General features: G+C 37.2%; 53 protein-coding genes, 1 pseudogene and 1 riboswitch (2 of these 55 cut by a window edge). Of the genes and pseudogenes, 24 read left to right on the top strand and 30 right to left on the bottom strand.

Features of this window, described 5'->3' with window-relative positions:
• From IW15_RS03705 to IW15_RS03680, 6 genes are all read right to left on the bottom strand, one after another.
• Nucleotides 1-737: the 5' portion of a serine hydrolase domain-containing protein gene (locus tag IW15_RS03705; RefSeq protein WP_034709365.1), read on the bottom strand. It extends 526 nt beyond the left edge of the window; the window shows 737 of its 1,263 coding nt (coding positions 1-737); its start codon is at nt 735-737; the stop codon falls past the left edge of the window.
• A gap of 173 nt (nt 738-910) precedes the next feature.
• Nucleotides 911-1,840 carry a 2-hydroxyacid dehydrogenase gene (locus IW15_RS03700; protein WP_034709363.1) on the bottom strand — a complete coding sequence of 310 codons (930 nt, stop codon included), beginning with the start codon at nt 1,838-1,840 and terminating at the stop codon, nt 911-913.
• Nucleotides 1,841-1,886: 46 nt separating this feature from the next.
• Nucleotides 1,887-2,438 carry an acyl-CoA thioesterase gene (locus IW15_RS03695; RefSeq protein ID WP_034709362.1) on the bottom strand — a complete coding sequence of 184 codons (552 nt, stop codon included), beginning with the start codon at nt 2,436-2,438 and terminating at the stop codon, nt 1,887-1,889.
• Nucleotides 2,426-3,178, bottom strand: a complete 753-nt coding sequence (locus IW15_RS03690; RefSeq protein WP_034709361.1) for a hypothetical protein — start codon at nt 3,176-3,178, stop codon at nt 2,426-2,428. The genes IW15_RS03695 and IW15_RS03690 overlap by 13 nt, the downstream gene beginning before the upstream one ends.
• 138 nt (nt 3,179-3,316) lie before the next feature.
• A complete protein-coding gene (locus IW15_RS03685; RefSeq protein WP_034709360.1) occupies nt 3,317-5,437 on the bottom strand; it encodes a TonB-dependent receptor in 2,121 nt (706 codons plus the stop codon).
• Between the two features lie 312 nt (nt 5,438-5,749).
• A complete protein-coding gene (locus IW15_RS03680; protein WP_034709358.1) occupies nt 5,750-6,520 on the bottom strand; it encodes a WG repeat-containing protein in 771 nt (256 codons plus the stop codon).
• 443 nt (nt 6,521-6,963) lie between these two features.
• On the opposite strand from IW15_RS03680, the gene IW15_RS03670 reads away from it, so the two are divergent.
• Nucleotides 6,964-9,747, top strand: a complete 2,784-nt coding sequence (locus tag IW15_RS03670; protein WP_034709356.1) for a bifunctional aconitate hydratase 2/2-methylisocitrate dehydratase — start codon at nt 6,964-6,966, stop codon at nt 9,745-9,747.
• 323 nt (nt 9,748-10,070) lie between these two features.
• Nucleotides 10,071-12,338 carry an aconitate hydratase gene (locus IW15_RS03665; RefSeq protein WP_034709354.1) on the top strand — a complete coding sequence of 756 codons (2,268 nt, stop codon included), beginning with the start codon at nt 10,071-10,073 and terminating at the stop codon, nt 12,336-12,338.
• Nucleotides 12,339-12,392: 54 nt separating this feature from the next.
• Here the strand turns inward: IW15_RS03665 and IW15_RS03660 are convergent, their stop codons facing one another.
• Both IW15_RS03660 and IW15_RS03655 read right to left on the bottom strand, forming a co-directional pair.
• Nucleotides 12,393-13,079, bottom strand: coding sequence for a LytR/AlgR family response regulator transcription factor (locus IW15_RS03660; RefSeq protein ID WP_034709353.1), 687 nt, complete (start codon nt 13,077-13,079; stop codon nt 12,393-12,395).
• Nucleotides 13,066-14,085, bottom strand: coding sequence for a sensor histidine kinase (locus IW15_RS03655; protein ID WP_034709351.1), 1,020 nt, complete (start codon nt 14,083-14,085; stop codon nt 13,066-13,068). Before IW15_RS03655 ends, IW15_RS03660 begins: the two co-directional genes overlap by 14 nt.
• A gap of 92 nt (nt 14,086-14,177) precedes the next feature.
• Here IW15_RS03655 and IW15_RS03650 point away from each other — a divergent pair, with 92 nt between their 5' ends.
• Together IW15_RS03650 and IW15_RS03645 are read left to right on the top strand one after the other, a co-directional pair.
• Entirely contained in the window at nt 14,178-14,585 is a 408-nt protein-coding gene (locus IW15_RS03650) for a hypothetical protein (RefSeq protein ID WP_034709350.1), read from the top strand.
• 10 nt (nt 14,586-14,595) lie between these two features.
• Nucleotides 14,596-15,447 (top strand): DUF5694 domain-containing protein, encoded by an 852-nt coding sequence (locus tag IW15_RS03645; protein ID WP_034709349.1) that lies wholly within the window; start codon nt 14,596-14,598, stop codon nt 15,445-15,447.
• Between the two features lie 88 nt (nt 15,448-15,535).
• On the opposite strand, the gene IW15_RS03640 is transcribed toward IW15_RS03645, so the two are convergent.
• Both IW15_RS03640 and IW15_RS21875 read right to left on the bottom strand, forming a co-directional pair.
• Nucleotides 15,536-16,006, bottom strand: a complete 471-nt coding sequence (locus tag IW15_RS03640) for an Hsp20/alpha crystallin family protein (protein WP_034709344.1) — start codon at nt 16,004-16,006, stop codon at nt 15,536-15,538.
• Between the two features lie 42 nt (nt 16,007-16,048).
• Nucleotides 16,049-16,327, bottom strand: coding sequence for a hypothetical protein (locus tag IW15_RS21875; protein ID WP_131368478.1), 279 nt, complete (start codon nt 16,325-16,327; stop codon nt 16,049-16,051).
• A 301-nt stretch (nt 16,328-16,628) separates the two neighbouring features.
• Between IW15_RS21875 and IW15_RS03630 the strand changes: the two genes are divergently transcribed.
• The gene (locus IW15_RS03630) at nt 16,629-18,842 is read left to right on the top strand and encodes a TonB-dependent receptor domain-containing protein (RefSeq protein ID WP_034709845.1); all 2,214 of its coding nucleotides are present in this window, start codon (nt 16,629-16,631) and stop codon (nt 18,840-18,842) included.
• A 66-nt stretch (nt 18,843-18,908) separates the two neighbouring features.
• Here IW15_RS03630 and IW15_RS03625 read toward each other — a convergent pair whose 3' ends face one another.
• The 11 genes and pseudogenes from IW15_RS03625 to IW15_RS03575 form a co-directional block, all read right to left on the bottom strand.
• Entirely contained in the window at nt 18,909-19,619 is a 711-nt protein-coding gene (locus tag IW15_RS03625) for a HesA/MoeB/ThiF family protein (RefSeq protein WP_034709342.1), read from the bottom strand.
• A 213-nt stretch (nt 19,620-19,832) separates the two neighbouring features.
• Nucleotides 19,833-20,960 carry a 2-iminoacetate synthase ThiH gene (gene thiH, locus IW15_RS03620; RefSeq protein WP_034709340.1) on the bottom strand — a complete coding sequence of 376 codons (1,128 nt, stop codon included), beginning with the start codon at nt 20,958-20,960 and terminating at the stop codon, nt 19,833-19,835.
• Nucleotides 20,961-20,971: 11 nt separating this feature from the next.
• Nucleotides 20,972-21,748: a thiazole synthase gene (locus tag IW15_RS03615; RefSeq protein WP_034709338.1), complete on the bottom strand. Its 777-nt coding sequence runs from the start codon at nt 21,746-21,748 to the stop codon at nt 20,972-20,974.
• A complete protein-coding gene (locus IW15_RS03610; protein WP_034709337.1) occupies nt 21,745-22,359 on the bottom strand; it encodes a thiamine phosphate synthase in 615 nt (204 codons plus the stop codon). The genes IW15_RS03615 and IW15_RS03610 overlap by 4 nt, the downstream gene beginning before the upstream one ends.
• 63 nt (nt 22,360-22,422) lie before the next feature.
• Nucleotides 22,423-23,013, bottom strand: a complete 591-nt coding sequence (locus IW15_RS03605) for a thiamine phosphate synthase (protein WP_034709336.1) — start codon at nt 23,011-23,013, stop codon at nt 22,423-22,425.
• Nucleotides 23,010-24,821, bottom strand: a pseudogene (gene thiC, locus IW15_RS03600) (phosphomethylpyrimidine synthase ThiC). The gene IW15_RS03605 and the pseudogene thiC overlap by 4 nt, the downstream one beginning before the upstream one ends.
• A 25-nt stretch (nt 24,822-24,846) precedes the next feature.
• Nucleotides 24,847-25,053, bottom strand: coding sequence for a sulfur carrier protein ThiS (thiS, locus tag IW15_RS03595; RefSeq protein WP_034709335.1), 207 nt, complete (start codon nt 25,051-25,053; stop codon nt 24,847-24,849).
• Nucleotides 25,054-25,117: 64 nt separating this feature from the next.
• A riboswitch (TPP riboswitch) is annotated at nt 25,118-25,214 on the bottom strand.
• 126 nt (nt 25,215-25,340) lie between these two features.
• Nucleotides 25,341-26,021: an RluA family pseudouridine synthase gene (locus tag IW15_RS03590; protein ID WP_034709334.1), complete on the bottom strand. Its 681-nt coding sequence runs from the start codon at nt 26,019-26,021 to the stop codon at nt 25,341-25,343.
• 6 nt (nt 26,022-26,027) lie between these two features.
• A complete protein-coding gene (locus IW15_RS03585; RefSeq protein ID WP_034709333.1) occupies nt 26,028-26,351 on the bottom strand; it encodes a hypothetical protein in 324 nt (107 codons plus the stop codon).
• Nucleotides 26,352-26,354: 3 nt separating this feature from the next.
• Nucleotides 26,355-27,170, bottom strand: coding sequence for a 3-methyl-2-oxobutanoate hydroxymethyltransferase (gene panB, locus IW15_RS03580; RefSeq protein ID WP_034709331.1), 816 nt, complete (start codon nt 27,168-27,170; stop codon nt 26,355-26,357).
• Between the two features lie 61 nt (nt 27,171-27,231).
• The gene (locus IW15_RS03575; RefSeq protein ID WP_034709330.1) at nt 27,232-27,945 is read right to left on the bottom strand and encodes a Crp/Fnr family transcriptional regulator; all 714 of its coding nucleotides are present in this window, start codon (nt 27,943-27,945) and stop codon (nt 27,232-27,234) included.
• Between the two features lie 89 nt (nt 27,946-28,034).
• Here IW15_RS03575 and IW15_RS03570 point away from each other — a divergent pair, with 89 nt between their 5' ends.
• From IW15_RS03570 to IW15_RS03530, 9 genes are all read left to right on the top strand, one after another.
• Nucleotides 28,035-30,413: a heavy metal translocating P-type ATPase gene (locus IW15_RS03570; RefSeq protein ID WP_034709329.1), complete on the top strand. Its 2,379-nt coding sequence runs from the start codon at nt 28,035-28,037 to the stop codon at nt 30,411-30,413.
• Between the two features lie 109 nt (nt 30,414-30,522).
• A complete protein-coding gene (gene ccoS, locus IW15_RS03565; protein WP_034709328.1) occupies nt 30,523-30,750 on the top strand; it encodes a cbb3-type cytochrome oxidase assembly protein CcoS in 228 nt (75 codons plus the stop codon).
• Nucleotides 30,751-30,755: 5 nt separating this feature from the next.
• Nucleotides 30,756-33,017, top strand: coding sequence for a cytochrome-c oxidase, cbb3-type subunit I (gene ccoN / locus IW15_RS03560; protein ID WP_034709327.1), 2,262 nt, complete (start codon nt 30,756-30,758; stop codon nt 33,015-33,017).
• A gap of 18 nt (nt 33,018-33,035) precedes the next feature.
• Nucleotides 33,036-33,236, top strand: coding sequence for a cbb3-type cytochrome oxidase subunit 3 (locus tag IW15_RS03555; protein ID WP_007844173.1), 201 nt, complete (start codon nt 33,036-33,038; stop codon nt 33,234-33,236).
• Between the two features lie 10 nt (nt 33,237-33,246).
• On the top strand, nt 33,247-34,128 hold the full coding sequence (locus tag IW15_RS03550) for a cbb3-type cytochrome c oxidase N-terminal domain-containing protein (protein ID WP_034709326.1): 882 nt from the start codon (nt 33,247-33,249) through the stop codon (nt 34,126-34,128).
• Between the two features lie 99 nt (nt 34,129-34,227).
• Nucleotides 34,228-35,682, top strand: a complete 1,455-nt coding sequence (gene ccoG, locus IW15_RS03545; RefSeq protein ID WP_034709325.1) for a cytochrome c oxidase accessory protein CcoG — start codon at nt 34,228-34,230, stop codon at nt 35,680-35,682.
• 9 nt (nt 35,683-35,691) lie between these two features.
• Nucleotides 35,692-36,144 carry a FixH family protein gene (locus IW15_RS03540; protein ID WP_034709324.1) on the top strand — a complete coding sequence of 151 codons (453 nt, stop codon included), beginning with the start codon at nt 35,692-35,694 and terminating at the stop codon, nt 36,142-36,144.
• Complete coding sequence (locus IW15_RS03535; RefSeq protein WP_034709323.1) at nt 36,135-36,902, top strand: sulfite exporter TauE/SafE family protein; 768 nt, start codon at nt 36,135-36,137, stop codon at nt 36,900-36,902. Before IW15_RS03540 ends, IW15_RS03535 begins: the two co-directional genes overlap by 10 nt.
• Before the next feature lie 105 nt (nt 36,903-37,007).
• Nucleotides 37,008-37,760, top strand: coding sequence for a hypothetical protein (locus IW15_RS03530; RefSeq protein ID WP_034709322.1), 753 nt, complete (start codon nt 37,008-37,010; stop codon nt 37,758-37,760).
• 56 nt (nt 37,761-37,816) lie between these two features.
• Here the strand turns inward: IW15_RS03530 and serS are convergent, their stop codons facing one another.
• Together serS and IW15_RS03520 are read right to left on the bottom strand one after the other, a co-directional pair.
• Nucleotides 37,817-39,085 carry a serine--tRNA ligase gene (serS, locus tag IW15_RS03525; protein WP_034709321.1) on the bottom strand — a complete coding sequence of 423 codons (1,269 nt, stop codon included), beginning with the start codon at nt 39,083-39,085 and terminating at the stop codon, nt 37,817-37,819.
• Between the two features lie 67 nt (nt 39,086-39,152).
• Nucleotides 39,153-39,677 (bottom strand): hypothetical protein, encoded by a 525-nt coding sequence (locus IW15_RS03520; protein ID WP_051881730.1) that lies wholly within the window; start codon nt 39,675-39,677, stop codon nt 39,153-39,155.
• A gap of 71 nt (nt 39,678-39,748) precedes the next feature.
• Here IW15_RS03520 and IW15_RS03515 point away from each other — a divergent pair, with 71 nt between their 5' ends.
• Nucleotides 39,749-40,984 (top strand): oligosaccharide flippase family protein, encoded by a 1,236-nt coding sequence (locus IW15_RS03515; RefSeq protein WP_034709320.1) that lies wholly within the window; start codon nt 39,749-39,751, stop codon nt 40,982-40,984.
• A complete protein-coding gene (locus tag IW15_RS03510) occupies nt 40,971-41,579 on the top strand; it encodes an acyltransferase (protein WP_051881728.1) in 609 nt (202 codons plus the stop codon). Before IW15_RS03515 ends, IW15_RS03510 begins: the two co-directional genes overlap by 14 nt.
• A 26-nt stretch (nt 41,580-41,605) precedes the next feature.
• Here IW15_RS03510 and IW15_RS03505 read toward each other — a convergent pair whose 3' ends face one another.
• From IW15_RS03505 to IW15_RS03485, 5 genes are all read right to left on the bottom strand, one after another.
• On the bottom strand, nt 41,606-42,094 hold the full coding sequence (locus IW15_RS03505; RefSeq protein WP_034709319.1) for a hypothetical protein: 489 nt from the start codon (nt 42,092-42,094) through the stop codon (nt 41,606-41,608).
• A gap of 108 nt (nt 42,095-42,202) precedes the next feature.
• A complete protein-coding gene (locus IW15_RS03500; protein ID WP_034709318.1) occupies nt 42,203-42,988 on the bottom strand; it encodes a (Fe-S)-binding protein in 786 nt (261 codons plus the stop codon).
• 78 nt (nt 42,989-43,066) lie between these two features.
• Nucleotides 43,067-44,398 carry a (Fe-S)-binding protein gene (locus IW15_RS03495; protein ID WP_034709317.1) on the bottom strand — a complete coding sequence of 444 codons (1,332 nt, stop codon included), beginning with the start codon at nt 44,396-44,398 and terminating at the stop codon, nt 43,067-43,069.
• Nucleotides 44,399-44,404: 6 nt separating this feature from the next.
• Nucleotides 44,405-45,355 carry an MlaD family protein gene (locus IW15_RS03490; RefSeq protein WP_034709316.1) on the bottom strand — a complete coding sequence of 317 codons (951 nt, stop codon included), beginning with the start codon at nt 45,353-45,355 and terminating at the stop codon, nt 44,405-44,407.
• A 127-nt stretch (nt 45,356-45,482) separates the two neighbouring features.
• Entirely contained in the window at nt 45,483-47,636 is a 2,154-nt protein-coding gene (locus tag IW15_RS03485) for a peptidylprolyl isomerase (protein WP_034709315.1), read from the bottom strand.
• Nucleotides 47,637-47,896: 260 nt separating this feature from the next.
• On the opposite strand from IW15_RS03485, the gene lon reads away from it, so the two are divergent.
• The 3 genes from lon (at nt 47,897) to IW15_RS03470 (ending at nt 52,321) form a co-directional block, all read left to right on the top strand.
• The gene (gene lon / locus IW15_RS03480; protein WP_034709314.1) at nt 47,897-50,302 is read left to right on the top strand and encodes an endopeptidase La; all 2,406 of its coding nucleotides are present in this window, start codon (nt 47,897-47,899) and stop codon (nt 50,300-50,302) included.
• A gap of 219 nt (nt 50,303-50,521) precedes the next feature.
• A complete protein-coding gene (locus IW15_RS03475) occupies nt 50,522-51,634 on the top strand; it encodes an AI-2E family transporter (protein WP_034709313.1) in 1,113 nt (370 codons plus the stop codon).
• A gap of 24 nt (nt 51,635-51,658) precedes the next feature.
• Nucleotides 51,659-52,321, top strand: coding sequence for a hypothetical protein (locus IW15_RS03470; protein ID WP_034709312.1), 663 nt, complete (start codon nt 51,659-51,661; stop codon nt 52,319-52,321).
• A 68-nt stretch (nt 52,322-52,389) separates the two neighbouring features.
• Here the strand turns inward: IW15_RS03470 and IW15_RS03465 are convergent, their stop codons facing one another.
• Nucleotides 52,390-52,644 carry a bacteriocin-like protein gene (locus tag IW15_RS03465; protein ID WP_034709311.1) on the bottom strand — a complete coding sequence of 85 codons (255 nt, stop codon included), beginning with the start codon at nt 52,642-52,644 and terminating at the stop codon, nt 52,390-52,392.
• A 159-nt stretch (nt 52,645-52,803) separates the two neighbouring features.
• Between IW15_RS03465 and IW15_RS03460 the strand changes: the two genes are divergently transcribed.
• The gene (locus IW15_RS03460; RefSeq protein ID WP_034709310.1) at nt 52,804-53,181 is read left to right on the top strand and encodes a MauE/DoxX family redox-associated membrane protein; all 378 of its coding nucleotides are present in this window, start codon (nt 52,804-52,806) and stop codon (nt 53,179-53,181) included.
• A 119-nt stretch (nt 53,182-53,300) separates the two neighbouring features.
• Here the strand turns inward: IW15_RS03460 and IW15_RS03455 are convergent, their stop codons facing one another.
• Nucleotides 53,301-54,659, bottom strand: coding sequence for an acyl-CoA dehydrogenase family protein (locus IW15_RS03455; protein WP_034709309.1), 1,359 nt, complete (start codon nt 54,657-54,659; stop codon nt 53,301-53,303).
• A 205-nt stretch (nt 54,660-54,864) separates the two neighbouring features.
• Here IW15_RS03455 and IW15_RS03450 point away from each other — a divergent pair, with 205 nt between their 5' ends.
• From IW15_RS03450 to IW15_RS03435, 4 genes are all read left to right on the top strand, one after another.
• Nucleotides 54,865-55,776 (top strand): DUF4349 domain-containing protein, encoded by a 912-nt coding sequence (locus IW15_RS03450; protein ID WP_034709308.1) that lies wholly within the window; start codon nt 54,865-54,867, stop codon nt 55,774-55,776.
• Nucleotides 55,777-55,940: 164 nt separating this feature from the next.
• A complete protein-coding gene (locus IW15_RS03445; protein WP_084681357.1) occupies nt 55,941-56,816 on the top strand; it encodes a TraB/GumN family protein in 876 nt (291 codons plus the stop codon).
• 93 nt (nt 56,817-56,909) lie between these two features.
• Nucleotides 56,910-57,344: an RNA polymerase sigma factor gene (locus IW15_RS03440; protein WP_394331237.1), complete on the top strand. Its 435-nt coding sequence runs from the start codon at nt 56,910-56,912 to the stop codon at nt 57,342-57,344.
• Nucleotides 57,334-57,671: the 5' portion of a hypothetical protein gene (locus IW15_RS03435; RefSeq protein WP_034709306.1), read on the top strand. It continues 271 nt past the right edge of the window; 338 of the gene's 609 nt are visible here — the first part of the coding sequence; it begins with the start codon at nt 57,334-57,336; its stop codon lies off the right edge, out of view. Before IW15_RS03440 ends, IW15_RS03435 begins: the two co-directional genes overlap by 11 nt.

Here is a 57,671-nt window from a genome sequence, read left to right as displayed (position 1 = left end):
AGCGGTGCAAATACCATTTCTTTCATGGCCTGCGGAAAAGGAGTCTTGGTTACCTTTTCAATCAAAAGTGCCAGTAAGGCGAAATTGGTATTACAATACATAAAACCTGTATCGGTATCTCTTGCCAGTTCAGGTTTATACGTAATGATCATATTCAGAATATCCTGATTGGTAAGGTAGGTCTTGGAAAGTTCTGCAGGCGCAGGCTGAATCTTCGTAATGAAATATTCATACTTGGGAAGCCCGCTTCTCTGATCCAGTAAGGTTTGCACCGTGACATTCGGATAGGGAAATCCAGGAAAAAACTGAGTCAGGTGGTCTGATAATTTTATTTTTCCGGCTTCTATCAATTTCATCATTGCCATAGCAGTCAACGTTTTTGAAACAGAAGCTACATGCAGCGGTGTATTTTTATCGATCGGCATCTGGTTTCCTTCTCTTCCGAAACCTCTGTAGTTTTCGTATAGGATCTCATCTCCTTTCGCCACCAGTATCCCGCCACTCAAATTGCCGTTTTCCCAGACTTTTTTATAGTATTGGTCAATATATCCCACCAACGATGCTTTATTGGAAAGCTGCCCGTCTGCCGTAGTGAAAACACCGTTTAAATCTACATTCCCGTAATTGGGCAGATTGGTTGTATTTTCGGCGGAGGCCTGTTGGTCTTCAGATTTTTTTTTACAGGAAAAAAGAACTAAAAAAATAGTTACAATGAGTACAAAATTGCGCTTCTTCATGGATTTCAAAATGAGGAGCAATTTAATAAAACTCAAAATAAATATTAAATATTGAGCGTAAATTATGAATTATTTAACATAAAAAGGTAAAACCACGAAATTGTAAAAATCAATACACCGAAGCCTGAAATGGAAGAATGAATGATAACAATAGGTTTTACCTTTTTATGATGCTATGTAAAAGAGGTTACAATTTTATCTACGATTACCTGTGCCAGTTTTTCTTTGCTTTGATGCGTCCAGCCTGCAATATGAGGCGTAACAATCACTTTTTCAGACTCCAGGAGGTATTTGAGGTCATCATTTTCTGTTTCAATATTTTCGAATGATGATTTTTCGTATTCCAATACATCCAGGCAGGCTCCTTTTATTTTTCCAGCTTTCAAAGCTTCAACTAAGCTTTTCGTTTCAATATTTTTCCCTCTTGCTGTATTCACAAAATAGAAGTCATTCTTCATATCGGAAATGAATGGCCCGTCAATCAGATAATATGATTCATCAGTTAAGGGGATATGTAAACTCAAAACCTCAGCTTTTTCCTGTAATTCTTTCAAAGAAACCTGTGTGGCATATTCGTCCGAAAGATCAGGCAGAATATCATGAAAAATCACCTTACAGCCAAAGCCTGAAAGCCTTTTCGCGGTTGCTTTTCCCATATTTCCATAACCGATAAGTCCAACGGTTTTTCCCAATAGCTCGTCACCTCTGTTTTCTTCGCGTTTCCAAATTCCATTTTTCACTTCCTGCGAAGCAATAAAAAGACGGTTCATTAAGATCAGCAGCATTCCGACAACGTGTTCTGCTACAGAATCTCTGTTGCCTTCCGGAGAATTAATCAGTTGAATTCCCAGTTTCTCCGCTGCAGGAATATCAATATTTTCCATCCCAGCGCCTACTCTTGCAATGAATTTCAGGTTTTTTCCTTTTTCAAGAAAATTTTTATCTAAAGGAATCCGGCTTCTGATGATCACTCCATCATAGTTTTCAATGATGCGGCATACCTCATCGTAAGAAGAAGTGAAATCCTCTTCCAGAATGAAGTTTTTTGCAATAAGCTGCTCGGTGATAAGCGGATGGTTTTTATCTAAAAGGAGAATTTTCATTTTTCTAAACACAAATTACTTTTCACAAATGGCACCGATGAGAATGTTACTTCTTATCTTTTTTCACTTCTTTTATTACCTCAGGCTCCTGAAAAAGCTTCTTCAATTCCACAGATTCTAAAGGTTTCATTCTTCCGGAAAGGATCAGGGAAAGTTCTTTTCTACGGAAAGCCGCTGCAAATCTCTCTTTTTCTTCTTCCGTCTCAGGAATCATTTCAGGAATTGGGATAGGACGGTTGAATTCATCTACCGCAACAAAAGTATAAATCCCTGCATTGGTATGAATTTTTACCTGGTTAATCGGATCATCCAACCAAACATCTACATACACTTCCATAGAAGTAGAAAATGCTCTTGAAACTTTGGATTCTAATACAACAACTCCTCCTTCAGGAATCGGATGATTAAAAGAAACGTGATTTACGGAAGCGGTCACTACTCTTCTTTCACAGTGTCTTGCTGCAGAAATAGACGCACAACGGTCCATTTTTGCTAACAATTCACCACCAAAAAGGTTTCTTAAAGAATTTGTCTCGTTCGGAAGAACGATATTGGTCATAATGGTCAGAGATTCTGCCGCTTTTTTTATTTTTGCCATGTCTTCTTAGTGTTATTTTTAGGGGCCTGAACTTCTACCGGTTTTCCAGCAGATTTCATTAGTGAATCTTTTTTCAGGGAATCAGCAATTTTCATTTCTGGCGTTTCATGCACCATTATTTTAATGGTATCCTTGGTGATTCTATGCGTTTTCGTCTGTACGGAAACGTTTTCAAAAGATTTTTTCCCGAAAAGAAGATCTTTCTGAGTATAGGCCAGGATTAACAGACCTGCAACAGGAACAATGAAAAGAAAGATCCAAAGTATAGATTTGTTGAATTTATAATCTTTTTCACGGTTCTCTGTATGGACTATTTTTTCACCGTTACTGATATCCGAAAATCTAATTTCTTCCAGTCCATAAAAATCAGGACGGCCAGACTCTACTCGTTTACCTTTAAAATGGGTTTTCTCGTCCTCGATCATGATGGTACCCAGATTTTGGATCTCCAAAACCTGTTCTGCCTGAAGTTTTTTCTTCCAAAAATCAGTCTGGATCTTTAGATCACTTTTAGAGGCTTCTAAAGACATCTGCTTTTGTTCTGCAATGAAAGCAGCCAGTTCATCAGACTGCACTTCATGATCCACTGCAAAAGTGATTTGACTTGCAGGCGGAAGGATGCTTCCGTTTTCAGAATTGATAATTGCCTTAGAGTTCTCCAGGGAAAATACACCAAAGCCTGGAACTGTTGCAGTTCCAGCTTGTTTCAGATATTCTAGAATGTAAGCTGAAATATTCATTTGACGGCAAATTTATAACTTTTTCATGACTTTTAAGGAGATTTATTTGTTACAAAAAAAAGACTGCCGGAACAGTCTTTTGATTATTGTGTATTAAAATTATAATATTGAAATTTGTTTAACAAATTATCTTTTAAATTATTGAATTTTCCAGCTGATTCCAAACATAAAATTAGTTCCTGCCTGTGAAAAATAATACGGTTCGCCATCATAAACAGCTCCATTATTGACATATTTTTTATTGAAAATGTTATTCACCAATAATTTCAAAGCGATATCATTATTGGCAATTTTAAACTGATACTGAGCATTAAAATCAGTCAGCATATAATCTTTCAGCTGCAGATTCTTATCTTCTGTGTTATCCAGGTATTGCTTTCCTACATATTGGTTCATCAAGGCAAACTGGAAGTGTTTATTTGGATTAAATTTCAATGCGACATTGGCAATGATATCTGGTGAAAATGAAGTCTGGGTATTTCCTAAATCTTTTACCAGCGTTGCATTTTCTATCTTAAAATCAAGATTTCTATTCTGGCTTAAACTTGTATTGGCCGAAATCTCCCACTGTTTTGAAAGTTTTGCCAATGCTCCGATCTCGATACCTCTTCTGTAACTTTTACCGGAATTGGTTCTGATAAACGCACCCACATTATTAAGTTCACCATTTAAAACCAACTGATTAACATAATACATATAATAAAGATTCGCCGTGAATGAAATACTTCCAAACTGCTTTTCCAAACCAGCTTCAAAATCGTGAAGCACTTCTGATTTTACATTAGAATCTGCAATAAGGTCGTCTCTATTGGGCTCACGATGGGCATTTGCATAGGACAAGAAAACTTTTCCGTTTCCTATCTTGTAATTGACCCCCGCTTTAGGGTTAAAGAAAAGCCAGTTTTTATTCAAATCTGCCCCTTCGCCATCTCCCGCAGTTATAATTCTTGTATTATAATCGATATGTCTGAGCTGCAGATCCCCGAATAATTCAAAACGGTCATTAAGTCTTACTAATGCTTTTGCAAAACCTGAGACTTCATTCTTTACCGAACGGCTTCTGTAGTATTCACTTTCGTTAATCTGAGGATAAAAAACTCCGGTAACATTTCCGAAATGCCTTCCGTAATACTGATTTGCAACGGCTCCAAAATTAAGGTCAATATTTTCAAATTTCCCGTAAAGAGTGGAAACCAATCCGTAAAAATCATTATTCAGCCATTTTTTTCTTATAAAATCTGAATATTGTACCGTTTCTCCTCCATCTATGATGTTGGGAAGGTTATATCTTGAAAAAGGATCTCCCTGTTTGTAGTTTTCATAATAGCCTTTTCCTTTGGTATAATGCAGCGTCGTTTCCAGGTTCCAATGATCGTTTATTCCCTGTTCCCAAAGCAACTGGTAATGATTTTGTCTGTAATTATCGGTTTCATTATCATAGAAACTTACGATATTCTTCCAGTCTGCATCATAAATAGCTCCTGAAACATTAAATTTAGGATCTGTTTCCCAGGTTTTTCTGTCAATTCCGTTCCAGGCCTGATATGTTTTTTCTTTACCTCCGAAAGCCATCAGACGAAGTCTGGTTTTACCTTCTTCAAATAAAGCAGTGAAATTGTACGAATGAAGATCTGAAGAAGCCCTGTCAATATATCCGTCAGAATGAATATTGGTATATCTTCCCATTACAGAAAGCCTGTTTTTCCAGAATTTTCCGGATCCTACTTCAGCCGAATATTTGTACGTATTGAATGATCCGTAACTGTCATCTGTTTTTACATAAAACTTTTCTTCCGGATCCTTCGAAATTACATTGATGCTGGCCCCAAAAGCCGAAACCCCGTTGTTCGACGTTCCTACTCCCCGCTGGATAACGATCTGGGATGCTGAACTGGTAAGGTCGGGAACATTCACAAAGAAAGTTCCCTGACTTTCGGAATCATTGAACGGAACGCCGTTCATCATGACGTTAATTCCTCTTCCCGCTACTCCACGGATTCTGAAGCCGGTATATCCAACTCCGTTTCCTGCATCGGAAGTGGAAATAATTGAAGTTTGATTTTTTAAAAGCACCGGAAGATCCTGACCGAGATTCCTGCTGTCCAGATCTTTCTGTACATTGATAATTTCTTTGGCAACCGGAAGTCTTTTTGTGAAGTTAACACCATCGATTTCCCTTACCTTGAGGGAATCTGTATGTTGAGTTTGGGCCAATCCCAGTGAGCTTGCGGTAAGCCCTAAAAAAAGTAATCCTTTCATTCTATAAATCTTTAAAATTTAATGAATAAAAGGGGCGGATTAAATAATGTAACGTTAGCAGTCTAAAAATGAGATTCGTATATCATTATACTGTTTCATTGATACATTTTCAAAATTCCCTAAACAGCATTATCTGTTCCAGGTTCATTGGGTATAATCTCAGCCTGTTAAAGCACCCCTTTATTTCAGCCGCGAAATTACAAAAAAATTGTGAGATGTGAGATTTTGATTACAGCGTTCAAAAAGAACTCACTCTCTTTCTCAATCTGAGAGCGTGTTTTTGATGCAAAAAATTAATTGGATTTTGTCTCTTTAATAGGTTTTATTATCAGCATCAATGTAGTAATAATTGGTCCCGTCTTTTGTCACTTCAAACATCTTACCTAATTTCCAGCTGAAATTTCTTTTGATGTTGGAATATTCAAAAGGGATGATTACTTTATTATTAACATCAATCACACCGAATCTATCATTATTGGAAGCTACAATCATGGGATCAGCAGTATCATCGCCTTCCATAATGTACAGGTATTGATATTGAGGATAAATCTGATATTGTCTGTAATCTGCAGCATTTACAAATTTTGATTTCTCGATAATGCCATAAAAGCCATTGGAAACATACGCCTGAAACAGCTGTTGTTTATAGGGTTCAAACTTACACTGTCCTAAATCCTTATCTTTAAATTCATACACCCTTTTTCCTTTCTGATCTATCCGGTAGGAAATTAAATCTTTTTCTACTGTCGCGTAATCTTTGGTTCCGAACTTTCTCACCTTTTCATTGGGAGAATTCAGAAGGTTACAGTCTTCATAAAAAAAGACGGCAATATGATATTCAGGCGAAATGATAAATTTTCCTTTCTGATTGACATAGCCGAATTTTCCATCCTTTTTTTTAGGAATTAAAACAGGAAGATCTTTGTTGATTACCACTAAATCCGGATTGATTTTAGGTTCAGCAGGAACTTTTTTTACTGTGCCTTTCACAGTGCTTTTTACAGCTGTTTTCTTAACGGATTTTGTTTGTGAAAAAACGAAAACCGAAATAAATACGCATAAAAAATTAAGGATATTTTTCATATTCACCATTTGCGTGCAAAACTACGGCCAAAAATAGAAATTATCAAATTCATATTTATAAAGAATCTAAATAATATCATCCTTATAAAATATTAAAAATACGTAAATTTGGGAGCACTTTTTAAGTGTTTGATAATCTAAAAACGTTTTGGAGATATAATTTTTGATAGTAATGCTGTCAAAAAAGTGTATAAATCTTACCCAAAGAGAGTTTTTTCAACAAGACAAACCGCAGGTAAACTACTTATACTTCTATAAGGATCATATACTCCACTTCAAAACTGAACATTATCTCACATTTTTTAAGGAGGTAGATGATGTTGTTTATTACTATAGTCGTTTTGCGGCGGCAACTTTAAATGTTTTATTGTAATTTATAACCCTGTTAAGAAAGAATAACAGTACTGACTCTACTTTTAAAAATTTAAAAGACTTCTATTATTATGAATATGTATCAGGATTACATCCAAGAGATTGAGGAAAGAAAAAACCAGGGGCTTCATCCAAAGCCAATTGACGGTGCTGGATTATTAAGCGAAATCATTGCACAAATTAAAGACTCAGGTAACGAATATCGATCGGATTCTCTTCAATTTTTCATTTACAACACCTTACCGGGAACAACAAGTGCAGCGGGGGTGAAAGCTCAATTTTTAAAAGAGATCATTCTCGGTGAATCCGTAGTAGAAGAAATATCACCGGCATTTGCTTTTGAATTATTATCTCATATGAAGGGGGGTCCTTCTATTAAGGTATTGCTAGATCTGGCTTTGGGTAATGATATTTCTATTGCTAAAGAAGCAGCAAAAGTTCTTAAAACACAGGTTTACCTTTATGACGCCGATACAACACGTCTAAAGGAAGCATTCAATGGCGGTAATGAAATAGCACAAGAAATCATTGACAGTTATGCAAAAGCTGAGTTCTTCACAAAACTTCCAGAAGTTGCTGAAGAAATTAAAGTAGTGACATTTATTGCTGGTGAAGGTGATATCTCAACAGATTTACTTTCTCCGGGAAATCAGGCGCATTCAAGATCTGATAGAGAATTACATGGTAAATGTATGATCACTCCTCAGGCTCAGGAAGAAATTAAAGCTTTACAGGCTCAACATCCTGATGCAAGCGTAATGCTTATCGCTGAGAAAGGTACGATGGGTGTAGGTTCATCAAGAATGTCCGGAGTAAACAACGTGGCTTTATGGACGGGTAAACAAGCAAGCCCATATATTCCATTCGTAAATATTGCTCCGATTGTTGGGGGAACAAACGGTATTTCTCCTATTTTCCTTACTACAGTTGATGTAACCGGAGGTATCGGAATCGACCTTCAAAACTGGGTGAAAAAATTAGACGAAAACGGAAATCCTGTTCGTAACGAGAATGGCGACATCGTTTTAGAAGAAGCTTATTCTGTAGCTACAGGAACAGTTTTAACGATCAATACTAAAGAAAAGAAATTATATAACGGAGATAAAGAATTGAAAGATATTTCAAAATCATTTACTCCTCAAAAATTAGAATTCATCAAAGCTGGTGGTTCTTATGCCATCGTATTTGGTAAAAAACTACAAACATTTGCCGCAAAACTTTTAGGAATTGAAGCTCCTCTTGTTTTTGCTCCTTCTAAAGAAATTTCTATCGAAGGACAAGGTCTTACTGCAGTTGAAAAAATCTTCAACAGAAATGCCGTTGGTGTTACTGAAGGTAAATTATTACACGCAGGTTCTGACGTTCGTGTAGAAGTAAACATTGTTGGTTCTCAGGATACGACAGGTTTGATGACCGCACAGGAATTGGAATCTATGGCTGCAACTGTAATTTCTCCAATCGTTGACGGCGCTTATCAGTCAGGATGTCATACTGCTTCAGTTTGGGATAAAAAAGCTCAGACGAACATTCCTAAGTTAATGAAATTCATGAACGATTTCGGTGTGATCACAGCACGTGACCCGAAAGGTGAATACCACGCCATGACTGACGTAATTCACAAAGTTCTTAATGATATTACAATAGACGAATGGGCGATCATCATTGGTGGTGACTCTCATACAAGAATGTCTAAAGGAGTTGCTTTCGGAGCTGACTCCGGAACTGTAGCATTGGCTTTAGCAACAGGTGAAGCTTCTATGCCAATTCCTGAATCTGTGAAAGTGACTTTCAAAGGAGATATGAAGGAGCATATGGATTTCCGTGATGTAGTTCATGCAACTCAGGCTCAAATGTTGAAGCAATTTGATGGAGAGAACGTATTCCAAGGGAGAATTATTGAGGTTCACATCGGAACACTTCCTGCTGACCAAGCGTTTACATTTACAGACTGGACAGCAGAAATGAAAGCAAAAGCTTCTATCTGTATCTCTGAAGACGATACTTTGATCGAATCATTGGAAATTGCTAAGAGCAGAATCCAAATCATGATCAACAAAGGTATGGATAATCATAACCAGGTTCTTCAGGGACTAATCAATAAAGCTAATAAGAGAATCGAAGAAATCAGATCAGGTGAAAAGCCAGCTCTTACTCCAGATTCGAATGCTAAATATTACGCTGAAGTTGTTGTTGATCTTGACCTAATCGTTGAACCAATGATTGCTGACCCGGATGTAAACAATGATGATGTTTCTAAGAGATATACTCACGATACCATCAGAGACCTTACGTATTACGGAGGTGAGAAGAAAGTTGATCTTGGTTTCGTAGGATCTTGTATGGTTCATAAAGGAGATTTAAAAATCGTTTCTCAAATGCTTAGAAACATTGAAAAGCAGAATGGTAAAGTAGAATTCCAGGCTCCATTGGTGGTGGCTGCTCCTACTTATAATATCATTGATGAGTTAAAAGCAGAAGGAGACTGGGAATTTTTAGAAAAATATTCAGGTTTCGAATTTGATGATAACGCTCCTAAAGGTGAAGCTCGTGTTGAATACAAAAACATGATGTATCTTGAGCGTCCTGGTTGTAACCTTTGTATGGGTAATCAGGAAAAAGCTGAAAAAGGAGACACTGTTTTAGCAACTTCTACCCGTCTTTTCCAGGGAAGAGTCGTGGAAGATTCTGAACGTAAAAAAGGAGAATCCTTATTGGCTTCAACTCCGGTTGTTGTACTTTCTGCGATCATGGGTAGAATTCCTAATATCGACGAGTACAAAAAAGCTGTAGAGGGTATTGACCTTACGACTTTTGTACCTTCAATTAAAGAATTGACAAGTACAAGTGCTCACTAATACCATTAAGATATAGTCGAAAAGACTGTTTTAAGCTATATAAGAAAGATTTTAGTCCATTGGATTTAAAATCTTTCTTTTTTTATTTAGAACCTTTCTATTTAAGACTGATTAAGAATTATTTTAACTCAAATAAAGAAAAGAAATTCTATTTTTTCTTAACTTGATAGACAGTTGATAGAAATAAAACATGTTGTTTATTTATCAGAATTATCCTTTCTATGACCCGAAGGAACAGAATTTGATGAATTATAAAATTCCGTCTTAGATAGTAGATTACTAACGGAAAAATTTATTTGAAAAAAGAAAAATTAAATTAAGATATGACTTTTGATATTGATATGATCAAAAAAGTATACGAGCGTTACCCAGAAAGAATTGCTGCTGCAAGACAAATCGTGGGAAAACCTCTTACACTTTCAGAAAAAATCCTTTACACCCACCTTTGGGAAGGTAATGCTACATCGACACATGAAAGAGGAAACTCTTACGTAGATTTCGCACCGGACAGAGTAGCCATGCAGGACGCGACTGCTCAGATGGCGCTTTTACAGTTTATGCAGGCTGGAAAAGCTAAAGTTGCTGTTCCTTCAACCGCTCATGCAGATCACTTGATCCAGGCAAGAGTAGGTGCAGAATCCGATTTACAAGAAGGTATCAACAAAAACTCTGAGGTGTTCAACTTCCTGAGTTCTGTTTGTGATAAATATGGAATTGGTTTCTGGAAACCAGGAGCGGGTATTATCCACCAGGTTGTATTAGAGAACTATGCATTCCCTGGAGGGATGATGATCGGTACGGATTCTCACACTGTGAATGCCGGAGGTCTTGGAATGGTTGCCATCGGAGTAGGTGGTGCTGATGCGGTAGACGTAATGGCAGGAATGGCCTGGGAACTTAAAATGCCTAAGCTTATCGGTGTTAAATTAACCGGTAAAATGTCCGGCTGGACTGCTGCAAAAGATGTGATCTTAAAAGTAGCAGGAATTCTCACCGTAAAAGGAGGAACAGGATGTATCGTAGAATATTTCGGAGAAGGAGCACAATCTCTTTCAGCAACCGGTAAAGGAACGATCTGTAACATGGGTGCTGAAATTGGAGCGACTACTTCCACTTTCGGATATGATGATTCTATGAGAAGATATCTTGCTTCTACAGGAAGACAGGATGTTGTAGATGCTGCCGACGTAATCGCAGAACATTTAACTGGGGATGCAGAAGTGTATGCTAACCCTGAACAATATTTCGATCAGGTCATTGAGATCAATCTTTCTGAGCTGACTCCACACCTGAATGGACCTTTCACTCCGGATTTGGCAACTCCTGTTTCTGAATTCAAAGCTAAAGCTGAAGCTAACGGATGGCCGCTGGAAGTAGAATGGGCATTGATTGGTTCTTGTACCAACTCTTCTTATGAAGATTTATCCAGAGCAGCTTCTATTGTAGAAGACGCAGTAGCAAAAGGAGTTAAACCTAAAGCTATTTTAGGAATTAACCCTGGATCTGAGCAGGTGAAATTCACAGCAGAAAGAGACGGTTTCTTAGATTCTTTCAGAAAATTTGAAAACGCAAGAATCTTTACTAATGCATGTGGACCTTGTATCGGACAATGGGACAGAGAAGGTTCTGAAAAAGGAGAGAAAAACTCTATTATTCACTCTTTCAACAGAAACTTTGCGAAAAGAGCTGACGGTAACCCTAATACACACGCCTTTGTAGCTTCACCTGAAATGGTAGCTGCAGTAGCTATTTCGGGAAGATTAGACTTCAACCCTATTACAGATACTTTAACCAACCAAAACGGTGAGCAGGTAAAACTTGACGAACCCAAAGGATCTGAGCTTCCTGCAAGAGGTTTTGCGGTAGATGACAACGGATACCAAGCTCCATCTGAGGACGGATCTTCTGTTGTTGTAAAGGTAAGCCCTACTTCAGACAGACTTCAGTTATTAGAAGAATTCCCGGCTTGGGACGGTAAAAATATTGAAGGGGCTAAGGTATTGATCAAAGCTTTCGGAAAATGTACTACCGACCACATTTCTATGGCAGGGCCATGGTTGAAATATAGAGGTCACCTTGACAATATTTCAAACAACATGTTGATTGGAGCTGTAAATGCTTACAACATGGAAACCAACCATGTTAAAAACGAATTAACGGGTGAATACGGAGAAGTTCCCGCTGTACAAAGAGCTTATAAAGCTGCAGGAATCCCTTCTATCGTTGTTGGAGACCAAAACTACGGCGAAGGTTCGTCCAGAGAACACGCTGCTATGGAACCAAGACACCTTGGGGTAAAAGCGGTATTGGTAAAATCATTCGCAAGAATCCACGAAACAAACCTTAAAAAACAAGGAATGCTTGGATTAACATTTGCTAATGAAGCTGATTATGATAAAATTCAGGAAGATGACACGGTGAACTTCTTAGATCTTGACCAGTTTGCTCCAGGAAAGCAGTTGACTTTAGAGTTTGTACACGCTGATGGTACTAAAGATCTTATCATGGCTAACCATACGTATAATGATCAACAGATTGACTGGTTCAAAGCAGGTTCTGCTCTAAATCTTATCAAAAGACAAGAACATTAATTGTTAGATTAATTACTTATACAAAAAGCAGCTTCTGAGAAGCTGCTTTTTTATTTATTTAAGACTGTTCAAAAGATTTGCTCTATAGCTGTCTCCTATGGGAATTTCATGTTCCGACAGCAAAAGGATCTTTTTAGGGCCTATACTTTTTACCTGGTTCAAATTAATCATAAAAGATTTATGAACACGTATAAAAGATGACTTCGGAAGTTCCTGTTCCAAAGATTTTAAACTGTCTAAAATAATGTACTCCTGATAAACTGTCCGAATATTGACGTAATCTTTAATACTTTCTATATATAGAATTTCATCAAAATTAATGCGGTGCTGCTGTCCTGATGATTTTACAAAAAAATAAGTATCAGAATTATCTTCATTAATCACAAAGCGCTCCTGGACCTTCAATGCACTTTTGTTAAAGCGATCAAAAGAAATGGGCTTTAAAAGATAATCTACAATATTGTGCTCATATCCCTCCAGAGCGTATTCAGAATAGGCTGTCGTTAAAACATATTTAATTTTTCCTCCTACAATCTTCATGAAATTAATTCCGGTAAGTTCCGGCATCTGAATATCCAGAAATACAACATCAGCATCATTATTTTGGATATATTCCAGCGCCAGAATGGGATTTTCCGTAGAAAAAACCAATTCGAGAAAAAGAATTTTCCGGACATAATTTTCCAATAGCGAGATCGCCAGTGGTTCGTCATCTACAATGATACATTTAATCGTTCTCATAAGGGAAAATTATTCTTAAATCTACAATAAATTCGGATTCCAGATCCTTTATATAGAGTTCATGCTTTTTAGCATATAAAATTTCCAGTCTCTTTTTCACATTTTCAATTCCAATTCCGGACGCCGTATCTTTCATTCTTTGATTTTTTTTATAATTATGAAGATAGAAATGCAGGATCTTATCGGTATCGGAAACCCGAAGAATAAACCCTTTGCCAATAAAATCTCCATGTTTAAAAGCATTTTCCACAAAAGGCACAATAAGCATAGGCGAAATATTAAGTTTTGGAAAGCTGATATTCTTTTCAACAAGTAAAAGCTCCGGATTTTTCAGTCTCAGACTTTCTAAGGCAATCAGGCTTTCAACGTATCCTATTTCTTTATCTAATGTAATAAAATCCTTTTCAAGATCTTTGGTACTGTATCGTAATAATTGGCTCAACTCTTCAAGGGCGGGCAATGCTTTATCTGATTTCTGATATACCAGCGAATAAATGTTATTTAAAGAATTAAAAATAAAATGGGGATTAATCTGTGTCTTTAAAGCCTGCAATTCAGCATTTTTCTTTTCTGTGATGAGTAATAATTTTTCGGCCTCATTTTCAGAAAACAATTTGAAAAGACAGAAAACCGTACTCACAAAAATGGTCATAAAACTGAAGTAAATATTATCATAAAAATAGAATCCCAGACTGGTTCCTTCTGCATAATTACTAAAGCCAAAGAATTTTGGAAGAAGAATTTCTTCAACAATATACCGCACAATAACAAAACAGAATACACTAATAATATATCCTATCACACTTTTATACCATTTATTGACATCAAAAAAACGCGGGACTACCCAAAAGTAATTAAAATAAAAACATATAAAACTGGTAATAAAAAAGGTAATATCAAAGGCCAGAGAGGGTCTTTTAAAAAATACAACGGGAACCAGAATTTCTTTAATGATATAAAATCCCCAATAGAAAATATGCAGATAAATGTGTGATTGCTTTTTCATGCTGCAAAAATAGAACTTCCACTCTCCCTTTATATCTAATTCTCTATAAAAGGCCATTTTTACTCGATGAAAAATATTTAAAGCCTGTTTGTATGGTGTTCATCGAAAGTCTGTTTCCTGCAGATCCGATGAAGAATACCTTTGACAAAAAATATGATATGTTCAGACTATGTTTTTTGCTCTCTTCCGTAACCTTCATAAGCTGTACAACAGAATCTAATATCTGGTACAACCAGACTATCACATTGAAACCCGGTGAGGGCATTGAAATTGAATGCAAGAAAAGCCCGGGAACAATCAACATGAAAAACAGATCAGACATTCCTATTATACTCTCATCAAAATTAAAAACCTTAACAATCATTAAACCCCACGACATTTTCCAGTATAGAATTCCGAAAAAGGGGAAAATCAGATTCATCAATTCCAATACAACATCCGCCCTTATCTCCTACTCTATTGAAAGCAACAATCCATTTGTAAAAACAATAATAAAATAATAAAACCATTATGAAAACTTTTATCTATATCTTTCTGATAAGCTTATCCGCATATGCGTCGGCACAAAAAAAACCAGCAGATTATTTTCAAAATCCGAAAGCAAAAGTATTGATCCTAGGCTCTTTTCACTTTGATTATCCTAATCTTGATGCTCATAAAACAGAAAAAAGCGACCAGGTAGATGTTCTCGCTCCCAAAACAGCAAAAGAGGTAACCGAACTGGTAAATTATATTAAAAAATTCAAGCCTACAAAAATAGCTATTGAAGCCTGGCCAAAATGGAATGCCAACCAAAAATTAAAGGAATATAATGAAGGTAAATACAGGGACAAAAGAGATGAACGTTATCAGCTTGCCATGCGGATCGCCAATGAGTTAAAGATCAATGAACTCTTCAGCATTGATGCAGAATCTGTTCTGGATGACCTTGAAAAAAGATTTGGCAAACAGGATTCTGCTTATTTTAAAGCGCTTAGTGAAGAGTATGACTTTCAGAGCAATGATGCAGTATCTAATCAATATAATGCTTTTTTTAAAAGCTCTGAACCTAAAAACTTCAAATCTATTCTCGAAAATTTCCTCTACATGAACAGTAAGGAATACCATCAATATGAATATGGAGCTTACCTTTCCGGAGATTTTAAACTGAGAGACCACGACGGTGCAGATATGCTTGCATTGTACTGGTATGACAGAAACCTGAGAATGTTCCGTAACATCCAGAATATCCCTCATACTGCTGAAGACAGAATCCTCGTGATTGCCGGAAATGGTCATGCATCGGTTTTACGCCAGCTTTTCACCTCATCGCCGGAGTATGATTATATAGAATTCTCATCATTAAAAGATGCTAACAAATAAAAACCCGTATTGAAGGTAAGAACACAAAAACCAGTAAAGCCCCACAAATTTTGTGAGGCTTTACTATTACTTTATATTACAGAATGTATTAATTAATATCAACCTGATGTTCCGGTTTATTCTTTTCCGGATTTTTTGGTAAAACTACCGTTAAAACCCCATTTTCATAAAGTGCAGAAACCTGATCATCAAAGACTTTATCTGTCAGTTGAAATCTGCGTTCAAAAGATTCGGGATAAAATTCCTGATAAATTAATTTAGCATCGGTATTTTCTGCAGTATCTGTATAGGACAAGGTAAGAATCTGGTCCTTAACTGCCACTTTAAAAAGATTTTTCTGCAATCCCGCCGCATACAGCTGAACGGTAAAATTGTCCTCGTTTTCTGTAATATTTACAGGTTTGTAGCTGTTGATTTTTCTGTCGAAAATTTCCTTTAAAGGATGGTTGTTTCCCATAAAATGTTCTTTGAATTTTCTTCCGAAACTGCCTTTTTCAAATGATCCGCAATGATCATGTTTTGCGAATGGTCCTTGTGTAGTATGATGTTGTGTATACATTGTTTTTATTTGATTTGTGTTGTATTAATAAAAATTCTTTTTTTAACGGATAGGAATGATGGCTAGATTTTCTTTACGAACCTGTGCATACATTGTTTCCTCCTTTTTTGGGAAGCTCTGTTGGTAAGAAAGAAAAGCATTGCTGTTTTTTTCATATCCCATAGTTTGGCTCCTTTTTTTGCCGATCATTTTTGCGATAAATGTTCCAATTGCGGCTAATATAAGCCCTGCAAATAATAGTTTAAAAATCATTGATAAAATAAATACCGCTGCTCCGGCCAATAGTGTTATTCCTAATAATTTTGGCAGAATAAATTTCATTTTACTGTTCATTTTGTTCATTGTTAAATTATACTTTCTTTTTATGTAAGACGAAACAGATATGGATTTACTTTTTTTATTATCAGCTATTTACCGTCTATTCCGCTTACATGATACAAGACGAAAGTTGGTTTTATTTTACTTTATTTTTTTAATCATACAATCAATAGGAGTTATTTTTTTATCAATCAAACTAAGACTATCAGACTCTTATCTGAATTAAAAAACTGTGATGGAATCTGAACATTTTTGTAACAAAATTTATTTTTCCGCGTCTAACTGGTTAGTAGTAAAAAACATTATGAAAAAAATTATACTCGCTGTATCTTTATTAGGCTCCGTCTTTGCTTATTCTCAAGAAAAGGGAAATACTCCAAGCAAAGAGAAGCAAATTGAAGGAGTTGTTATCACCAAAACTAAAAAAGCCGTTGAACAGAAAGCCGACCGAACTATTTTTGATTTTTCGGAGCAGCCACAGCTTAACAACGGAAATGTTCTGGAAGGCATCAAAAAACTTCCGGGATTGGTTTCTACTGACATTGCCGGAATGATGTATCAGGGGAAAATGCTGGATGTTTATCTTAACGGCAGACCTCTAAATATTACTTCCAATGAGTTAAATTCTTTCCTAGAAGGAATGCCTGCCAATTCTGTTGACAGAATAGAAGTGATCACCCAGCCAGGCGCAGAATATCCTGCCACTTCCGGTGGTGCGATTATGAATATCATTACAAATAAGAATGCCAATAAATATTTAACAGCAACATATTCCGGGAATTATTCTTTCTCCAATTATGAAAAATTCAGAAGCAGAACGACCAACTCTCTGAATTTAAATGCGAGAAACAAATTATTCGGATGGCAGCTGAATTTCGGTCAAAACTACCGCGAAAGTATGATGAATACGATGCAGGATGTATTATTGAACAGTAATACTGACCGTATCGGACGTGGATATTTTGCCAAATCGGGATTGACTTTTGACCTGGGAGACGACAGGTTATTGCTGAACTATGATATCTATCATAATAATAACGACAATTATACCGCCAGTAATGGTCTTGCAGAAATTTTTGATAAAGACAAGGATCTGTACAGGGAAGCCAATTTTAATGCTTTCGATGCTGCGCGTACCAATAATTTACGACAGGAAGCTGTCGTAACGTACCAAAAGCGTTTCAGCGATAAGTCTCAAAAATTAGATTTCCAGTTTGGATATACAAAATCCGACAGTAAGTTTGCCCAGGATAATTTTTTCCAGGAAGGGAATTTCACTGATAACGGGCAATTTTTCCGTAATCCCGGCACTAATAATGTACTTAATAACAAATCGGACATGAAGGTTGCCAATTTCAAGGTGGATTATTCTCAGCCTATTAAGATTCTTGACGGTGGAAAAGTAAGCGGAGGTGGATTATATGAAAGACAGGATTTTGAAACGGAAAGCAAAGGACTTAAAAATCTGGAATACCAGAGACAGACTGCTTCTACCTATCTGGAGTTTCAGGCTAAACTGAAAAAATTCGATTTCACCTTAGGAGCTCGTGCTGAAAATTATGATATTTCCGGGATTGCAAGGAAAGACAGTGCAGGTACGATTGTACAGAAAGATCTTACCACGTTCAATAAGTTTAAACTGTTCCCTAATGCCAGTGTACAGTACAGCCTGATGAATCAGGTGTATATTGCCGCAAACTATAATAAAAAGATCAGCTTACCGAGTATCTCTGCCCTGAATCCGAATAACGTAACGTTTTCAGGTCCCAATACGCAGGTAAACGGTAACCCTAATCTTCAGCCTACTATTTTTGATAATTATGAATTAAAGATCTCTGCTTTTGATTACGCATTTATCGGATACAGCGTAAGTTCTGCAAAAAACCAGGTGGCACAGATCATCATGAAGGATGGTAAAAATCTTTACAATCAGCAGGTGAACATTTCCAGTATGAAAATTCATAACTTCAATGTTGGACTTCCTGTTCCTTTCATGATCTTCAGCAAGCCGATCAGCGAAATCATGAAGTTTGATTTCAATCCTGATAAGATCAACTTTATGTATTTGTATGCGGGTTATCAGAAGCATGAAATTGAAAACCTGAGTAATAAAGGCTTCTGGATCTTTAACGTGATGGCCCAGCTGATTCTTCCTAAAGGCATCAAAATGACGGCAAATTACAGTTATCTGACGCCTAAGGCAGGCTATTTTTATTTTACGGCAGAGAAACCGTTTAATAATAATGTTGATATCACATTAACGAAGAAGTTCCTGGATAATAAACTGACTCTTTCTATTTTTGCGAATGATATCTTTAACGGACAGGTGATGCAGGTACGCTCCAACCCGCCTTCAGGCGATGCGGTGGTATTGAGAAGCAAGTATGATTCAAGAAACTTCGGGTTATCTATCAATTATAAAATTCCTACAAAAAATAAGCTGGCAAAAGAAGATGCTAATATCTTAAACAGCACGAAAAAAGAAGACACCGGTGGCGTAATGCAGCCGGGACAATAGTTTTTCACCCATTATAAAACATGGCAGTAAGAAATCTTACTGCCATGTTTATTGTAAACTATCTCATTAAAAATCAACGGACTGAAATCTCCAGTTGAATGTATCGATAAGTGTCATTTGATTGATCGGTACAGGAAGATCTGTGATGATATGTAAAGCCAGATTAGCCATCATACTCCCCACAATTCCCGGCAAAGTTCCGAGTACACCAAGGCTATCGCAGTCGGGAATATCTTCATCAAAAGGGGTTTCAGGAAAAAGGTCTCTTAAATTTTTGCTTCCTTTATGGTTGAATACTGCAACCTGCCCGGAAAATCCTAATATACTGCCATAGATAAGCGGCTTTTTTATTATGACACAGCTGTCATTGATCAAATAGCGTGTTGAGAAATTATCTGAACAATCGATCACCATATCATAGGCAGAAAGAATTTCTTCTGCGTTTGAAGATTCAATCTTTTCTTCAATCTCAATACAATGTACGTGATGATTGAGTTTTTTCACAAATTCCGCTGCACTGCTGACTTTTGATTTTCCTACCGATTGCTCATGATGGATGACCTGACGGTTTAAATTGTGAAGTTCCACTATATCAAAGTCTGCCACGCCTAAAGTCCCTACGCCTGCTGCTGCCAGATATTGAATAACAGGGCTTCCCAGCCCTCCGGCACCCACGACCAGTACTTTTGAAGCCATTATTTTTCGCTGGCCTTCCAATCCTACCTTATCAATAAATATCTGACGGCTGTACCGGGCAAAAATATCTTCGCTTTTCATTCTAATTTATGTTTTTGATCATTAAGATTTTTCGAGAGATTTAGAAAATAGTGCTTTAAAAATTGGTTTCTAATTTTACATCTATATGTCATTCTGACGAAGGGGGAATCTCGTTTATAGATTAGATTCTTCATTTCACTTCGTTACATTCTGAATGACAGCAGAATAATAACTTCTCTCTTCCAGCTTCACACTTCCCTCCTTTTTAATGGTTTAATTTTTTTTAAATCCACTGTAAGCCGGATCCCAGTCTTTCATCACCGGATCGTACCCTGCTTTTCTAATGCTGTTTTTCACTTCTTCCATACTGCGTTCGTCACTGATTTCAAACTGTTCCAGAGATTCTACGTCTACGGCATAACCACCCGGGTTTGTTTTTGAAGCGGCACTCATTGCTGTTGCTCCGAGTGATATGATATGATCCCTGAACTTTTCGTTTTCTCTGGTAGATATTGATATTTCAAGGTCTTCATTCCAGATTCGATAAGCGCAGATCAGCTGTAAAAGATCTTTATCATCCATTATAAAATTAGGTTCTATGATTCCTTCCGCTGGCCTTAACCTTGGAAATGATACTGAAAACCTGCTTTTCCAGTACTCTTTCTGTAAATAATCGATATGAAGCGCATTGAAAAAACTGTCTACACGCCAGTCTTCCAATCCTAATAAAACACCGAGTCCAATTTTATGGATTCCCGCTCTTCCTATCCTGTCAGGCGTGTCAAGACGGAAATGAAAATTTGATTTTTTTCCTTTGGGATGATATTCTTTATAGACTTCCTGATGGTATGTTTCCTGATAGACGAGCACAGAATGTACACCTTCCCGATGCAGCTCCAGATATTCTTCTTCTGATAAAGGCTGCACCTCAATGGAAATGTTCGCAAAATGCGATCTCAGCTTCCGGACAGCATTCACAAAATAGGGAACTCCCACTATTTTATTAGCTTCTCCGCTTACCAGCAGGACATGATTAACTCCCATTGCTTTCAGAGCAGTGGCTTCTATCATCAGTTCTGTATCCGAAAGCGTTTTCCGTTTAAGGGTATTATCTAAACTGAATCCGCAATAGGTGCAGATATTCTGACATTCATTACTGAGATACAATGGGGCATATAACTGGATTGTTTTTCCAAAACGTTTCTGCGTAATTGCCTGAGCCATCACTGCCATGCGTTCCAGTTGCTGGGCCGCAGCAGGAGAAATCAGATGAAGAAAATCTTCTATGGTTTTATTCTTTTTCTGCAAACTATACACTACATCCGAAAGGGTTACCTTAGCCAATTTTTCCTTGATTTCCTGCCAGGAATAGCGTTCAAAAATATCTTTAAAGCTGTTCATGATTTCTGTTGTTATTCAAATAAAAATGAGGTCAGCGGGCTGGATGCTTCTGCATGGTTTCCAATGGCTCCCAATCCCGATTCAAACGCTCTTCTTCCTGCAATAACTCCTTCTTTAAATGCAAGAGCCATATTCACGGGATTTCTGGCGACTGCAATTGCGGTGTTGACAAGAACTGCATCAGCACCCATTTCCATTGCCTTTGCCGCATCTGAAGGGGCTCCTATTCCTGCATCCACCACCACGGGAACCTTCGACTGGCTGATGATAATTTCTAAGAAATCCAACGTCCTTAAGCCTTTATTCGTTCCAATCGGAGCCCCCAAAGGCATCACGACTGCAGTTCCGGCATCTTCAAGACGCTTGCATAAAACAGGATCTGCATGAATGTAGGGCATTACGATAAACCCCAATTTTGCCAACTCTTCCGTAGCATACAGGGTTTCTATAGGATCGGGTAATAGGTATTTCGGATCCGGATGAATTTCCAGCTTTACCCAATTGGTTTCCAACGCTTCCCGGGCAAGCTGGGCTGCCAATACAGCTTCTTTTGCGGTGCGGGCACCTGAAGTATTCGGTAAAAGGTGGGTTGGGGTAGCTTGCAATGAACTTAGTAAATCATCTTCAGAAGACTGGGTATCCAGTCTTTTTAATGCCATGGTGACCATTTGGGTTCCTGATGCCATAATAGATGCTTCCATTTCTCTCATGCTTCCGAATTTTCCGGTTCCTAAAAAGAGCCTTGAAGTAAAAATCCGGTCTGCTATTATTAATTGTTGATTATTCATTTCATTATTGTTTTAAATTCATTGATGATGGAAGGATTTCCTGTAATCTGTCCGGAGACTGCGGCCCCGTATATTCCTGCATGCTGTAATAATTTGATGTCTTCTAACCGGACACCACCAATGGCATAGATCTTTGGAATTGCTATTGATTCTTTCTGTAAGCTTTCAATAATGCTTTGATAGCCATTAAATCCCAAAACCGGGCTGAGCTTTTCTTTTGTAGCTGTAAATCTTAACGGCCCTAAGCCAATGTAATCACAACCCTCATTAATCCTTTGTAATACATCCGGAAGGGTATTGGCCGTTCCGCCGATAATTTTATGATCTTCCAGTATTAATCTTGCTTCTGAAACCGATTCGTCATTGAGACCTAGATGTACTCCGTCTGAATCAATCATCTTGGCAATCCGGACATGGTCATTGATAATGCAAATGGCGTTATAGTTTGAACACAGCTGTTTCGCATTTTCACAAAGCCTGATGAATTCGTTTTCCGGAGCATCTTTCCACCGGACCTGAACCCACTGTATACCGTGATCCAGTGCTTTATGAATATTAAGTTTCTGTTCAGATTCACTCTTTCCCTGAGAGATGTATTGTAATTTTTCCATAATTACTATTGAATGTAGTCTTAGTAAAGAAGGGTTATTTAAAAATTATGATCTGTTTTTTACCTAAGAAAGAAGGATATCCCTGCATTTCTTAAAAGTATTAACAGGCGTACTGCTATTCCAGATTGCTCCCAGCAAGGCTGCTCCATCTGCTCCGGCCTGAAATACTTTTTTAATAGTATTTTCATCGATCCCGCCAAGAGCAATCAATTTTACATGGATGTTATTCCGGTAGGTAAGATCTTCCATCATTTTTGTATCCTGTCCGTATCCTTTTTTAGAAATACTGGGAAACATGGGGCTTATGAATGAATACTGCCATTCGTTTCCCAACATATTATAATCATTGATCTGATGTACCGAAGTTGAAATTATATTTCCTTCTTCGATCTTTGATCTGTACAACCCATTAACCCGATCGGCTTCCCTCACATGAAACCGGGAAATATTGTAAAGTTTCCCTACTTCATAATGACTGTGCAACACCAATTTAGGATGAAATGTCTGATCAATTCCGTTAATCAATACCTTCATTTCTTCATCATTAATAAAAGGTTTTCTGATGTGTAAAAGATCAAGCCCCACACGAAACATTTCATTGATAGTTTCAATTTCATGGCTGATGAGGTCTTCATGGGTAATTACAATAATCATAGATAAATCTCTTTGCCTTTTTCAATGAACTCCATGGACTTATCAAACATTCCCTGTTCTGCAGATTCCCGGATTTCCTGGGTAATTTTCATCGAACAGAATTTAGGTCCGCACATGGAACAGAAATGGGCAATTTTAGCTCCTTCAGCGGGAAGTGTTTCATCGTGATATGATTTTGCTGTTTCCGGATCTAACGAAAGGTTAAACTGATCCTCCCAACGGAATTCAAACCGTGCTTTGCTCAATGCATTATCTCTGTACTGCGAGCCTGGATGTCCTTTAGCAAGATCTGCCGCGTGAGCAGCCAGCTTATAGGTGATCACCCCATCTTTTACATCTTTTTTATTGGGAAGCCCTAAATGTTCTTTGGGCGTAACATAGCACAGCATGGCACATCCAAACCAACCGATCATCGCCGCCCCGATTCCTGAGGTGATATGATCATACCCCGGAGCAATATCCGTCGTCAACGGACCTAAAGTATAAAATGGAGTTTCATGGCATTCTTTCAGCTGCTTGTCCATATTTTCTTTAATCATATGCATCGGTACATGGCCAGGGCCTTCAATCATGACCTGTACATTATGTTTCCATGCTATTTTGGTCAGTTCTCCTAACGTTTCCAGTTCTGCAAACTGGGCAGCATCGTTCGCATCGGCAATAGAACCCGGGCGAAGTCCATCTCCCAAAGAAAAAGCCACATCATATTTCTTCATGATCTCGCATATCTCTTCAAAATGGGTATATAAAAAATTTTCTTTGTGATGATAAAGACACCATTTGGCCATGATAGAACCTCCTCGGGAAACAATTCCCGTTACTCTCTGAGCGGTAAGATGAATGTATCTCAGCAAAACACCCGCGTGGATCGTAAAATAAGATACGCCTTGCTCGGCCTACTCTATTAAAGTGTCTTTAAAAACTTCCCAGGTCAGATCTTCAGGAACACCTTTCACTTTTTCCAATGCCTGGTAAATTGGGACAGTCCCTATCGGAACCGGGCTGTTTCTGATAATCCATTCTCTAGTTTCATGAATGTTTTTTCCGGTTGAAAGATCCATGATCGTGTCAGCGCCCCAGCGGCAGGCCCATACTGCTTTCTCAACTTCTTCTTCGATACTGGATGATACAGCACTATTTCCGATATTGGCATTGATTTTAACCAAAAAATTTCGTCCAATGATCATTGGTTCACTTTCCGGATGATTGATATTATTCGGAATGATTGCTCTTCCGGCTGCTATTTCATCCCTTACAAATTCAGGAGTGATTTTATTTTTAGGGGTATTTGCTCCAAAACTATTTCCGGGATGCTGAAAAGCCATTTCTTTTGAGACCGTATCCAGCTGTTCTATCCGCTGATTCTCTCTGATGGCAACATATTCCATTTCTGCTGTAATGATGCCTTGTCTTGCATAATAAAGCTGGGTAATTTCTTTTCCGTCTTTCACCACTTTAGGTTTGTGGTCATAGGAAAAACGAAGGTCATCCAGACGGGAATCAGCAAGACGCGCCTTTCCATATTCTGAGGTTATCCCTTCCAGAATATCTACATCTTCACGATCCAGGATCCATTGCTCTTTTATTCTTGGGATTCCTTTCAAAATATCTATTACCGCATTTTTATCCGTGTATGGTCCGGAGGTGTCATAAATGGTTACCGGCGGGTTATGTTCCAGTGTTCCGTTGCTGAGTTTGGTGGGACTCAGATGTATTTCACGCATGGCAACATGGATGGTATGCAGTGTTCCTTCAATATAGATTTTATTTGAGTTCGGAAATGGCGAACAGGTGATTGAATGAGCCATAAAATTTTTGTTTTTTGTATGAGAATTAACCGCCCTGAGTGGCAGTGATGATTAAAATAGAATCTTTGTCTTTAAGCAATGTATCAGGCCAGGACGGCTGTGGAACAATAGAGTTGTTGAGGGCTACGGCGATCCCTTTTTTGCGTTCGGGTACCTCCATAGCCATTAATGCTTCCAGATTTTCGGGAAGTTGATCAAACGTCTTCGTTGTATGGTTGATTGTGAGTTCCATTCCTAAGTTTTAATTAAACATATCACTTTAGGAATGGCTGTAATTATGCAGTAGAATGCACAACAAAAGTCATCTCACTTTTCCCTACGCTGGTATGATCCAGATCAGGTTCAAAGGGTAAAGTCTCAGTCTGTTTGTCACAGACACCCCTAAAGTATGGGACGAAGGTAGTTATTTTTTCAGAATGAGCAAAATTTCATGTATTTCTGAACAACAACAAGGCCGGAAATTATACAATTTCCGGCCTTGTTCATTATTTTTCAGCTCAATGGGTTGAGATACTGATGTTATTCTTCTTCACAGGCTCTCCAGATCGCATCATTCTGCGGTACGGGAGCTATCACCTCAATTTTTTCTTTGGTCACCGGATGAATAAATTCCAGTTTTCTGGCATGAAGATTAATTCCGCCATCCGGATTTGAACGGGGTGAACCGTATTTTAAATCTCCTTTAATCGGAACTCCGGTTTTGGATAGCTGAGCTCTGATTTGGTGATGCCTTCCTGTTTCCAGATCAATTTCCAGCAAAAGATAATTATCTAACGTTTTGATCACATGATACGTTAAGATGGCTTCTTTTGCCCCCTCAGTCACCTTTGTAAAAACAATCGCTTTATTCGTTTTTTCGTTCTTCTGTAAATAATGCACTAGGCGCTGGCTTTTGGGAATCATTTCCTTGGGAACAACTGCCCAGTAGGTCTTTTTAATCTCCCTGTTTTTCACCATCTGGGTCAGACGGGAAAGCGCTTTGGACGTTTTGGCATAAATAACCAGTCCGGAAGTGGGACGGTCAATACGATGAACCAAACCGAGAAAAACATTCCCCGGTTTGTCATCTCTTATTTTTATAAAATTTTTAATCGAATCCAATAATGGCTCATCCCCGGTTTTATCCCCTTGAACAAGCTGGCCGACTTTTTTATTAATGATTAAAAGGTGATTATCCTCGTAAACAATCTGTTCCTTCATATATTCCTAACCTATATTTTTGGGTTTGCCCACAAAAGAAAGGATAATCCCTCCCAGAAGTCCAAGTGTTTTCATTCCTGCCAATCTTGATTCCAATGGTAAAAACGCACCGATAATACATAGAGCACCGGCAGCATACATTGCATACACAAAATTTTTATTGGTAAGAGAAGGTGCCTGAAGCAGAAAGCTCGCTCCAATCAGTACATAGAAAACTCTTTTTGAAAGCAGAGTGTTAATTTCAGGTGAAAACAGATTAAACCATCCTACTGCAAGACAGATGATGGCAATGATGGATATAATTCCTTGTAAGGCTTGTTGGTTTTTCATTAATTAATAGCTTTCTTTTTCATTTGGAAATTCTACAGCTTTCACATCTTTTACATATTGAGCCACAGCTCCTGTAATTTCTGTGTAAAGGTCAAGATATCTTCTCAGGAATTTCGGGCTAAACCCCTGGTTCATTCCTACCATATCATGATATACCAAAACCTGTCCGTCACAGTCCGGACCTGCACCAATTCCGATCGTTGGAATCGTAATGCTTTCTGATACTCTTTTAGCCAAATCAGCAGGAATTTTTTCAAGCACGATAGAAAAACATCCCAATTCTTCTAAAAGTTGTGCATCAGCGATTAGTTTTTCAGCTTCAGCTTCTTCTTTGGCTCTTACTTTATAGGTTCCGAATTTATAAATTGATTGTGGCGTCAATCCTAAATGTCCCATTACCGGAATCCCCGCATTAATGATTTTCTTAATGGATTTTGAAATTTCTTTTCCACCTTCAATCTTAACACCATGGGCTCCTCCTTCTTTCATCATTCTTACCGCAGATTCCAGTGCTTTTTCCGGATTACTCTGATAAGTACCAAATGGAAGATCGGCGATCACCAAAGCTCTGTCTACTCCACGCACGACACTTTGAGCATGATAAATCATCTGATCCAGCGTTATCGGTAATGTAGTCTCAAAACCAGCCATTACGTTAGCCGCAGAATCTCCTATTAAAATTGCATCTACTCCACCTGCATCTACCATCTTAGCTGTGGTAAAATCATATGCAGTAAGCATTGTTATTTTCTCCTTGTCGAATTTCATTTTACGCAAGGTTTCAGTCGTAACTTTTTTAATTTCAGAGTGAACAGACATAATTTATCTATTTTTAAAAGTTAAAAAGTCGGCTTTCGCCGACTTAAATTTTGTATGATTTTTATAAAACTACGTGTCCTAGTTTCATTAGTTTGTCGTGATTTAGGATTCTGATGTTTCTGCCGTCAACCTCTATCAGACTGTCCTGTTTGAATTCGGAAATCAAACGGATGGCACTTTCGGTGGCCGTCCCGATAATATTGGCAATTTCTTCCCTGGTGAGCGAAATTTTGATGAACCCTTCAGGATCCACGCCTAATTTCTGCTCCAGCAGCAGTAGAATCTCAGCCAGTCTTTCTCTTACCGTTTTTTGGGCAAGGAAAGTAACAGTATTTGATGATTCACCCAGCTCATAAGAAATCTTCTGAAGCATTACGAATGATAATTGGGGATCAACTTCCAAGAGGTACATGAAAACCTCTGCAGGCAGGAAAATGCATTCTATATCCGTCATCGCTTCAGCCTTTGCCTGGAAATTTTCTCCGCAAAGCAATGAACGATAGCCGATGATGTCGCCCTCTTTGATAAATCTTAAAATCTGATCTTTCCCGAATGCTCCCGATTTTGACAGCTTAGCTGCTCCTTTTTCTAAAAAGTAAACCCCTCTTGGAGTTTCTCCATCCTCGAAAATAATATCGTGTTTTTGAAAATCGAGCCTCTTCTTGGCACTCATATACTTCTCAAAATCTGCACTGGAAAGTCTTTCTTTAAATGATTTATCATTAAAAACTCTGGCGAACCTCTCTTCAATTGCAATCTGTTGTTCCTGCGACATTTTATATGACATTTATCACAAAAATAGAACATTTTAACTCGATAAACAAAAAAAATTGTTATAATTTTGTACGTCAATAATTTAGGGAGGTGAGCGAGAACTGTTTTCATTGTGGTCAGGGTATAGAAAAAGAGAGAATTCTTTTTGATGAAAAAATTTTCTGTTGCAACGGCTGTAAATCTGTTTACGAAATTCTAAATACGAATAATTTAAGTAATTTCTACGAACTTAATAAAAGAGCCGGAATTCGTCCTAATGACGAAAACTCTTCACAATTCGACTATCTTGATACTCCTGAAATTTTCGAAAAAGTAACGGATTTCTCTGAAGGAAATACCAGTCTGGTTACTTTCAAAATCCCTGTTATCCACTGTTCTTCATGTATTTGGCTGCTGGAAAGTCTTCACACTTTAAATAAAGGCATCAAATACTCTCAGGTCAACTTCACCAGAAAGAACCTGCAGATATCTTTCAATCATAACGATTTAAAATTAAGCGAATTAGCTAATTTTCTAACCAATCTTGGCTACAAACCGGTTATCAGCCTTGAAACAGCCGATAAAAATGTTGATCATCTTGACAAATCATTACTGATAAAGTTCGTTATTGCTGCTTTTGCATTCGGTAACGGAATGTTTCTCGCCATCCCGGAATATATGGGTGAACAGGATTACTGGATGGAGCATTATAAAGGGCTTTTCAGGGTATTGATGTTTATCCTTGCCTGTCCCGTTGTGTTTTATTCCGCTTCTGATTATTATAAATCGGCATGGTACGGATTAAAAAATAAAATCGTGAATATTGATGTTCCGATTGTGCTTGGAATTTTTGTTCTTTTTGGACGTAGTATTTACGAGATTGCTACTGATTACGGACCTGGATATTTCGATACCTTATGTGGTCTTTTGTTCTTCATGCTTATGGGGAAACTCTTTCAAAAAAGAACTTACAGCGCCCTTTCGTACGACCGTGATTACAAATCCTTTTACCCTATCGCCGTTACAAAGGTTGATTTTAATGGGAAGCAGGACAACATTTTACTTTCTGAAGTGAAAGTAGGCGATCGTATTTTAGTAAGAAACGAAGAAATTATTCCTGTAGATGCCATTCTCATCAATGGTGAAGGAAATATAGATAACAGTTTCATTACCGGAGAAAGTGAAAGCATCAGCAAACATCCGGGAGATAAAATCTTCGCAGGAGGAAAGCAGATCGGATCTTCACTGGAGCTGGAAGTAATTAAAGATGTAGACCAAAGTTATCTTACTCAGCTTTGGAATAAAGAAGCATTCAAAAAACATGAAACAGGATTAGATACACTGACAAATAACATCAGTAAGTATTTCACTTTCATTATTTTAGGCATTGCCACTGTTTCTGCAATATACTGGTCATTTATTGATCTGGAAAAAATGTTCCAGGTAGTTTCCGCTATTCTGATCATTGCCTGTCCTTGTGCCCTTGCACTCTCTGCACCGTTTACTTTTGGACACATTATGAGGATCTTAGGCAGAAATAAATTTTATGTAAAAGACACCCTTACTATTGAAAAAATAGCGAAACTCGACACCATTGTCTTTGACAAAACCGGAACGATCACGCACAGAAAAAAATCAAGTATAAAATACCAGGGCACTGAAATCAGTGAATTTGATTTACTGAATATCAAAACTTTATTAAAAAACTCCAACCACCCGCTTTCTAAATCTCTCTATGAATTCATAGAAGTGAATGATGAGTATTTCCCTGTAGAACATTTCAGAGAAATCTCCGGAAAAGGTTACGAAGCTCATGTACGAGGAAATACATACAAAATAGGTTCTGCCCGATACAACAATCAGGAATCCAAAAATCTTGAAACCGCAGTTTTTGTAAGTAAAAACGACGAATTTTTAGGCAAATTCATCTTTAAAAATGAGTACCGTCAAAATCTTAAAGATTTATTTAAAAAACTGACTCACTATAAAATTTTCATTCTGAGCGGAGATAATTCTTCAGAAGAAAATCAACTTAAGGAATTAATTCCAAGTTTTCACGCCATGGCTTTTAACCAAAGCCCGGAAGACAAACTGAATTATATTAAAAATCTTCAGGATCAAAACCTCAAAGTTGCCATGCTTGGAGATGGCCTTAATGACGCAGGAGCTTTGAAACAAAGCAACGTAGGAATTGCCATTTCTGATGATACCAACAGCTTCACCCCTTCTTCTGATGTCATTATGAATGGCGAAAAAGTGGTAACCCTTGACAAGTATTTAAACGTTTGTAAAGGCTCCATAACAATTGTGAAAATGACATTTATAATTAGTTTCCTTTACAATATCGTTGGATTAAGTTATGCGGTTACAGGGCATATGCATCCGCTTTTTGCGGCAATTCTTATGCCAATCAGTTCTATTACCGTGGTTTCTTTCACCACACTTTCTACCTGGATATTGGGTAGAAAATACTTCAAAAAACAGGCTTAAACGCCCTTATTTAGACTGATTTTAAATTAGCTGAAATCGGCATTTCGTGATGAATGTCATTATTTTTCACTAAATTTGAACCCCGAAAATAGGTTAATTTTGTTGACTGATGGATATTCTATATTTAATGATCCTTTGCAGTGTTTCCTTGGCTGCAATTTTCTTGGTGGTATTTATAATAAACGCCAGGAAAGGACAGTTTGAAGATGATGAATCTCCGGCTGTGAGAATCCTTTTTGACTCTGGTGAGATCAAAGAGGATGAAAAAATTGTCAACAAAAAAACAGACGAGAAAATAACAGGAGAAAATAATAAAATTGAAGAAAAAAGTGAATAGTTGATATGGAAACACAGAAGTTTAGTTATGACAACAGTATTGTTCGGGCATTCCTTTACGCGACCATAGTTTTTGGGCTCATAGGATTTACGTTCGGACTTACGGCGGCACTCATGCTTTTCTACCCGGAATTACCTGAATTTTTATTCGGGACTGATGATACAACCATTAGGAGTTTGTCCTCAGGTAACATTCAAGGGCTGATAAACACTCATGGTGCATTTGGTTTTGGTAGAATTAGAATGTTGCACACCAGCACCGTAATCTTTGCATTCGTATGTAATATCGTTTATACCGGTATTTATTACTCATTACAGAGATTATTAAAAACAAGAATGTACAGTGATACATTATCTTGGTTACACTTCTGGACTTGGCAATTTATGATTGTTGCTACGTTCGTTACCTTCTTTATGGGAATCAATACCTCTAAAGAATATGCAGAGCATGAGTGGCCAATTGACATATTAATCGCATTCTCTTGGATTATTTTCGGGATCAACATGTTCCTGACGATTGCAAAAAGAAGAGTAAGACACTTATATGTAGCGATTTGGTTCTATATTGGAACTTGGATTGCGGTAGCAATGCTTCACATCTTCAACAACCTGGAGGTTCCTTTATCTTTCACTGGCTGGAAATCTTATTCAGCATATGCAGGGGTAAAAGACGCTATTGTACAGTGGTGGTACGGTCATAATGCGGTAGCATTCGTACTAACGACTCCGGTACTAGGTTTGATGTATTACTTCCTGCCAAAAGCGGCAGACAGACCTGTATTCTCTTATAAGTTGTCTATTATTCACTTCTGGTCATTAATTTTCGTATATATCTGGGCTGGTCCTCACCACCTTCAGTATACAGCACTTCCGGCTTGGGCTCAGGCAGTGGGAACAGGTTTCTCAATCATGCTTATTGCACCATCTTGGGGAGGAATGCTGAATGGTCTTCTTACTCTAAGAGGAGCTTGGGATAAGGTAAGAGAAAATCCTATCCTGAAGTTCTTCGTAGTTGCAGTTACCTGTTATGGTATGGCAACATTTGAAGGACCGCTTTTAGCCACTAAAAACATCAACAAAATAGGTCACTTTACGGACTGGGTTATTGGTCACGTTCATTTAGGAGCTCTTGGATGGAATGGTTTCATGGCATTCGGGGTTATCTATTATTTGGTGCCGATCTTGTGGAGAACAAAACTTTGGTCTGTAAAATTAGCTAACTGGCATTTCTGGTTAGGGACTTTAGGAATCATTTTCTATGCAGTACCAATGTATATTGCAGGATTCACTCAAGGATTAATGTGGAAGCAGTTTAATCCGGACGGAACTTTATTGTGGAAAAACTGGTTAGACACAGTAACTGCAATTATTCCTTACTATAAAATGAGATTTGCAGGAGGTTTATTCTATATTTCCGGAGCTATCTTAATGGTTGTAAACGTTGTAGCTACTGCAAGAAAAGGATCATTTCAAAAAGAAGTTCCTGCAGAAGCTCCTGCTTTGGCAAACATCGGTAAAAACAGAAAAGAAGGAGAAGGTACTCACCTTTGGTTAGAAAGAACACCGGTATTATTAGGTATTCTATCTTTCATTACGATTTCAATTGGTAGTTCTGTAGAAATCATCCCTACACTATCTCTTAAGAAAAGTGTACCTACGATTTCAGCAGTAAAACCATATTCTCCCCTTGAATTAGAGGGTAGAGATATTTATATCCGTGAAGGATGTAACTCTTGTCACTCTCAGATGATCAGGCCATTCAGAGATGAGATTACCAGATTTAACGGTAAAAATGGACAATATTCAAAAGCTGGAGAGTTCATTTATGACAGACCATTCTTATGGGGATCAAAAAGAACAGGACCAGATCTACATAGAGAAGGGGGTAAAAACCCAAGTTCTTGGCATTATAAACACATGTATAACCCAAGATCTACCTCTGCTGGTTCTATCATGCCTCGTTTTCCTTGGTTAATTGCTACGAACTTAGACCGATCTAAAATGGTTGATAAAATGTTACTAATGAAAAATACTTTCGATGTACCATATACAAAACCTCAGGTAGATTCTGCTAATGCATGGGCAGACAATCAGGCTAAGAAAATTGTAAAAGATATCTTCTCTGAAGCAGCTGACTTGAAAGATGCATATGCTAAGAGACCTAAAGGAGAATTAGAGAAAAAAGAGATTGTAGCTCTTATCTCTTACCTACAAAGATTAGGAACCGATATCAAAACAACGGAAATAAAAACAGCAAGTAATAACTAAACATTAAAAGGTTCAATCATGATTCCTCAAAATTTTAAAGATATCTTATCCAATACAGAAAACGCTGGTTTTTACCAGACGCTGGCTCTGATTTTCTTTATGCTGTTCTTCGTCGCTTTGGTAATCTATGTTTTTAGCAGGCCTAAAAAATATTACAAAGAGGAAGAAGAAGCTCCGCTTGGGGATGATGATGAAGACGATTTTAATCTAAAAAATTAAACTATTTATTATGAAACAAAGAACACCTGTTGTTGTAAACATCTTAATAATAATTGGACTCTTAATAGTTTTTTATTATTTGTTTGTACAGAGCTACTCGTTCCTAGCTTCGCCTTACTTCTGGGGAACTGTGGTGATTGGTGCTATTTTAGCATACATCCACAGTGCGATTGGAGATTTGATTGAAAATAATAAATTCAAGAAATTAACTGCAGAAGAAAAAGCAGCCTATTTATCAGAAAAGAAAATCCCTTTCTTAAGAAGAATGTATGACAGTGCTTTCAAAAAGCAGTCTGCAACTGAAGAGAAAGATATCCTTATCGACCACGGTTTCGATGGAATTATGGAGTTGGATAACCAACTTCCTAAATGGTGGATCGGATTATTCTATTTTGGGACCGCTTTTTGTATTGTGTATATTGCAGCGTATTCTTTCACAGACTTTGCTCACCCATTAAGCGAGTATGAAAAAGAATATAAAGAGCAGATGGCAAGCATTGCAGATTATGAAAAATCTCAACCTCCTGTAACTATAGAAACAGCTAAATATTCTGCTGATAATATAGCAGAAGGTAAAGAATTATTCAAAACCAACTGTTCATCATGCCACAAGGAAGATGGTAGTGGAGGTATAGGTCCAAACTTGACGGATAACTTCTGGATCAACCAGCCTGAGAAAACCTTATTTAAAAACGTTTTCCATATGGACTGGAATGGTTCTCCTACTAACCCTGCGATGAGACCATTTGGTAAAAACGGGGAAGTTTCCGGTGCTGAGATTGAAAAAATCGCAGCGTATGTATACCACATTAACCAGGAACAGCCACCAATAACACCAGCTCAGGGAGGAGCTGCTCCTCAGGGAACTGAAGCACATTGGGAAAAAGAATAATTTACACAAAAAATTAGAAACCATATGAAAAACATAATTTGTTATTACCTTAAAAACTAGTAACGAATTATGTTTTTCTTTTTTTAAATACATTACAAAATGTCAGACATAGAAGAAACAGAAGTACGAGGCGGACAGGGGCAGGTTCTGGATCCTGAGACTTACAGAGATTCTATAGGGACAATGGAGCAATCCGGCAAAAGAAAATGGGTATTTCCGAGAAAACCCAAGGGGAAATACACCAACTATAGAAACCTGGTAAGCTATACTTTATTAATTATTTATTTTACGGTGCCATTTCTTACCATAAATGGCAACCCATTCTTTCTATTCAATGTTATTGATAGAGAGTTTTACATCATGGGACAGCCGTTCTATCCACAAGACTTTTTCATCCTTACTTTAGGAGCTATTGCGTCTTTAATATTCATTATTATTTTTACGATTGCGTTCGGAAGAATTTTCTGCGGGTGGATATGCCCTCAGACAATTTTTATGGAATCCATCTTTCGTAAAATAGAATATATTATTGAGGGTGACAGAAACCGACAGATGAAGCTGGACAGACAGGAGTGGAACAGCGAGAAAATATGGAAAAGAAGTTTAAAATGGACGGTCTATATTATTATTTCCCTTATCATCACCCACTTTATGCTCATGTACATTGTTGGGTATCGCGAGATATTTAAAATCATTTCAGAAGGCCCATTTGCTCATCCTACGAATTTTATTGTGATGATTCTCTTTACCGGTGCCTTCTACTTTGTATTCGCATGGTTCAGAGAGCAGGTATGTACTTTAGTATGCCCTTACGGAAGACTTCAGGGTGTATTGATTGATAAAGATACCATCAATGTTTTCTACGATTTTAAAAGAGGAGAAAACAGAGCCAAATGGAGAAAAGGAGAAGATAGAAAAGCAGCAGGAAAAGGTGATTGCATCGACTGTCATCAGTGTGTGGTAGTATGCCCTACCGGAATTGATATCAGAGACGGCCAACAGTTGGAATGTGTTAATTGTACTGCTTGTATTGATGCCTGTGATGAAGTGATGGAAAAAGTTGGATTACCAAAAGGACTGGTAAGATATGCTTCCGAAAATGAAATTGAAAACCAGACCCAGTTTAAATTCACTGGAAGGATGAAAGGATTTGCAGTTGTGCTGGTATTACTGGTAGGATTGTTAGGATTTCTGCTTTCCAGCCGTGGAGAGATGGAAGCAAAATTCATCAAACCTGCAGGAAGTACGTTCTTCGTGCGAGACGGAAAAATTACCAATACCTACAATTATACCTTCTTAAATAAAACAAACGATAAGAAAATCGTAACGATTAAAGTAATCGAGCCTACACATGGTGAAATTATCTATAGCGGATCAAGCAAAATTACGGTAGAAAGGGATAAAATTTCAAAAGGTACCATCAATATCAGTTTCCCGGAAGATGAAATGAAATTATCTAAACAGAATATTTCCATCGGTATTTATGATATGAAAGGAAAACTGATTGATTCTTACCAGACTTATTTTGAAGGACCATTTAAATTACAATTTTAATTTTTACAAATGAAAAACTTTAGTTGGGGACACGGTGTTGTTATTGCATTATTTGCATTTATAGTTTTTATTTTATCCATGTTATTTCTTTTCCCGAACGGGCAGAAGAATTCAGAAATGGTAACGGATAACTACTATGAAGAAGAACTACAATACCAGGATGTAATTGATGCCAAGAAAAGAGCAGATAATCTTCAGGAGAAACCTACGTACAGCCAGGATACAGCAGGCATTAAAATTGTTTTCCCTAAAGGATACGACAATTCCAATACAACGGTAAAATTTGTGTTAAACAGAACCGATGATCAGAATTTGGATATTAAAAAATCTGAACAGCTGAATGCAGATCAATCTATTTTAATACCTGCAAAAGTATTGAAACCTGGTAATTATACCTTACGATTGACATGGACAAAAGATAAAACGGATTACCGACTGGATTATGATGTGATATGGAAATAGCACTTGTTTTATCGGCTATTGGCTTAGGATTCGCATCCGGATTCCATTGTATCGGAATGTGTGGACCTATTGCGCTGTCGATGGGATTAACAAAAAAGCAGGCTACCAATTTTTATCTTCAAAACCTCACGTACCAGTTTGGAAGAATTTTCACCTATTCTCTTTTGGGAGCAGTGCTGGGAATTATTGGAGAGGGGTTTGAAATGGCTGGGATTCAGAAATACCTGACGATTGCGGTAGGTGTTCTGCTCATTATTATGGCTTTGTTTTCATTTGGAGGAAAAGATTTTGCTTCAAAAATTCCTTTTTTTTCTAAATTTCTTTTTGCCATAAAATCAAATCTGGGAAGACTTCTTCAAAAGGCAGATTATCGCTCAAGATTCACCACAGGAATCCTGAACGGATTTTTACCATGTGGCATGGTATACATGGCTCTTACGGCAAGCTTAGCAAGCGGAGGAATATGGCAGGGAGCTTCATATATGGCTTTATTTGGTTTGGGGACCCTTCCCTTTATGTTTGCGGTAGTTCTTGTCGGAAACCTCATGAATCAAGCTTTCAGAATTAAAGTTTTAAAAGTTATTCCTGTAGTCATGATTATTTTAGGAGGATTATTTATTGTAAGAGGCCTGGAATTAGGAATTCCTTACATATCTCCAAGAGCTGAAGCTATGACTATTTCTAAAGACAACAACGGCGATTGTCATTTGCCTGGAAACCATAGTACTCACAATCACACTTCAACAAATTGTCATTAGATTGAATGTTAGATTTTTAGATTTCAGAAGCTAGATTTCAGACGGCAATTATGAATCATTGTTATCATCTGGTATTCAGGATTCTACTATTACTTAATTAAAACCATGTATAAAAACTTTTTTCTATTTTTCATTAGTTTTCTTGTATTGCATTCCTGCACTATTAATTCAGAGATCGTCTATCATAAAGATGCTGCATCAACTTCTGTAACGGATGTCGACATTCGGGAATTTATGGCCGAAATGAGGGCAATGACTCCGGATTCATTACAGCAAAAAGAATTCACTGATCTAGATAAGATCCCTACTGTATGGACTAACCTGTATGAACTGGAAAAAAAAGAAATGAAATTAAAGACCAATGATCCGGATTCCATCAGAATCATGAAAAAGATTTTCCTGAAATCCAGTAAGGAAAATAACCACCCTGCCGGATTTGCTTTAAAGCTGGAACATTTCACAAAAGCTGATTTTAAATCCTTAAAAGAGTTTATGAAACAGGAAAAACTTCCTCTGGAGCAAAATCTGTTTAACGATTGGGATGGCAAAACATTAACAATTGATACCCGGGATTTTAATCTTAAAAACATTCAAAAAGCACTGGATTCCAAAACCTCACCTGAGGAAAAATTAGACGAAGAAAGTGGAAAAACAGAAGGAATGATGATGATGTTTTTCAAAAAGGTAGGCACCACCCTGAAATTTGAGAATAAAATAAAATCAATTACCGGAAAGCACGACTGGCTGAAACAGATCGACGATCACTCTGTAAGGATTGAATATGACCTTAAGGCCTTATATGACAAAGAAGCCAAATACAAAAATGCAGACCAGAAAATAATCATCGTTACAGAATAAAAAAATAATGCCCCTTCCGATAGTCGAAAGGGGCATTTTTATAAAGTTACTATTTTCTAGTTGATGATATCAAACCTTGCGTATTCAGCTACCTTTTTAGGAAGCTTAATTCCTTCTTCGGTCTGATTATTCTCAAGAAGCGCTGCCATAATTCTTGGCAATGCCATTGCAGAACCATTTAAGGTATGTACAAGCTGAGATTTACCGTCTGTTTTATAACGACATTTCAAACGATTGGCCTGGAATGTTTCAAAATTAGAGACAGAGCTTACTTCCAGCCACATTTCCTGAGCAGCACTCCATACTTCAAAATCGTAGGTCATAGCCGCTCCAAAACCTGTATCTCCACCACATAGTCTTAATACACGGTAAGGAAGTTCAAGATCTGTTAAAATCTCTTTAATATGCTCTACCATTTCTTCCAGTACAGCATACGAGTTTTCAGGTTTCTCGATTCTTACAATCTCTACTTTCTCAAACTGGTGAAGACGGTTCAGTCCTCTTACATGAGCTCCGTAACTTCCCGCCTCTCTTCTGTAGCACTGAGAAAAAGCTGTATTTTTAATCGGAAGATCTTTTTCATTCAATAAAACATCACGGTATAAGTTAGTTACCGGAACTTCTGCCGTAGGAATCAGGAATAATTTATCTTCATTGATATAATACATCTGCCCTTCTTTATCCGGCAATTGTCCTGTTCCAAAACCTGAAGCTTCGTTCACTACATGAGGAGGATTCACTTCCATGTATCCTTTCTCCACATTTTTATCAAGGAAATACTGCACTAAAGCTCTCTGCAATCTTGCTCCTTTTCCTAGATAAACAGGAAAACCGGCTCCTGCAATTTTTACTCCCAGTTCAAAATCGATCAGGTTGTACTTCTTGGCAAGCTCCCAGTGAGGAATTGCTCCTTCTCCAAGACCTTCTACGTCATGAGACTGATAAATAATCTCATTATCATCCGCTGAAGCACCGCTTTTAACCAATTCATTGGGAATATTCGGAATCTGATACAAAATGTGAAGCAGCTGTGTTTCTAATGCTGCCAGCTGGCCTTCCAATTCTTTACTCGACTCTTTGAACTGTGCGGTTTTAGATTTTGAGGATTCTGCTTCTTCTTTTTTTCCTTCTTTCATTAAAATTCCAATTTCTTTGGAGATTTTATTGATTTCGGAAAGTTGGGAATCCAATTCAAACTGAATCTTTTTTCTTTCGTCGTCAGCAGCGATCGCATCGTCCACCAACTCAAGATTTTTGAATTGTCTTTTTTTAAGACCTTCTAAAACGCGTTCCTTATGGTCACGCAAAAAATTGACTTGTAACATTTTATTTTAGATGTTAAATATTAGATGTTAAACTTAAAACTAAGCTAACTATTGTACAAATTTAAAACTATTTTATGATAGTAACTGTATTTATGGAATTCGGAGCATCTGCTTCCTTGGTAAATTTTACCTGACCGTTATAAATTACCTTCGAAACCTGAAATACTGCCGGGGTCCAACGGTACTGAATTTCCATCGTATCATTAATCGTATCCGTCACATTGTTGATAGTTCTTCTTAAAGAAAGTACCATATTGGAGCGGTACGTTCTGTTTTCCGGGCTTACCGAATCCAGCGTTACCCTTTTGGCTCCTGCAATGTATTCCATATAATACAGCGAATCTGTCGTCATCCTAAGCGGTATGCTCACGGGAGCAACATCGCTGGTTCCATTCTGATCATTTACAGAATATCCGATAAAAGATCCTGCTTTATTACTGTTAAGCAAATCCTGTCCGGCACTGTTTTTTATATAAATGTTCATGATCTGATCGATTCTTTGTATAGAATCGTCATCTCTTGTGCAGGAAAAAAGCAGACAAAGTACGGCAATCAGCTTAAGGGTAAAAATTTGATTTAAGGTAAATTTCATCTGTTACTATTTTTCAATACTCTTTTTTATGCAAATGTATAATTATATATTTGTTCTTGTAATATTTTAGCATGTTTTTAAACAAACTCAAAAGAATAAACAGCAGCCACATCACAACGATCTTTAAGGGAAACTTTATTTCAAAATTTGTTTTGGTGATAGGCGGGCTTCTTCTTGCAAAATATTATGGGTCATCTGAATATGGTGTTTTCAGTATCTATTTAAGTATCACAAGTATATTCGGTGTTCTGCTGAGTCTTGCACAAGAGCATTTGATCGTTCTTGAAGGAAACGAAACGGATGTGAATAATAACTTCAGTGCTTCCAGCATCATCTGTATCGGGGTAATGCTTGTTTCTTTTCTTTTGGTATTCATCCCTTTTAACATTCCAAAACATATTTTGCTGTTGGGAATTTTTTCCGGTTATCTCTTTCTATTCACTAATAATGCAAAATTTTTACTGGCTAAAAAGAAGCTTTTTAAGCATATCTCTATTCTTACTTTGATTGATTCAGTAGTGAGTTTTCTGTTTCAGGTTCTTTTTGTATTCATAAAGGTAGAAGATGGTCTTGTTATCGGAAGTTTAATAGGATATGCCGCTGCATTTATAGCAGCAATCTATTATTCAAAAAAATATTTTTCCGCTCCTGACTTTAATAGGTATTTTGAAAATGCAAAAAAACGGCCGGAACTCTTTAAATACAGCTATCCATCTACCCTTATCAATGCTCTTGGAAATAACCTGATGCCGATACTTATTTCCTTATATTTTGCGAGTTCGCTTTTAGGAGAATACTCTTTAGCAGTAAAAATAATGTCAGTTCCTTTACTTTTAATCTCCTCTTCCATAGCAACAGTTTATTACCCAAAAGCTGCTGAAATAAACAATTCCGGAGCCAACAGTAGTCAGGAACTGTTTGCTTATACTAAAAAGATGAGCCTTTTAAACTTTTACATTATTTTTTCTTTTTATGTTCTCATCAATGTAGTCGGAATTCCAATCTTACAACTTTTCTTTAATAAGAATTGGGAACATCTGGGACTTTTTATCTTTTTAATGTCTTTTGGCTATCTTACCCGAAGTCTTATTAATCCCATTGCCGATATTCTCACCATCCTGAAAAGGAACAATGTTGCTTTATTATTTAATATTTATCTTTTCCTCGCCAATATTGCAGCAATTTTTATCGGGAAAGAACAAGGGATTACCTATTTGGTGGGTATTTTTTCTCTGTTCTTGTTCTTAGGCTATGGATTTTTGTATTTTTACATCATGCTTATTTTGAAGAAAAATGAATCCAATTAAAAAATTTATTGAGTATCAGATATTTAATAGAATTAATAACTTTTTCTATCCGGAATTTTACCGCCAGAAGTATGAATATCTGATTCCCCATGCTCTTTTTTTTCAATATACATTGCCGCAAAAATTTTTGAGGATTAACGGAAAGGTTCCGTGGCCGGTACATTTTACTTCTGAAATCAGAAACTATAAAAAAATTAAAAAGGGGATTTTATGTGATCCCGGAGATAATCCCAATATTTATATTCAGGCTAATAATGGTATTATTATCGGAAGTAATGTTGGTTTCGGAGCCGGAACCTCTCTTATTTCTTCCAACCACAACCATAATGATCACAGCATTCATGATCAGGCTCCGCCGATTGTTATTGGAAATAATGTATTTGTAGGGACAAATTCTGTAATTCTTCCAGGTGTAACAATAGGTGATAATGTAGTGATTGGAGCCGGTTCTATCGTAACAAAAGATATTCCGTCCAATTCCATAGCTGTTGGAAATCCCTGTAAGGTCATTAAACAAAAAGAACCTTATATTGAAGACTTTACAAAAACAGTTTTCAACAAAAAACTACCTGAAGGCTTCAATCTAAAGTTCTGATTATTTGTAATATTGTGATATCCTAATTAAGCAATTCCTGCTGCCCAGCTTCTCCCGAACGGTAGTAAAAAGTTGCTTAAAAATTCCAGATAGGTATTTTTAGAGAAATCAAAAACCTCAATTTCTTTTGATAATTCTCCGCTTCTTAGTTTTGATTTAAATTCCTGTAGTTTCAAGGTCTTTACGGTTCCATCTTCTACAAAACTGGCTTTCATTCTGTCGAAAAGTCCCAGTTGATATTCCGCATCAATTTCTCTCATGATCTTCCCTAATGCATCGATACTGCATCCGGAGGCCATTTCTTTCTCTTCATCTACACAGATGATGATGAATTGATTTTTCTCAATCTTAAAAGATGAAGAAAGAGGTTTTCCGTGTGCTGCCCAACCGGCCAGAAAATCATATAATTTTTCTGTTATTACTTTGGCTTCTTTGGTTTCCAAAGGTCTTGAAGCCGGGTATATAATGACTCTGTAGTCGTTGGTTTCTACTATATTTGATTCTTCAATTTTCATATCCTTACAATTTAAAGTATAAAATTAATAAATATTCCTGAGTTTATGATAAACAAAAACCCAAGCTGAGGCCTGAGTTTAAAGTTTATGTTATTATGGGTGCGTGTTCTACAAATCATCTGCTTCTGCAAGAAGCTCTACGATATCTTTTACAGCAACCTCTTCATTTTTGTTAAAATGTTTTACCCCATCCGTCATCATGGTATTACAGAACGGGCATCCCGTTGCAATGACTTTAGGTTCAAATGATAAAGCTTCCTCTGTTCTTTCGATATTAATATCTTTATTTCCTTTTTCAGGTTCTTTAAACATCTGTGCTCCTCCTGCGCCACAGCAAAGTCCATTGGTCTTGCATCTTTTCATTTCTACCAGCTCCGCATCAAGCTTCTCTAAAAGCATTCTAGGAGCCTCGTATTCACCATTAGCTCTTCCTAAGTAGCATGGATCATGGAAAGTAATCTTTTTTCCTTTGAAAGCGCCGCCTTCAATCTTCAATCTCCCCTCTTCCATTAACGTTTTAAGAAACTGCGTATGGTGTACCACATCAAAGTGTCCCCCTAAGCTTGGATATTCGTTTTTCAATGTATTAAAACAGTGAGGACAAGCCGTTACGATTTTCTTTACTTCATAGGCATTCAGGACTTCAATATTCGTTAATGCCATCATTTGAAAAACAAATTCATTTCCTGCACGTTTTGCAGGATCACCGGTACAGCTTTCTTCCTGTCCCAGCACCGCAAATTCAACCCCTATTTTATTAAGTATCTTGCAAAATGCTTTTGTGATTTTTTTAGCACGGTCGTCAAAACTTCCTGCACAACCTACCCAAAATAAAACTTCAGGTGCTTTTCCTTCGGCAGCATATTCTGCCATTGTTTTTATATTGAAATCCATTTCTTCAAATTTACCAATATGCCAATGTAACAGTTTCCCAATGATTGCTACATTGTTACATTATTTTACATTGTTACACTAATTTTCGTTGGCCCAGTTCAAACGGTCTGCCTGATTATACTGCCAAGGTGCAGCATTGTTTTCGACATTCGTCATCATTAAATTCAGTTCCTGTGGCGCAGCAGACTGTTCCATCACCAGGAATCTTCTCATCTCAAAAATGATAGACAGCGGATCCAGCAAGATAGGACAAGCCTCGGTACAGGCATTACATGTAGTACATGCCCAAAGTTCTTCTTTTGTGATATAATCGTTCAGCAGTTTTCTGCCATCATCTACGAATGTTCCGTTTTTGTCGATATTCATTCCTACTTCTTCCAAACGGTCTCTTGTCTTCATTAAAATCAATCTTGGAGAAAGTTCCTTCCCTGTAATATTTGCAGGACATACAGAAGTACATCTTCCACATTCTGTACATGAATAGGCATTCAGCAACTGCACTTGATTGAGATCAAATACATCTTCAGCACCAAATTTAGAGGGAACATCAGCTTCAGCTCCTTCTGCCGGAGCAGCATAAGGGTCTGCATTCGGATCCATCATCAATTTAATTTCTTTGGTTACAGATTCTAAATTGTTGAATTTTCCTTTCTTTTCAAGATTAGCATACCATGTACTTGGGAAAGCCAAAATAATATGCAGATGTTTTGAATAATACAGATAATTCATGAAGAAAAGGATTCCCACAAAGTGGAACCACCATGCAGCTTTTTCTGTAAAAAATAAGAAATTATCACCAAAACTATTAAATATCGGACCTAATATCATTGAGCTGATCGGAAAACTTCCATGTTCCGGAAGAAGTCCTCTTTGCTGCAATACCCAATCAGCAGCATTCATTTTGAAGAACGCCATCATTAGGGCAAATTCTATGATAAGAATCCAGTTGGCATCATGTTTTGGCCATCCAAAAAGTTCTTTCATCGTTAATCTCTTAACTCCGTAAAAATTTCTCCGGATAAAGAACACGACTACTCCAATCACAACAAGAAGTGCCAGCACTTCCAATGTTGCAGTGAAGAAGTTATAAAAACTATGTCCGAAAATGGAAGACAGGAAACGGTGTGTCCCGAATATTCCGTCGACAATAATTTCAACAAGTTCAATATTAATAATAACAAACCCGACATACACGAAAAGGTGCAGAATTCCTGCAACCGGACGTTTCACCATCTTGCTTTGTCCCATAGCTACTCTTGCCATGGTTTCCCAGCGTTCAGGTTTTCTGTCGCTTCTATTAATTTCTCTTCCTAATCTGATATTTCTATATATCTTCTGCAGGCTCTTAGCAAACAGCCCAAACCCAGCAACTAATAAAATCAGAAAAATAATATTATCGATATACTGCATAAGGTATTAGTCTTTATTGTTCTTACCGAAGACAGAGAAGTTGATGTACCTTTTAGGATTCGCCTTCATATCTTCAATCAATGAATTCAGATTGGTAGATGCTGCATTTAAATTATTATAAAGCTGCTCGTCTTTCATCAGTTTACCTAAGCTTCCCTGACCATTGTCAACGCCGGCGATCACCTGATTAAGTTTTCCTACCGTAGCATCCAGGTTGGCGATGGTTGCATTCAGCTTTTTCGTATCAATACTTTCTGCTAAATTTCCGTATTTATCTAAAGTAACTTTTCCACTCTGCATGGTTAGACTTGCATCATCCAGTACTTTTTGAAGCTTCGGATCATTATGACCCACCAGACTGTTTACATTTCCTGCAGTAGTCTGCAATGCTCCAACTGTTTTGTTAAGATTGGAAAGCAAAGCTTTAATTTCAGCTCTGTTCTGCCCATCTACAATCATGTTGGCATTAGCCATCAGAGAATCTACACGATGTAACACAGATTGCAGCTGGTCTTTAACAGGACCTACCTGAGAAGAAAGACTTCCCAATGTTCCCAGTTTGAAAGCTCCAAGTAAGGTATCACCATCTTTTGCAGTCTGACCTCCGTATACCAGGTTAATTCTCATTTCTTTACCGGACATCAGCCCAGGCTCGAAAATTTCAAGAGGAGAGTTTTTTGAAAATTCAAATTTATTATCTACCGTAATTTTTACAATAAAATGGATTTTACCTTCTTTTGTAGTTTGCGGAATGATTTTATCAACCTGCCCCACTTTCAATCCATTGATAGAAACCGGAGAAGACTGCGTTAATCCTTCTACGTTGTCATATTTTGCGAAAAATATATTATCGGTAGTAAAAAGGCTTCTGCCTTTCATAAATTGAAACAATAACACAAAACCTACAATGGCTAAAAGTGCTATTACACCAGCTTTTATTTCTTTACTGAACTTCACTTGCTAAATTTTTTCTAATGAGCAAATATAACACATTTTAAATTAATGTCTTTCTTTATTGCTCTGCGTTAAATACAAAAAAAGCAGCAAAATATTTTGCTGCTTTTTATAGATGTGAATTAATTTCTTAATGTTGCTGATTTCCTACCTTGTTCCAGATTTCGATTCTGTAGTCATCGATCGCTGCATTATCCTGAAGGCTCTTCATCCAAGCCTGTCCGAACATTCCTGCATTTCTTTGAGTAATAGACTCTGTGAATTGTTTAAGGTCACCAGGTTGTTTGTTGGTTGTTTCGTTCTTTTTGATCAAAACATAAACCCCTGTTCCTCCTTCAACAGGATTAGATAATTTTCCTTTTGCCACACCAAATGCTGCACCTGCCACTTTAGGTTCCATAGCTCCAGCCACAGACGGGTTCAATAGGTTAACCTGAGCAGTTTGCTTTGATGATGCAAATAGTTTAGCAATTTGATCTAAGCTTGAAGCTTTAGCGGCTGTAATCTTATCAGAGATTTGTTTCGCTGCCAATTTATTTTTTACGATAACTTCAATCTGGTCTCTTACTGATTCTGGATCAGCAAGTCCTTTTTCTTGTTTTCCGTTTAGATACACTACAATTTTATCTCCTGTACCTTCTACAGTAAAGAATTCAGTGTCTCCTTTAGATCTCTTTTTGTCAAATGCCCAAGCTAAGATTTCAGAATCTTTATCTGTTCCTAACCCTTGAAGCTGTCCGTCAAATCTTTTTGCAGACTTAGGATTCGAGAATTGGTAGTTTCCTTTTTTAGCGATATTCACGAAATCATTGAAAGATTTCCCTTGTACCTGCTGGATAAATCTTCTTGCTTTTTTATCAGTTTCAGCTTCAGTAGCATCAGAAGGCTTAATTGCTTTCGTAAGATTGGCTACTTTATACCCCATTGATCCTGCTTTCTTATCTTCAATATTGATGATATGGTATCCAAACTGAGTTTCTACCACCCCTGTAGCTCCTTTAGGATTGTTCGCTAAATAAGTTAAGAATTCAGGAACGAAAGGAGTTTCTGGAGTTGTCCAGCCTAAGCTTCCACCTTGAGCAGCAGAACTAGGATCATTAGAAAGTTTGATATAATCTGTAAATTTAGCCGGATTAGCTTTTACAATTGCTCCGATAGAATCTGCTAACTTCTTAGCTTCCTCTTTAGATCTTGTAACGCCTTGTCCTGCCGGGCTTCCTTTAAATGCAATAAGGATATGTCTTGATAACGTAGAATCTGAAGTCTTTTTACCTACTAGTTTAGAAACTACATAATAGTTCTGCTCTTTGTAAGGACCAAAAGTCTGCCCTACTGCCGCCGCCGGGATCTGTGCCTGGATAGCTTGCGGTAATTGAGTAGGCTTCACATACTGGTTGTTGAAAGGGGTATCAGAGTTTGCCGTTACGAACATAGAATCATTCTTAGTGTTCTGGAAATTCTCTGTTCCACCGCTAGCATCTGTTCCTCCGGAATACAATTTTGTAATCTCTTTCTGAGCGGCTGCATCATCAGCAGCACTTGCCTGAGAAGGAAAATAAGCAATACCAATATTTCTGCTTGCTTCTGCTTTGAACATTACCGGATGCTGCTTGATATAATTAGCAAGATCATCCGTAGAAACGTTGATTTTAGTTTTCTGAAGATACGCTGCGTAATCTATTTTCACATAGTCGATATCAGCTAACTGATCTCTCTGCTTCATTAATTCTTCAGCTTCTTTTTTACCGGTAGTAACTCCAATGGAAATATTAGAAAACACCTGTCTCGCCATCAATCGGTATTCGATTGTTTTTCTGGTTTTCAACCATTGGTTATAGCCATCAGCGTTGGTGTTTTTTAAGTTTTCAATTTCTTTTTTAAGGTCCTGAGTTTTGAAATTCCCTTTCTCATCAAAGAACTGTTTGTTCTGTGCAAACATCTGATCATACTGGATTTGACTCCAAAAGTAATCTTCCGTTAATTCAAAGCCTAATTTTTCAAACTGCTGTTTGATAAGCTTAGATTGCACAAGTAACTGCCAAGCCTGTTCTTCAAGGCCATTTTTCGGTTGACCTTGCTGCTCAGCCTGCTGTTGTAGAATGAAAAGTTGATCATTATACTCCTCACGGGTAATTTTTTCACCATTTACTTTTCCTAAAACATCAGGATTTTTACCAAAAACCTTATCGATACTATCCGGGTTTACCAAGAACGCTAAAAGCGCCAATGCAATTACTCCCATCAAAAGCCAAGGTCTGTTCCTAATCTGTCCTAAAATTGCCATTTTATAAATTATAGTTTTTTATCAGTTTGCGAAAATACACATTTTTAAGAAATTACAGAAATCAAAGCGGTCTTTTTAATTTTTTAAAATTAAAATTATGTAAAAAAGGAAATTTTGGCCATATTTTTTAGCAAAAAACAAATGGCATAAGTATTGTGCATTTTTAGCAAATCATACTATGCCACTATTTTTCAAGGTATATCATGAAATATCACTTTAACGATTTAAAACGAAAATGACAATTTGTCATTCGATTAACTATGACAGAATTTGAAGATATTAGTTTAGAGGAAATGATTAGCGATGGATTTGATATCGTAGCTGAAGAAATCAATCTTTCCGATTTTTCGGAGACTGATAAAAATTCCGAACAAAAAATATTCCCTATACTTCCCGTAAGAAATATGGTCATGTTCCCCAATGTGGTAATTCCTATTACTGCTGGAAGAAAAACATCGATACAGCTTCTTGAAGAAGCACAAAAAAACGGAGATTTCATCGGAATCGTAAGCCAGAAAAACTCTGACCTGGAACAACCGACTGAAAAAGACATTTACCAAACTGGTACACTGGCAAAAATTATTAAAATAATAAAACTTCCGGAAGGCAATATTACAGCCATTACCAAAGGTTTTCACCGGTTTAAAATTAAGAATTTTGTAGAAACCAAACCTTATTTCAAGGCAGAGATTTCAAAATTGAAAGATTCAAAACCTAAGAATAAGGAAGAATACGAAGCATTATTAGAGAATGTTAAAGATCTGGCTTTAAAAATCATTGAACTGGATCCTAATATTCCGAATGCGGCGAATTTTGCCATCAAAAACATCAATAATAATGATGATTTACTAAATTTCATCTGTACCAACGCGAATTTTGGTTCTATCGAAAAGCAGAAGCTGCTTGAAGAGAAAAACTTAATGGAAAGAGCGAACAGATGTTATGAAATGATGCATGAAGATTTCAGAAAATTAGAATTGAGAAATCAGATACATCAGAAGACCTCCAAAGACCTTGACAAACAGCAGAGAGAATATTTTCTGAACCAGCAGATCAGAACCATCCAGGACGAACTGGGAGGTGGACCTGAGAGTGATGTTGAAGATCTGATCAATAAAGCTAAAGACAAGAAATGGAGTCTTGAAGTTGAGGAGCATTTTCAAAAAGAAATTGGAAGACTGCAGCGTCAAAACCCTAATTCTCCGGATTACAATGTACAGAGAAACTATCTGGATTTCTTTACAGATCTTCCGTGGGAGACCTATACCAAAGATCTTTTTGACATTGCAAAGGCTGAAAAGGTTTTAGATAAAGCCCATTTCGGACTGGAAGATATTAAGAAAAGAATTTTAGAGCACATCGCTGTTTTAAAATTAAAGAACAATATGAAGTCTCCTATCCTTTTACTGGTAGGGCCTCCGGGAGTAGGTAAAACTTCCTTAGGAAAATCTGTTGCAGATGCACTGGGAAGAAAATATGTTCGTGTTTCTTTAGGCGGACTTCATGACGAGAGCGAAATCAGAGGGCATAGAAAAACCTATATTGGTGCTATGGCCGGAAGAATTCTTCAGTCCATCAAAAAATCAGGAACCTCAAATCCTGTGATTGTTTTGGATGAGATTGACAAAGTAGGAAAAGGAATTCATGGAGATCCAAGTTCTGCTTTGCTTGAAGTTCTTGATCCTGAACAAAATAAAGCATTTTATGATAACTTCCTGGAAATGGGTTATGATTTGTCAAAAGTGATGTTTCTGGCAACCGCCAATTCACTTTCTACGATTCAGACTCCGTTACTAGACCGAATGGAGATCATTCAGATCGCCGGATACACACTGGAAGAAAAAATTGAAATTGCAAAAAGACACCTTATCAAAAAGCAGCAGGAAGAGAACGGATTGGATACCAAATCATTCAAACTGGGAAATCCTGAACTGAAGCATATTATTGAAGCTCATACTTCCGAAAGCGGCGTAAGAACGCTGGAAAAAAGAATCGCAGGTATTGCCCGTTGGGTCGCTTTGCAGACTGCTTTATTAAAAGAATACGATCCTAAAATTTCTCTGGAAAAAGTAGACGAAATTCTTGGAGTGCCGAGGCCGAAAAGCATTTCTGAAATTACCGGAGTTCCGGGTGTTGTTACAGGATTGGCCTGGACCAGCGTAGGAGGTGATATCTTATTCATTGAGAGTATTTTAAGCAATGGAAAAGGGACCCTGACGATGACCGGTAACCTGGGAACTGTCATGAAAGAATCGGCGACGATTGCTTTGGAATATATCAAAGCTAAACATGATGAGCTTGGAATCAGCCAGGAGGATATCGATAAAAAGAATATTCATGTACACGTTCCCGAAGGAGCTACTCCAAAAGACGGACCTTCTGCAGGAATCGCGATGCTGACATCAATGGTTTCTTCATTTAAAAATAAAAAAGTGAAACCTCATCTTGCCATGACCGGAGAAATTACCTTGCGAGGAAAAGTTCTTCCTGTGGGTGGAATTAAAGAAAAACTTCTGGCGGCTACCCGTGCAGGTATTAAAGATGTTATTCTTTGCGAGGCCAACAGAAAAGATGTAGAAGAAATTAAAAAAGATTATTTAAAAGATCTTAAAGTACACTATGTCAACAGAATGGAAGAAGTAATTGAAATTGCGATTGAAAAATAACAATTTGTTATAACTTATCAATATATCAACACATCTCAAATTTTTGGGATGTGTTTTTCTTTTCATTAAAAAAACAAAGTATTTTTTTTATCTCTGCGAAACAGAATAAAGTCCTTTAGTTACTTCACGGAATAGAATTTGCTTAAACAAAAAGAATTTAAGTTTTTTTTAACTTAAATTCCACAGCTTTTGTTACTTTTATAATACACACTTGAAACTATGAATTTTCTCAAACTTCCTTTCCTTGTTAATCTCACCCTCGTTGTTGTGTCCGTCATCGGTATCGGATACCTGCTTGTGCTGGGACAAAGTATTTTAGCCCCTTTTTTCTTTGCTTTCTTAATGGCGATGCTGTTTTTGCCTATTGCAACGTTTATGGAAAGAAGACTGAGATTCCCGCGATCAATCTCTACCATGACTTCTGTGATGATCATGCTGGTAATTTTAACGGGACTTATCTACTTTTTCGGATCACAATTATCTAATTTCAGCAAGGATCTTCCGCATCTTAGAATGCAGTTCAATACTGTTTTTCATAATCTTCAAAAGTGGGTTTCTGAAACGTTCCATGTTAAAATTGATGAACAGTTGGGATATATAGATCAGGGGTTAAACAAACTTTTATCTTCTTCCGGCGTGATTTTAGGCTTTACTTTCGGAATATTTTCAACAGGGCTTGGATTTATATTATTTTTCATCCTGTTTTTCATCTTCATTTTAAATTACAGAAGAGTATTGAATAATTTCATTGTCAATGTTTTTAACGAAAAACATAAAACAAGTGTGCAGGAAGTGGTTACGGAAATTCGCATCATGACGAAAAAATACATTACCGGACTCTGTCTTCAGGTATTGATTGTTTCAACCCTTGCTTCAATCGTTCTTACTGTTTTTGGAGTTAAATATGCAGTTCTTCTGGCTGTTCTTACCGGATTATTAAATGTGATTCCTTATCTGGGAATCTTTATCTCCCTTTTAATCTCATGTTTCATCGCCTTTGCAACAGGTACACCTTCAACATGTATCTATGTCGTTATTGGTTATATTGGAGTCCATATCATTGACGGAAATATTGTGCTGCCATTTGTGGTTGGTTCAAAAGTAAAAATCAATGCCCTGTTTTCTTTTATCGGAATCATTTTAGGAGAGCACCTTTGGGGAATTGCAGGAATGTTTCTCTGTATCCCGGCTATTGCGATTATTAAAATTATTTTTGAAAGAATTGACGGTTTGAAACCCTGGGGTAAATTGCTTGGGGAAGAAGAAAGGCCCCACAAAAAGAAAAAGAGTTATAAAATATCCAAGAATATCACTTTAAAAGAAATGGATTAACATATCAGCTAATGATCACCACTTATGGGTATCAATCAAATTATTTTTTCTGAACAGAACCAGAACCTTGGACAGATAGGCGGAGGTGCATGGCTCACCGATCCTGCTCTTTGGCCAAAAGACCCGAAGACAGGTAAACTGATGATGCCGTTACTGACGATGACATCGAGTTTCCTCAGTATTCCCTTCATACCATCAGGTATGGCGCTGACCGTATTCATTTCTGTGGAAAAGGAAAGCAATATATATAAACATTCTTCAACACGTCAATTCACCGTACATCAGCAAAGCGAAATGGACAAGCTGTCGCTTGGATACAGTAAGGTGCTGCTTCATACCCTGGCAGAAATAGAACTCACCCCAGCGACTCTTGAAGATCCAATTCCAAAAACCTATATTGCTCAGCAGCCCTTAACCAGCGAACAAATGGAAGAGGAATTGAATGATCCCGACAGTGGGATTGGTATCAGTAAAGTTTTAGGTCGGCCTTGCTGGCTGCAAGATCCGTTATATGAAAGCCCACGCTATTATTTTATCACTCAGTTACTGGACTCGGATATCAAAAAAATCAGTCCTCTGCATGAGGGATTATTCGGTGGTGGCATTGGTTATATTTTCGCCGATAATAGAGCAAAAAAATTACAGGAAGGTAATGAGGCAGGCTATTTCTTAGTACAATTTTCATAACAGTAGCAATACTATACCTTTACTATAATTCAAACAAAAAGCCCTCAAAGAGAGGGCTTTCGTATTTTTTATCCTATGGCACAAAACGGACTCATTCCGTTTGGACAGCTTTGGGTACAAGGAATATAAGTATGACTGTCCGGGCAATATCCTACAGGATCCCCACCAGGACCTCCGGGATCACCTCCACCACCAAGACATGGATCACCGGCAGGGATTTTACATGGACATCCAACAGGACCGATATCACAAGGGCCAATACCTATCCCTCCATTAATCTCTTTTAATTCACTACGATTTAGTTTTTGAAGATTTTTCAACATAATACTATTAATTTAGTTTGATTTGTTTAGCAAAAATATAAAATCAAATTGTATTTATTACATGAAATTTAAAGTTAATTCAATAAAATAGATAAATTTTATTCCAAAATACATGTTGAAAAACATTTTTGTTTTACATTTGATTAAATATCATCAATCATGAAAATCGTAAAATTTATTCTGTGCCTGCTTTTCGGCCTTATGTTTATTAATGCGGGTCTTGACAAGTTTTTTCACTACAATCCTATGCCAAAACTTACAGAAGAGCAAATGAAATTATTTGCTGCTTTCACAGAAATTGGCTGGCTGATGCCACTGGTGGGGACTGTGGAAGTTATTGGAGGGTTGCTATTCATCTTTCCAAAAACAAGAGCATTGGGAGCTATTGTTATTCTCCCGGTAATGGTAGGTATTTTGCTGCATAATGTGTACAGAGCTCCGTCTTCTACCGGCATTGCCATAGCTGCTGTTTTATTCCTGATCAATATCTGGATTATTATTGATAACAAAGAAAAATATAAAGCCTTAGTAAGCTGAGAAAAATACTTTCTGAAAAGAGTGAATGATGAATGGTCAATTTTGAGTTTGGCGGTCTATTGAAATTTAATTACAATTGACCGCAAAGTTTATTGACCATTCACAACTGACTCATATAATTATACAAATGCACTGAATCCGGTAATTGATCTTCCGACAATCAGGGAATTGATTTCTTTTGTTCCTTCATAGGAATAGATTGCTTCGGAATCCGCTACAAATCTTGCCACATCATATTCCAGCAAGATTCCATTTCCACCCATTACTTCTCTGGCCCTGGAAACAATATCTCTTGTTCTCAACGTACAGAATACTTTTGCCAAGGATGCATGCTCATCTTTTAAAATACCTTCGTCCTGCATTTCAGACAATCTGAATACCATCGTCTGCATTGCGGTAAGATTAGACAACATTTCCACCAGATGTCCCTGAATCATTTGAAATGAAGCAATGGGTTTTCCAAATTGTTCTCTTTTTCTGGTGTAATCCAAGGCACTCTCGTAGGCTCCTCTTGCACAGCCGGTCGCCATCCAAGCCACTCCTGCTCTGGTCATTCTTAATACTTTTGCCGTATCTTTAAATGAATTGGCATTCTGCAGCCTGTTTTCTTCTGTTACTATACAGTCTTTTAAGGTTATCAACCCGTTCTGAACGATTCGGAGGGCCATTTTTCCCTTAATTTTTTCAACTGAGAACCCAGGATTATCTTTTTCTACAATAAATCCTTTCACTTCTCCACTGTCTACGTCTTTTGCCCAAATGATAATCAGATCTGCAAATGTTGCATTACCGATCCATTTCTTCTGGCCATTAAGGATCCAGCCTTCCGGCGTATTTTTGCAGGTTACTGTTAAACCGCCTGCTGCACCGGAACCCACTTCCGGTTCTGTCAACCCGAAAGCTCCGATCTTTTCAAATTTCTGCATCTGTGGAAGCCATTTCTGTTTTTGTTCTTCTGAACCGCAGATATAAATTGAGCCCATTGCCAACCCGGACTGTACGCCAAAGAATGTAGCAATAGAGGCATCAATCCTGGCCATTTCCATCGCAATAACGCCTTCCATTAAAAAGGGCATTCCAGGACAGCCATATCCTTCGTAGGTAACTCCGCAGATATTCAGTTTTTGAAATTTAGGGATCAGCTCGAAAGGAAACTCGTCTCTCAGCCAATAATGATTAACTAAAGGTTTGACCTCTTTTTCCATAAACGCTCTTACCTTAAGCTGAATTTCCCGCTGTTCAGGAGACAGTGTATGGTAGATATCGTAAAAGTCGCCATCAATAGGCGGCAATTCTTTCTTTTTTTTATTCGGATCGAGCATTTTCATTAATCCGCCCATCTGTTTATCGTCTAATGTGGAAAAATTCTGCATCAGTTTGGGAAGGTCAACTTTTTGAGAAATGGCACTCAGCTGATCGAAATCTATGGATCTGAATAATTCTATCGCGTTTCTGATTTTGGAAAAAGTATTTGACATAATTATAGTTTGGATTTGATTTGTAAAAGACAAGCAAAAATCAATCCGTAAATTCCTTTAAACACCGGTATTTATTTTACAAAATATTGATTTATAAAACATTACACTAAATTCATTATTTACAATTTTTTTACTTGAGTTTTTCAAACATTACAACGGATTCAGGGGGAACTTTGGAGTAAGCAAACAATAAAAAATCAATACTATGAAAACTACTTACATCACCTTATCACTATCTGCTATTTTTTTACTGGGTCTATCTTCATGTAAAAAAGGGGAAGCAGTAACCAGTAAATATGAATCTTTACAGAACGCAGATTCAGCAGCTGTAGTCGTTTCAGATAGTGTTTCTTCTGCTGCAACGATGGCCGTAAAAGACAAACAGTTCATCAAAACGGCACAAGTAAATATGGAGGTAAAAGATGTGTATGAAACTACCGTTTCCATAGAAAAATCAGTTCAGGATCTGGGAGGATTTGTTACCCACAGCAATCTTCAGAGTAATGTGGTTTCTGAAAATACGTATGATACGTCCAATGAAGAAGCTATGCTGGTAAAGAAATATCAGACAGAAAATACAATGAACGTTCGTGTACCTACTGAAAAATTAGGAGAATTTTTAACGCTCATCAATAATAAAAAACTGTTTTTAAATTCAAGAACAATTGATGCGGAAGATGTAACAGCAGGCATAAAATACGCAGAGCTTGAGGGCAAAAGGATTAAAAAGACGAATGAAAACATTACACAGCTAAAAACCAGTAAAGACAAGGTGAATATGGGCAATGACAATATGCAGGAAGAAAATGCACAGCAGCTTGCCAATATGAATGTAGCCGACAATTTAAAATACAGTACCATAGATATTTATATTAAAGAACCTAAACTCCGCATTACCGAAATTGCCATCACCAATACCACCAGTATTGACAATAAATATAAATTCAACTTCCTGTATGGTGCTAAAACCGCTTTTGTGGAAGGATCTTATTTAATCCAAAGAATATTTGTCGGATTAATCGTGATATGGCCGATTCTGTTAATCTTAGGAGTTGCAGTCTATTTTTTAAGAAAAAGAAAAGCATTCAAAAAGCCGAATCAGAATATTTCTGAATAACCATCAGCTATCCTAACCTTCGGGTTATTTATCATAATTTTAGATTTTACTGGCCTCCGCAAGAAATGCGGAGGTTTTTGTATTTTCAACAATTATTTAAAAAAAACTGTAACGAATATTTCATTCTCTTACTTACTCATTAAAAACAAGATAAAATTAATAGTATGAAAACATTCGTTCAACTTGGATTCGCTGCTTTAATATCATGCATGTCTCTTGCAGTAAAAGCACAAAATAAAATTTCCGATGACAATAAAAGTCTTTTATGGGAAGTTTCCGGAAACGGAATTTCGAAACCTTCTTATATTATGGGAACCTTTCATATGATCTGCAGTAAAGATTTTGAAATAAAACCAAAGGTAACCAAAGCCCTGGAAAATTCTGACAATCTGATACTGGAAATCAATTATACCGATTCAAAAGAGATGGCAGCGATGCAGAAAATGCTCAGCTCGGATCAAAAAATTTCTGATAAGCTTTCTCCTAAAGAAGCAAAAGAACTGGATGCGATTCTTTCGGAATATGGAACTACCTTGCAAAATGTAAACAGTTACAGCCCTCAGGCACTTTATTCTCTTATTAGCACTAAAGCAATTCCATGTCCACAAACCGAAGTAAAAATGTATGAAATAGAACTTCTTAAAAAGGCACTGCAAAACAAAAAACATATTGGAGCGCTGGAAAAGGTAGATGACCAGTCTCATGCAATAGGAGGAGCATACACTTTAAAGGATGCTATTTCCCAGCTCAAAATGGGAAATGAGTATGCAATACTGGCTCAAAAAATGGTTGAATCATTTAAGAAGGAGGATTTGCAGACTTTAGACAGACTCGTTAAGGATAAAAGATTCATGAATAAAGATCAGGAAAAAATAATGCTGACAGACAGAAATAAAAGCTGGGCAGAAAAGATGCCCGAAATCATGAAAAATCAAAGTTCTTTTTTTGCAGTCGGAAGCGCTCATTTACTAGGTGACAATGGCTTAATCAATCTATTAAGAACAAAAGGATATACTGTAAACCCAGTAAAAAATCAGTAACTAAAACCAGAAATTACCGTGAGCAATCCAACCGAAGCTGCTTTCCTGAAGCTCGTCACACAGCATAAAGGCATTTTGTATAAGGCCTCGCGTATGTATGCTGATTCTATCGAAGACCGTGAAGATCTGCAGCAGGAAATAATGATCCAGCTCTGGAAATCTTACCAGAACTTTAAAGGAAACAGCGAATTTTCTACCTGGATGTACCGGGTGGCCATCAATACGGCGATCACCTTCCTTAAAAAAGAAAAGCAGAGAACAGGCAGCCAGGCGGATGTTCCGTATCATTTTGAAATGGCAAACGAAGATTACAATCCCACAAAAGACAAACAGCTGGAGATATTCTATAAAGCCGTCCAGGGGCTTAATGCTTTAGAAAAGGCTGTGATCTTCTATTTTATGGAAGGAATGTCTCATAAAGAAATCGGAGACAATTTAGGAGTAAGCGAAGGCAATGCCCGGGTAAAACTCAGCAGAACTAAAGAAAAACTACAACAAATCATTAAAAAATCAGGTTATGAATTTTGACACTTTAAAAACAGAATGGGATAACGAAAACACAGCTATAAACATTCCCAACACCATAGAGCAATTACAAAAAAGCAAGCACCCTATTGAAAAACTTCAGAAAATCATGAAAAAGGAATTCTTCATGCAGATTATTGCCATTATTCTTATTGCTTTCTTCCCGCTTCAATTCAGATTTTCTGCTTCACAAAACATGATTTATTATACTTCATACACCATGTTTGTCGTTATATCTTCCTATTATCTTTCCGGATTTTATACGTTTTACAAACAGACGGAACTGTATATTGGAAACACCAAAAACAGTTTATGGAAAATCTATCATGA

It is taken from the genome of Chryseobacterium soli, from assembly GCF_000737705.1.
Taxonomy (GTDB): Bacteria; Bacteroidota; Bacteroidia; order Flavobacteriales; family Weeksellaceae; genus Chryseobacterium; species Chryseobacterium soli.
This window is presented reverse-complemented; position numbering and strand designations above follow the sequence as displayed.

Coding starts and splice junctions, on each gene's coding strand:
- IW15_RS03700 (WP_034709363.1), bottom strand. CDS start 1,840: ATGAAAATTCTCCTTTTAGATAAAAACCATCCGCTTATCACCGAGCAG.
- IW15_RS03695 (WP_034709362.1), bottom strand. CDS start 2,438: ATGGCAAAAATAAAAAAAGCGGCAGAATCTCTGACCATTATGACCAAT.
- IW15_RS03690 (WP_034709361.1), bottom strand. CDS start 3,178: ATGAATATTTCAGCTTACATTCTAGAATATCTGAAACAAGCTGGAACT.
- IW15_RS03685 (WP_034709360.1), bottom strand. CDS start 5,437: ATGAAAGGATTACTTTTTTTAGGGCTTACCGCAAGCTCACTGGGATTG.
- IW15_RS03680 (WP_034709358.1), bottom strand. CDS start 6,520: ATGAAAAATATCCTTAATTTTTTATGCGTATTTATTTCGGTTTTCGTT.
- IW15_RS03670 (WP_034709356.1), top strand. CDS start 6,964: ATGAATATGTATCAGGATTACATCCAAGAGATTGAGGAAAGAAAAAAC.
- IW15_RS03665 (WP_034709354.1), top strand. CDS start 10,071: ATGACTTTTGATATTGATATGATCAAAAAAGTATACGAGCGTTACCCA.
- IW15_RS03660 (WP_034709353.1), bottom strand. CDS start 13,079: ATGAGAACGATTAAATGTATCATTGTAGATGACGAACCACTGGCGATC.
- IW15_RS03655 (WP_034709351.1), bottom strand. CDS start 14,085: ATGAAAAAGCAATCACACATTTATCTGCATATTTTCTATTGGGGATTT.
- IW15_RS03650 (WP_034709350.1), top strand. CDS start 14,178: ATGGTGTTCATCGAAAGTCTGTTTCCTGCAGATCCGATGAAGAATACC.
- IW15_RS03645 (WP_034709349.1), top strand. CDS start 14,596: ATGAAAACTTTTATCTATATCTTTCTGATAAGCTTATCCGCATATGCG.
- IW15_RS03640 (WP_034709344.1), bottom strand. CDS start 16,006: ATGTATACACAACATCATACTACACAAGGACCATTCGCAAAACATGAT.
- IW15_RS21875 (WP_131368478.1), bottom strand. CDS start 16,327: ATGAAATTTATTCTGCCAAAATTATTAGGAATAACACTATTGGCCGGA.
- IW15_RS03630 (WP_034709845.1), top strand. CDS start 16,629: ATGAAAAAAATTATACTCGCTGTATCTTTATTAGGCTCCGTCTTTGCT.
- IW15_RS03625 (WP_034709342.1), bottom strand. CDS start 19,619: ATGAAAAGCGAAGATATTTTTGCCCGGTACAGCCGTCAGATATTTATT.
- thiH (WP_034709340.1), bottom strand. CDS start 20,960: ATGAACAGCTTTAAAGATATTTTTGAACGCTATTCCTGGCAGGAAATC.
- IW15_RS03615 (WP_034709338.1), bottom strand. CDS start 21,748: ATGAATAATCAACAATTAATAATAGCAGACCGGATTTTTACTTCAAGG.
- IW15_RS03610 (WP_034709337.1), bottom strand. CDS start 22,359: ATGGAAAAATTACAATACATCTCTCAGGGAAAGAGTGAATCTGAACAG.
- IW15_RS03605 (WP_034709336.1), bottom strand. CDS start 23,013: ATGATTATTGTAATTACCCATGAAGACCTCATCAGCCATGAAATTGAA.
- thiS (WP_034709335.1), bottom strand. CDS start 25,053: ATGGAACTCACAATCAACCATACAACGAAGACGTTTGATCAACTTCCC.
- IW15_RS03590 (WP_034709334.1), bottom strand. CDS start 26,021: ATGAAGGAACAGATTGTTTACGAGGATAATCACCTTTTAATCATTAAT.
- IW15_RS03585 (WP_034709333.1), bottom strand. CDS start 26,351: ATGAAAAACCAACAAGCCTTACAAGGAATTATATCCATCATTGCCATC.
- panB (WP_034709331.1), bottom strand. CDS start 27,170: ATGTCTGTTCACTCTGAAATTAAAAAAGTTACGACTGAAACCTTGCGT.
- IW15_RS03575 (WP_034709330.1), bottom strand. CDS start 27,945: ATGTCGCAGGAACAACAGATTGCAATTGAAGAGAGGTTCGCCAGAGTT.
- ccoS (WP_034709328.1), top strand. CDS start 30,523: ATGGATATTCTATATTTAATGATCCTTTGCAGTGTTTCCTTGGCTGCA.
- ccoN (WP_034709327.1), top strand. CDS start 30,756: ATGGAAACACAGAAGTTTAGTTATGACAACAGTATTGTTCGGGCATTC.
- IW15_RS03555 (WP_007844173.1), top strand. CDS start 33,036: ATGATTCCTCAAAATTTTAAAGATATCTTATCCAATACAGAAAACGCT.
- IW15_RS03550 (WP_034709326.1), top strand. CDS start 33,247: ATGAAACAAAGAACACCTGTTGTTGTAAACATCTTAATAATAATTGGA.
- ccoG (WP_034709325.1), top strand. CDS start 34,228: ATGTCAGACATAGAAGAAACAGAAGTACGAGGCGGACAGGGGCAGGTT.
- IW15_RS03540 (WP_034709324.1), top strand. CDS start 35,692: ATGAAAAACTTTAGTTGGGGACACGGTGTTGTTATTGCATTATTTGCA.
- IW15_RS03535 (WP_034709323.1), top strand. CDS start 36,135: ATGGAAATAGCACTTGTTTTATCGGCTATTGGCTTAGGATTCGCATCC.
- IW15_RS03530 (WP_034709322.1), top strand. CDS start 37,008: ATGTATAAAAACTTTTTTCTATTTTTCATTAGTTTTCTTGTATTGCAT.
- serS (WP_034709321.1), bottom strand. CDS start 39,085: ATGTTACAAGTCAATTTTTTGCGTGACCATAAGGAACGCGTTTTAGAA.
- IW15_RS03520 (WP_051881730.1), bottom strand. CDS start 39,677: ATGAAATTTACCTTAAATCAAATTTTTACCCTTAAGCTGATTGCCGTA.
- IW15_RS03515 (WP_034709320.1), top strand. CDS start 39,749: ATGTTTTTAAACAAACTCAAAAGAATAAACAGCAGCCACATCACAACG.
- IW15_RS03510 (WP_051881728.1), top strand. CDS start 40,971: ATGAATCCAATTAAAAAATTTATTGAGTATCAGATATTTAATAGAATT.
- IW15_RS03505 (WP_034709319.1), bottom strand. CDS start 42,094: ATGAAAATTGAAGAATCAAATATAGTAGAAACCAACGACTACAGAGTC.
- IW15_RS03500 (WP_034709318.1), bottom strand. CDS start 42,988: ATGGATTTCAATATAAAAACAATGGCAGAATATGCTGCCGAAGGAAAA.
- IW15_RS03495 (WP_034709317.1), bottom strand. CDS start 44,398: ATGCAGTATATCGATAATATTATTTTTCTGATTTTATTAGTTGCTGGG.
- IW15_RS03485 (WP_034709315.1), bottom strand. CDS start 47,636: ATGGCAATTTTAGGACAGATTAGGAACAGACCTTGGCTTTTGATGGGA.
- lon (WP_034709314.1), top strand. CDS start 47,897: ATGACAGAATTTGAAGATATTAGTTTAGAGGAAATGATTAGCGATGGA.
- IW15_RS03475 (WP_034709313.1), top strand. CDS start 50,522: ATGAATTTTCTCAAACTTCCTTTCCTTGTTAATCTCACCCTCGTTGTT.
- IW15_RS03470 (WP_034709312.1), top strand. CDS start 51,659: ATGGGTATCAATCAAATTATTTTTTCTGAACAGAACCAGAACCTTGGA.
- IW15_RS03465 (WP_034709311.1), bottom strand. CDS start 52,644: ATGTTGAAAAATCTTCAAAAACTAAATCGTAGTGAATTAAAAGAGATT.
- IW15_RS03460 (WP_034709310.1), top strand. CDS start 52,804: ATGAAAATCGTAAAATTTATTCTGTGCCTGCTTTTCGGCCTTATGTTT.
- IW15_RS03455 (WP_034709309.1), bottom strand. CDS start 54,659: ATGTCAAATACTTTTTCCAAAATCAGAAACGCGATAGAATTATTCAGA.
- IW15_RS03450 (WP_034709308.1), top strand. CDS start 54,865: ATGAAAACTACTTACATCACCTTATCACTATCTGCTATTTTTTTACTG.
- IW15_RS03445 (WP_084681357.1), top strand. CDS start 55,941: ATGAAAACATTCGTTCAACTTGGATTCGCTGCTTTAATATCATGCATG.
- IW15_RS03440 (WP_394331237.1), top strand. CDS start 56,910: ATGTATGCTGATTCTATCGAAGACCGTGAAGATCTGCAGCAGGAAATA.